This window comes from Oxalobacter paeniformigenes (genome assembly GCF_027158465.1).
In the GTDB taxonomy this organism is placed as follows: Bacteria; Pseudomonadota; Gammaproteobacteria; order Burkholderiales; family Burkholderiaceae_D; genus Oxalobacter; species Oxalobacter paeniformigenes.
In genome coordinates this window covers 1-57671 of the sequence record NZ_JAMKYL010000002.1, presented here as the reverse complement: position 1 = coordinate 57671, position 57671 = coordinate 1, and the positions used below count along the sequence as shown (strand labels likewise).

Here is a 57671-nt window from a genome sequence, read left to right as displayed (position 1 = left end):
TACCCGCCAGATTGCCTGTCACCTCACGCAGACCTGCCACAGACGTGGCGATAATGACCAGGCCTTCCGGCCCGGCTGCATGCGATACGGCGCTTTTGAAATCGGCTGTCAGTTGCAATGAATCGGGCAAGGTGAAACCTGGCAACCCGACCCTGTTCTGTCCGGTTTTTTTCGCCTCGACAATGACGCTGTGTTTACGCCCCCACAGTACGACGGAATGTCGTGCGGCCAGACTGATGGCCATCGCGGTACCCCATGCACCGGCACCCAGCACAGTAATATTCATGGCATCTCATCGGAAAACGGACACAGCACCATCATGCCAGGGTATCCTGCCCCGCCGCCGGATTGCCGTTTTGCGCTTTCTGTCTCTGAAGACGTTCATGATAGTACGCCTCGAAATTGATCTCGGCCAGATGGATGGGCGGGAAACCCGCTCGCATGACCATGTCCGCGATGTTGGAACGAAGATACGGATAAATGATCGTCGGACAGGTAATGGCCAGCACCTGATCCATCGCTTCTTTCGGAAATCCGCGCACCTCGAAAATCCCGGCCTGTTTGCCTTCTACCAGATAGGCGGTCTTTTCGCCAATCTTGGCCGTCACCGTCACCGTGACCGTCGATTCATAAGTGGTTTCGGCCAGGGGCTCGAACCCCACATTGATAGACACATCGATTTCCGGCAATTTCTTTTCGAGAAAAATGGCTGGAGAATGCGGTTGTTCCAGCGACATATCCTTGAGATAGACCGACCGGATCTGGAAAACGGGTTGAGAAACCTCGGATGACATAATTACTCCGGAAAAAATAACAAAAAACGATCAGCTGGCCTGCAAAAGCGGCATAAGCTTGCCTGCCTTGTCCAGCGCGGACAAATCATCGAATCCTCCCACATGGGTTTCGCCGATAAAAATCTGCGGAACGGTACGACGACCGGTTTTTTCGATCATTTCCGCACGCAGATTGTCGTCGCCATCGACGAGGATTTTTTCGATATCCGATACACCACGCGATTTCAGCAATCGCTCGGCCATCATGCAATAGGGACAAACTTTCGTGCTGTACATCACCACGCGAACTGTCATGACTGTTCCCCTTTCATTTCATTTGGTCACGGGCAACCCTTCACCGACCCATCCTGTCATACCGCCCTTGAGAATATTGATCTGGCTGAATCCCTCTTTTTTCAGGATGGAAGCGGCCTTGTCCGATTCCTTGCCGGATTCGTCCACGATGATGATCGGTTGTCCCTTGAATTTTTCCAGTTTCTGGATACGTTCCTGCAAACTGGTCAACGGCACATGCACGGCGTTCAGGATATGGCCGGCCTGATACTGCTTCTGGTCACGGATATCGATAATGGCCGTCTTGCCCTTGTTGATGATCTTGGTGGCCTGGGAATTGGTGATTTTCGCGCCCTTGCGGATGTATGGCCAGACCAGTGCACCGATACAATACAGTGCCACACAGATAAGAAAAATGTTGTCTCTAATAAAATTCACGGGTTTATCCTGCAGAAGTCAACGATAACAAACCGATACATTATAAAATAGAAAGACACGGGACATTCGGTATAACTTATTTTCGTTTCGATTATGCATAAAATAGTTTTCATGCGGCACGGTCAATCCATCTGGAACCATGAGAACCGGTTTACAGGCTGGACTGATGTCGATCTGACCGAACGGGGCAAAAATGAGGCACGCGCAGCCGGTCGCATTCTCAGGGAAGCCGGTTTTGAATTCGATATGGCCTATACATCCGTATTGAAAAGAGCGATCAGAACGCTATGGATTGTACTCGACGAGATGGATGCCATGTGGGTACCGGTCGTTTGCAGCTGGCGCCTGAACGAACGCCACTATGGTGCCCTCCAGGGACTCAACAAGGCGGAAACCGCCCGGAAATATGGTGAACATCAGGTTCACATGTTGCGCAGAAGCTACGAAGTGGCTGCAGAGCCATTACTGCCGAATGATCCGCGAACCGCTTATAACGAGCCGGCCTACGCATCCCTTTCCAGAGACCAGATCCCGCTTACGGAAAGTCTCAAGGATACCGTTGCGCGGGTCAAGATACTCTGGAACGAATCGATCGCTCCGGAAATCAGGAAAGGAAAACGCATTCTGGTCGCTGCACACGGCAACAGTTTGCGTGCCCTGATCAAGGAACTGGACAATATCAGCGACAAGGATATCGCCTTGCTGAACATACCGACCGGTCAACCGCTGGTTTACGAACTCGATGACGATCTCAAACCGGTTCGCCACTACTATCTGGGCGACCCCGACAAGATCGCCGAAGCGTTGCAGGAAGTGGCGGCACAAGGCAATGCCAGCTGATGGAACAGCTTTTGTAATTGATGGGCAGAAGCCATGCTTCTGCCCCGCATGACGCATGAAAAAGATTTTCTTTCTTTTTTTTCTGCTGGCGTTTACTGTTGCGACTTTTCCTGCCGCACAGGCAGCGAAAACCCCGGAAACTTCTGCAAAACAGAAAAAGACATCCCGGAAGACGGGAACAAAACGCGTCGTTCGTCAACGCGGCACCACCACACAAAGCAAGACCCGCCAGAAACAGGCCGCCGAAGCCGAACAGCAGAAATTGCATCGTCAGTTGAACACCCTGAAAAAGGAAATCACCCGTACCGAAAAAGCCAAGGGCAAGGCAGCCGAAGAACTGGCGGAATCGGAAAAAGCCATTTCATCGACGGAACGTTCGCTGTCGGAACTCGGTAAGCAAAAAAATCTGACAGAAGACCGACTTTCCCGACTTTCATCCGAGCACGCACAGCTCCAGGCCGTCGTTGCCAGACAACAACGCCAGCTTGCAGGAATCATGCAACAGCAATACATCTCAGGTGGCGAAAACCGGATGAAACTGCTTTTCTCGGGCGACAACCCCAACCGCATCAGCCGCGAATTGCAGTATATGAACTATTTCTCCATCGCCTATGCGAAGCTGATCGAGTCGTTACGCGACAATCTGGACACCCTCCATGCCAAACGGATGGAAACAAACCGTACCCGGCAGGAACTGGAAAAAATCGTCAACCAGACAAACAAACAAAAAAACATTCTCGAAAAGGAAAAAGCCCAGCACGCTGTTCTGCTTGCACAACTTTCCGAAAAACTGGCTTCACAGAAAAAAGAAGCCGAACGACTGGCACAGGATGAAAAACGCCTGGCCGGACTGGTCAGCCGCCTTAATCGTGCCATCGAGGCCCAACGCAAGGCTGCGGAAAGACGACAGGCCGAACAACGTCAGGCCGCACGCAAAAAATCTTCCGGCAAAACCCGCGTAACACGTGATGAAACGGAAACCGTACGGGAAGCTCCCTATCGTCCCGACACGACCAGCGCGTTCGGCCGCATGCGCGGCCACCTGAGAATGCCGGTATCCGGTACGATCACTGCCCGTTACGGCATGAAACGTGCGGACGGCCCAAGCTGGAAAGGCATTTTCATCAAAACATCATCGGGTGCCCCGGTGCATGCCGTCGCAAACGGCCGTGTCGTCTTTGCCGATTTTCTCAGGGGATTCGGCAACCTGATCATTATCGATCACGGCAACCAGTACATGACCATTTACGGCAATGCACAATCCCTCTCCAGACGGGTCGGGGATAATGTGTCGACCGGGGATACCATTGCAAGCGCCGGCAACAGCGGTGAGAATACGGAAACCGGGTTATACTTCGAAGTGCGGCACAATGGGCGTGCCTATAATCCTCTCGACTGGATAAGGTGATACATGGGTAACAAATTTCGGAACATCCTGCTGGTAGGGCTTGGCATCGTCGTCGGTGTCGTGGCCTCGATCCAGTTTTCTGCCATGGCGCAAAAACAGACCGCGCCCTTGCCGCTGGATGAATTGCGCCAGCTGGCAGACGTATTCGGCCTGATTAAATCGGATTACGTCGAACCGGTGGAAGACAAGAAATTGCTTACGGAAGCCATATCGGGCATGGTTTCGTCTCTGGATCCCCATTCCGCCTATCTCGACAAGAAAGCTTTTCAGGAGCTGAAAGAAGGTACACAGGGCCGTTTCGGCGGTCTGGGTATTGAAGTCGGCATGGAAGACGGTTATGTCAAGGTCATTTCGCCGATCGAGGACACGCCAGCCTATCGCGCAGGCATCAAGCCGGGCGATCTCATTACCAAACTGGACAACACTTCCGTCAAGGGATTGTCGCTGGATGAAGCCGTCAAGAAAATGCGCGGCGAACCGAACACAAAAATCACCCTGACGATTGCGCGCAAGAACGTCACGAAACCGATCATCATCACGCTGGTTCGTGAGGAAATCCAGGTAAAAAGCGTCAAATCCAAAATCGTTGAACCCGGTTATGCCTGGCTGCGTGTCGCGCAGTTCCAGGAACCGACGGTCGACGATCTCGTTACCCATATCAACCGGATCTACGCCAAGGATCCGAATATCAAGGGCATCGTACTCGATTTGCGCAATGACCCGGGTGGTATCCTGCCAGGCGCCGTCGGTGTCGCCGCCATGTTCCTGCCACGTGATTCGCTGATCGTCTCTACCGACGGACAGTTGCCTGAATCGAAAGCGAAATTCTACGCCCGGCCCGAATACTATGCAGGAAGAACCATCAACGACCCGCTGGCCAAGCTGCCTGCGCAGATCAAGACGGTTCCGATGGTGGTTCTTGTCAATATCGGTTCCGCCTCGGCATCCGAAATCGTGGCAGGCGCCTTGCAGGATCATCAGCGCGCGACCATTATGGGAACGCAGACTTTCGGCAAGGGTTCGGTACAGACCATTCGCCAGATTTCCGAAGATACCGCAGTCAAGCTGACGACAGCCCGTTATTACACACCGAGCGGTCGCTCCATTCAGGCAAAAGGTATTGTTCCCGATCTGATGGTGGACGAAACGGCAGATGGCGATGGTATCAACGGACTGAGAATCCGTGAAGCGGATCTCTCGAAACATCTGACCAACGGTGATGAAGAAGTCAAACAGGAAGATCGCCTCGATACGGAAGACGAGTTGAAATTGCTGGAAAACGCCAAAAACTACAAACCTATCGAATACGGTACGAAAAAGGACTTCCAGCTGATGCAGGCCATCAACCACCTGAAGGGCAAGCCGGTGAAACTGTCAAAGACGAAAACCGATGACAAAAAAACCGATGACAAAAAGGTGGAAAACAAGGATGCCGCTCCGGCAAACAAACAGGAAAAACCCGCTGACGGCAAATGATGAATGACGAACAACGGCAGCGTTATGCCCGTCATATTCTCCTGTCAGACCTCGGTGAGGCCGGACAGGAGAAAATTGCGGTTTCCCATGCCCTCGTCATCGGTGCAGGTGGTCTCGGTTCACCCGCATCCCTGTATCTGGCTTCCGGGGGATTCGGAAAAATCACGCTGGTCGATGATGACCAGGTCGATCTGACCAACTTGCAACGCCAGATCCTTCACACCACCGACCGGATCGGCATGAACAAGGCGCAATCCGGCAAAATCGCGCTTGGGCAAATCAATCCGACTGTCGATGTTGTCGCCGTTACTGAAAGAGTCGATGAAAACAGCCTGGCGGAACTGGTCGGTGCTGCCGATGTCGTACTGGATTGTACCGACAATTTCAAAACACGCCTTGCGATCAACCGTGCCTGCATGACACTGGGCAAACCGCTCGTTTCCGGTGCCGTCGTCGGATTCGACGGACAAATATCCGTTTACGATCCGCGACGACAGGATTCTCCATGCTATGCCTGCCTGTTTCCGGAAGACCAGCATTTCGAAGATATCAAGGCTGCACAGGTCGGTGTTTTCGCACCGCTGGTCGGCATCATCGGCACCATGCAGGCAGCCGAGGCACTCAAGCTGGCTGCAGGTATCGGCCAGTCACTGGCAGGATCACTCTGGCTTCTGGATGCGTTGACCATGGAATGGACGAAAATCTGGATTGACCGCAACCCTGATTGCCCTGTCTGTTCAGGACGCGCCATCGGCAAAACACTTGCAGAAAATGTATAGCCTGCGACTGGCACGACTTGCCTCTTTTTGAGCTGACTTTCACCGAAACGCACAAACCGGATAACAATATTTGCAATATCATGCTATCGTTAGTCTGGTTTCAACGAAATTCTTTTTATTATTTGTCTAGCTGGAATTCTTTTATGGAAATATCAAAAATTCGCACTCTTGTTTCCCGTGCCGGCGAAATGCAGGGACTTGTCATCGTCGATCTGGTCTATCTGGACGGCATTCCATATGCCGTTTTCGAATGGGATAAAAAAGAAGGCGCCGATCCTGTTCCCCTGTACAAGGTACGTCTCGATCCTCGTGGCCTGATGCCGCTCCCGCCAAGTGCAAACAGCGATCTGAAATACCAGTATCGCATCTCGGTAGAGGATCCCAGACCGTTCTTCTGATTTCCCGCCATACCGGGACAGCCATCCCGTTCTGCACAGGCTGCATGCATGACAGTAAAACACCCTGATGACGAAATCGATGACATTATCTGGTCCGAAATCGGTTCCAGTAATGCAAAAGGCGATTTCATTTGCTATGTCATCCATTCTCCGGTAAATGCCAAATTTCTCGAACAGGCAAAATCACGGATCGACACACAAACGGATACGGAATCGCTGACCCCGGTCAACTATTTCAACGCCATCGAACGCATCAGGTCACTGGCAGAACAGCATCATCCTGCCGCCACGTTCCACATGGGGAAAATCCACGCGCTGGGTATTGCAGTGATACAGGATCTCGACGAGGGCGTTCGCTGGTATGAAAAAGCGATCGCCCTGGGCGAACCCAGGGCATATGCCAATCTGGGATGGCTATACCAGTCAGGTTATGGTGTCCCGGCCGATACATCAAAGGCTTTCGAACTGCTGTCTTATGCAGGTGAACATGGCGTTCTCTCTGCCAGAGCGACTGTCGGAATGATGCTGCTCAAGGGTGAAGGCTGTATACCGAACGCCGATGCCGGATTGCAGAAACTTGTATCCGCTTTTCGTGACGGTTATCTCAATGCAGGCAATCATTTGTCCGACCTTTACTTCGAAGGCAAATATGTCGCCCGGGATATCGAGCTGGCCCATGACTGGCTATGGAAAGTCGCCGACTGCGGCGATGAACGTACCATGGCCATTCTCGGCCACCACCTCATTACCGGCAGTCATGGCAAAACCAATACGCAAACCGGGCTGCAACTGATGCAACGCGCCATTGCCGAGGGCTTTTTGCCGGCTTACGTCTGGCTCGGTACGCTCTACAAAAAAGGAAACGGCCTGAAACAGGACATCAAAAAAGCGTTTGATCTGTTCCATGAAGGTCTGCTCGCAGGATGCAAGGATTGCGAAAAAGCGCTGGCCCTTCTGCTTTCGGAACAAAACATTCCGGGGTCCGACATATCCCGTTCATTGCATTAACATTTACCGAACATTTTCTCATTGATTCCCTGCTGCCGGAAAACATGAATAGTGCTATCGTATGCGTGCACATTGTTATGCTTTTCGCAAGGAATCCAAATGCTTCGTCAATGTTCCATTATTCTTCTGTGTCTTGCCCTTGCAGAACTGATCGTTCACGTGACCCATATTCATTTTCCCTCATCGCTTTTGGGCATGCTGATTCTGACCTTCCTGCTCAAGACCGGTCTTGTCAAGCTTGAATGGGTCAAGGGATTTTCCGATTTTCTGTTGTCCCATCTCGGACTGTTTTTCGTTCCGCCCGGCGTCGCCCTGATGCTGTATCTCGGCATTATTCAGGCACAGCTGATCCCGATCGTCGCTGCCACACTGATCAGTATGCTGCTTGTTCTGGCAGCCACCGGCTGGACCTATCAAATTATCCGTAAAATACTATGAGTGACTTTCTGCATAGTGAACTGTTTGCTGTCACCATGACGGTGGGGCTGTTTTGGGGCGCACAACTGTTACAGAAACGCCTCAAATCCATCATACTGAACCCGATTCTGGTAGCGATCATTCTGATCATCCTGATTCTGAAAGTGGGTGATATTTCCTATGAAACGTATTATGCCGGCGGAAAATATATCGAATTCCTGCTCAAACCGGCCATCGTCGCACTGGGTGTCCCGCTTTATCAGCAAATCGAACAAATCCGCAAACAGGCCGTTCCGATCATGGCCTGCCAGCTTGTGGGATGTATTGTCGGTGCCGTATCGGCTTTTCTGATCGCGCATTATCTGGGCGCCAGCATGGATGTCGCCATTTCGCTGGCCCCCAAATCGGCGACCACGCCTATCGCGATGGAAGTCTCCAGCCTGACCGGCGGCATTCCGTCCCTGACGGCGATCATTGTCATCATCACCGGTATTCTGGGGGCGATTTTCGGGCTGAAATTCCTGCGACTGGTCGGTGTGAAAAGTCCGATCGCACAAGGACTGGCACTGGGCGCAGCCGCCCATGCCGTCGGCACTTCGCACGCCATGGACAAAAACATCAAACTTGGCGTCTATTCGAGTCTCGGGCTGATCGTCAACGGTACATTGACCGGTTTGCTCACCCCCTACATCCTGCATCTGTTCGGCATCTGAATTTGTCGGCCGGCAAAAAATTGCCGGCCGATTTTTCAGACTTTGACAAAACGGATCTCTCCTTCCCGCTCCTGTCTGGCCAGTTTTCCCTGTTTTTCCAGATGATTCAGGTAAGCGATTGACTCACCCATGGCAAACATGCATTGATGGACTTCGTCCATTCCCTTTTCAAACAATACCGGCACGATATCGCGAGCCGTACAGGCTATGCTGCATACCGACAAAACTTTCCCGATTCGCGACCGGTGATAGGATTCCAGAAAATCAAGGCGCGCCTGGATTCCGGTAAACGGACGGCCGTGCGCCGGCAAAACGAGTACATCGTCGGGTAAATCACGGTAACGCCGTATCGAGTCGAGAAAATCCTGTAACGGATCGTCCTCCGGATTGGCAGGCGCGACCGGAATATTGGTGATAATGCTGGGCAACAGCATATCGCCTGCCAAAAGCAGCTTTTTCTTCCTGCAATAAAACGAGGCATGCTCCACTGCATGTCCGTAACCGGTCATCACTTCCCAGACATCGTCACCGATCACCATATCGCTGCCGTCACGCAGACCATGAAAGGTAGCGGGCAAAAAAGGACAATCACGCCGGTATGCGCCTTCATATGAAGCCAGCATATCCAGCCGTTTTTCATCCAGTCCGTGCATACGGAAAAGATGTACCATCGCGCCGACCGAATAATTTCCCCACTGGTTCAAACGTGCAAGCGCAGACAGATATCCGCCATGCGTCATCCACAAGGAAGCACCTGTCTTTTTTTCCAGCCAGCCGGCCATTCCGGCATGATCCGGATGCGCATGGGTTACGACCTGTTTGACAAGACGGTATGTCCGCAAACTGTTTTCCCAGACTTGTATGCCAACTGCACAAGTCGCACCGGTATCGACCGCACACCATCCATCGCTGTCTTTGATCAGCCAGATATTGACGTGATTCAGCACGTAAGGTAACGGCATACGCAGCCAAGCAACATCTGGCACGATTATTGCCGCATCTCTTGTCGGGACTGTCTTGCCAAAAGGATAGGTAATTTCCGACATAGTCCGGAAAAACTTTCTGAAAAACAGCATTGTAGCCCTAATTTGTACTGATGGCCTCTACGAAAAACTATTAGATAGGGAGAATCGAAATGAAAAAAGTTATTGACTGGCAAGGTGCATTTAATTCTATCGCGTTCAAAAAAGCCAAAAACAATCGTCTGAAATTTGTCATTCCACTTCTGACTTTTTTCACATTGGTTTTTTTATGCCTGTTTTCCGTGCAAGGCATTTTTCCAAATATAGGCAATCTGAAAATTTTCGGACGGATTGATCTGGGTTTTCTTTTTGTAATGTCTTTGTTTCCTTTAACCGGCATTCTGGGAATCTGGTTTACATGCTACACAAAAGCGCATGTTTATCCGTATGAAGATCAGGTTGTCAGAACATATTCCACGAAAGGATAACAATCATGCATATTCTATCGGTTATCGTTTTTCTGGTTCTGATTGCACTAACATTGATCGTAACGGCCAGAGCGGCCAAGAAAGTCAGAACCGATAAAGATTTTTATGCTGCCGGTGGCGATATTCCAGGATGGCAAAACGGTCTGGCAATCGCCGGAGAATTCATGGCGTCCGGCGCCTTTCTGGGGATTGCGGGTCTGATCGCATTTCACGGGCTGGACGGTGAAATTTTTTCGATTTGCTGGTTCGCCTCGTTTTTCGTGGTATTGATTCTGGTTGCAGAGGTCATCCGCAACTCCGGGAAATATACTTTCATTGATATCGTATCCTATCGGCTTAACCAGAAATCGATACGTCCGGCTGTCGCGGTCACGGTATTTATCGTCAGCCTGACTTATCTGATTCCGCAAATGGTCGCAGCCGGTGCATTAAGCAAGATTTTGTTCGGCATCTCAGATACGGTCGGTATTCTGGTCGTCGGTGGTTTGATGATCGTCTATGTGGTGCTGGGCGGCATGATGGCTGCCACATGGATTCAGTCGCTCAAAGCCATTCTGTTGCTGGCAGCCGGTTATCTGCTGGCATGGCTGACTATGTCTCACTTTGATTTCAGCGTTTCCAACCTTTTCGATGCTGTCGTCAATTCTCCGGAACTGGGAGAAAAATGGATTCAGCAAGGCGGCTGGCTCAAAAACCCTGTTGAAAGATATTCATTGGGCCTGAGCCTGTTGTTTGGTACAGCTGCCATGCCACATGTCCTGATGCGCCTGTTTACAGTCAAATCCAAGGAACAGGCACAAAAGAGTGCGCTCTGGACGATGCTGTTTATGGGCATGTTTCACATGATCACGTTCATTTTCGGTCTCGGTGCCGCCGTACTGGTCGGCAAAGCTGCGATTTACGCGATGGATCCCGGCGGCAATCTGGCAACCCCGATGCTGGCAAGATTCGTCGCAGGAGGTGAAGGTTCGTTTACAGGAGAACTGTTCATGGCATTCATTGTCTCCATTGCCTTCATTACGGTTATCGCAACCGTTTCGGGACTTTGCATCGCAGCATCAACGGCTTTTTCTTACGATTTCTGGTTCAAAGTCGTGAAAAACGGTATTCAGGATCATCACGGACAAATCAGAACCGCCCGGATATCTGCTATTGCGATTGGTATTCTCGCCATTATCTGTTCGCTGGCATTAAAGCATATGAACGTAGCGTATCTTTCCGGCCTGGCATTTTCTATCGCGGCAACTGTCAATTTGCCAACGATTATCCTGGCGTTGTACTGGAAAAAACTGACGACAACAGGTGCATTGGTCGGCATCATCGGCGGAACGGTCATTTCTCTTTTCGCTGTATTGACCGGTCCATCCATCATGGGGGGTGATGCTGTTTTTCCGTTAAACAACCCGGGCATTGTGACCATTCCGCTAGGTTTTTTGATCACAGTTATCGCGTCATTGCTAACGGCTGACAAAGCTGCTGAACAGAAATATGTCGAACTGTCCGTCCGTTCCCATAGCGGACTGGGCGCTGAATAAAGAAAGGAATGAAAAATGAGTGGCGATACTTATCCTGTATTCAAGGCAGCTGCTGTTCAGGCTGCTCCCGTTTTCCTAAATCGCGAAGCGACTATCGACAAAGTGGAAACCTTGCTGCAAGAAGCTACGGAACAGGGTGCAAAGCTGGTTGTTTTTCCGGAATCTTTCATTCCCTGTTTTCCTGTCTGGTGTCTGGTACAGGCTCCGATAGACCAGCATCCACTTTTCAAACGACTGTACGAAAACGCTCTGGATGTCAAAAGCGTCGCTTTTGAAAGATTGGCGAACCTTGCCAGAAAATATCATGTTTTTCTTTCAATCGGCGTTACCGAAAAGTCAGATTACAGTATGGGTGCCATGTGGAATACGAATCTGTTATTCGACGATCACGGCAACCTGATCGGCAAGCACCGGAAGATCATGCCAACCTGGGCTGAAAAACTGGTGCACAGCTTTGGCGACGGCTCATCCCTGCTGGTACATGATACGGAAATCGGAAAACTGGGTGTGCTGATTTGTGGAGAAAACACCAATACGCTGGCACGATACAGTATGGTGGCACAAGGTGAACAGGTACATATTTCTACCTATCCGCCTTGCTGGCCCACCATGCGCCAATCCAATATTTCAGGTGGATACAATATGAAAGATGTCATTCATGTCAGAGCAGCATCACACGCCTTCGAGGGAAAGGTTTTTAATATTGCGTCGTCAGGTGTACTTGATGAAGACGCCATCAATCAGGTAGCCGGCGATAATGAGACCTTGCGCACCTTTCTGGAAAACGCCTGTCCGGCAGCCACCATGATTGTCGGTCCTGATGGTGAATACGCATCGGAACCGATTGTCGGAAAAGAGGGTATTGTTTATGCAGATATCGATATCTCAAGAGAAATCGCTCTGAAAGGCATTCATGATATTGTCGGCTCGTATCAGAGACTGGATATTTTCCAGCTTCATGTCAACCGATCTGAACAGAAACCGGCACATTTTTCATCAGAAGAATATTGCTCGCCGACATTCTCGGAAACACCCTGTCATGAAACCTGCATCCTCTAGTTTCTGCCACAAGGCGAATCTTGCAAAGCGCCAGATTCGCCTTGTCCGTTATCTATGTCGGATACAGATATCCTGATGCTATCTGGCTTCACAATGCATTGTCACTAACAAAACGGGGTTATGTTGCCGTTTCCTGCCGTACCAGATTCCTGAGCCAACCGACAGCATGCCGGATCCTTCCATTCAACGCATAATCAAGGGATGCAACCCGTTCCTCGGCTTGTTCCTGACGGACACTCTCGGAATCCGGTTCCGGCAAGTGCAAATAACCATCCACCTCACCATGATCCTTGTGGATTTGCATACCTGCCTTCTCGGCAATGCACAACATGGGTTTGTTTGACGCCAGACAATGAATATACAGGGTATCGATGTGCCTGTTGCGGCAATGAATGGCCGCACGATCAAATAATTTGGTTCCGACGTTTTTGCGACGCATGGGGGCCGACACGGAAACGCCGAATTCGGCCACCCGATGTTTGCGCTCCCCATCCAGTGCAGGCAATGCTGCCGGATCCAGAAAAGCGAGATGTCCGACACCGACAAGACTGTATGTACTTTCGTACACGCCGAAAACCGTATCGCGCGTGAAATCGATACTCTGGACATAACGCGTCACCGCCTCATCCGGCAACGCTGCTCCGAAACGCAAACGCCGGTCTGCGGCACTCAGGCCCAGAAAATGATTGAGCATGAAAGGACGATCCCGTTCGGACAGTTCCTTGATGAAAACAACAGGATTTTCTTGCATGCTCTCCTTTTTCGGCTGAAATGTCCCCCGGTGCACGGGAAATCCCGTTCCTGAACGGTCAGGATGCGGGCGTCTTGCCGACGCCGACTTTCTTGATCGTTCCGAAGCGCATGGCATTGACTGCATCGGCAGCCGCATCGACACGTGCATTGTGCAATACGCGCGGAATTTCCTCGGATGCATCATCCATCGACTGGATGATCGCCGATGCGTCGATACTGCGGGCTGCATTCAACACCATCATCCAGTATTCACGCTGCGGGAACGGAATATTCTCGAAGCTGACCGTATCCGACTTGCGGCCCCTCAAATCGCATTCCGTCGCATTGATGACGTCAACGAACCGGTCAGGACGCCGGAATGCATCGCAACGTTCCAGCACCATGACAGCCGTCTTGGAACGCAATTCCGAACTGCGCCGGATATTGCCGTGTTCCCTTGCGGTCATGACGGCGATGTCACGATACATGTTCGAAACATGCAACCGACGACAGATATTATCGACCAGCGGCGCACCGCGTTCTTCGTGTGCACGATGATGCGGCCACTGGTTTTCGGGTGTCGTTCCCTTGCCGACATCGTGCAACAGTACCGCAAAACGGACTGTCAGCGGATAATTCTGCCGGGCCGCATAATCCAGCGCCAGCATGGTATGTTTTCCGGCATAAATTTCCGGATGATACTGTTCAGGCTGCGGAACGTTCCATAACGCTTCGATTTCCGGGAAAAGCCGTGCCAGCGCGCCGCATTCGTGAAGAATCATGATCATGCGTGATGGCTGTTCCTCCATCAGCCCCTGCGACAACTCTTTCCAGACACGTTCCGGAACAAGCGCATCCACTTCGCCGGATGCAACCATTTTTTTCATCAAATCCATGGTTTCCGGCGCGACCGTGAAATCGGTGAATCTGGCGGCGAAACGCGCCAGACGCAAAATCCGGACAGGGTCTTCACTGAAGGCGTCCGATACATGGCGAAAGACTTTCGCCTCGATATCTTTCCGTCCGCCGAACGGATCGATCAATTCCCCGTCTTCGGACATGGCCATGGCATTGATGGTCAGATCACGACGCAACAGGTCTTCTTCCAGCGTCACATCCGGTGACGCATGGAAAATGAATCCCTTGTATCCCGGCGCCACTTTCCGCTCTGTTCTGGCCAACGCATATTCCTGACGTGTTTCGGGATGCAGAAAAACAGGGAAGTCCTTGCCGATCGGCTTGAATCCCAAAGACAGCATTTCCTCGACCGTAGAACCGACGACCACGAAATCGCTGTCATGTATAGGACGCCCCATAATGACATCACGCACAGCTCCGCCAACGGTATATATTTTCATAAGTCTTTTTCACTCACATCAAGTATCCAGCCGTTTTGCGGCCGGAAAAACCATTTACCCATTTCTGTTTTGCTGCGTGTCTCTATTTCTGAATTATAAATGGTTTTGAAATATCTCATGGTGAGACATATCCCAACCGTGCTTTCAGGGATTGTGGGCGCTTTTCGAACAGTGCTGCATAATAAGTCGCATTGGACATGACGTTTTTGACATAATCCCGCGTTTCCGTAAATGGTATGGTTTCCGCGAACACTGCCCCATCCACTGTTCTGACGAGCGTCGAACGCCAGTTTTTTGGGCGGCGCGGACCGGCATTGTAAGCCGCTGTCGCCAATACCTGCGAACCGTCCAGATCGTTCAGAACCATGTTCAGATAATTGGTTCCCAGCAAAATATTGGTTTCAAGGCTGTTGATCTTGCCATAGCGGTAATCCGTCAGTCCGATTTTTTTGGCGACATACCGCGCCGTCGCGGGCATGACCTGCATCAGACCCGACGCACCGACCGACGATTGGGCATTCATCACGAAACGGGATTCCTGGCGGACCAGACCATATGTCCATGCCATATCCAGCCCCAGTTCGCCTGTCGCCTGTTCGACGATTTCCTGATAAGGCGCTGGGAAGCGTTGCGTGAAATCGGTTTCGTTTTTCGTCCGGTCCGACGTATTGACCATTCTGTCGAGCAAATTCACTTTTCTGGCATATTCGGCCGCCACGAGCAACTGGTGCTCATCCATTTTGCGTAGCTGCCAGTTCCATTCACGAATCCCTTCAAAACGCCAGTTCATTCCGAAAAACTTTTGTGCCAGCAAAAATCCCTGGTTTCCGGACATGGCTTTCATCTCGGAATCCTTAAACGTCACACGATGAGCCGGAACCTGTATTTTATGTCCCAGTTCTTCCTGCGCCAGTTGTCCGTAGAAATGGTGCTGTCCCGCAATCGTCGCAAACAGTTTGTTCGCCTTGTCACGCTGTCCCTGTGCCTGCAACGCACGCCCTTTCCAGTAAACCCATGACGGTTCTTTTTGCAGCGAAGCCGGCATCCGGGCGATCCATTCCTGAACGAGCGGCCAGTTTTGCCGACGCAATGCCGTCCTGACTTTCCATTCATGAGCGAACGGGGACATCACGATATCCGCACGGGACGCTTTCTGCCAGTATTCCAGTGCATCGGGCGACAAGGCAATCGAGGCCGGCAGAGCGATCAGCGACCAGCCGATGGCCTGCTCCTTTTCGCTCAGGTTCGGCAATGCCTCCTCGAGATACCTCGCCGCCTGTTCCCGATTTTTTTTGGCCATCCGTCCCAGTGCCAGCAAATACACTTCATGCGACATCCTGTCGTTGCCTGGACCCTGTTCCAGAATGGTTGCCGGCAATTCCATGGCTTTGGATACTTCGGCGCTCCCGGCACCTGACAATGTGGCGATACGCGTCGCCAGTGTCGTCAGATTGTTTTCGGATGCCAAACGACTCTGGTACCAGATGTCATCGTCACCGAACTGCCTTTTTTCCGCCAGATCGGAAACGAGTGCATAGCAGGCTTCTCCATATTTTTTCGGTAGCGTCAGCAGGATACGTGCATCACCGGCGACATTTTCTCCCTTGTCCGCTCTGGACATCAAGGCATAGCATTTGACCTGCATGTCGTCGTCGAGCACAAATTGCGGATAATGCCGGTCGAAACTCGCCCAGTTCTGCTGACGTCCCTGTATCAGCAACCAGTCGTTTCTCAAGCGGTCTGCAATGGCTGTATCCCTGTATCGCGACAAATAGGCATCGACCTGCGTTTCATCGGCATTGCGCAAATCCGATTTGAGCAGATAATAATCGACATAAGAAGGAACGGGATAATCGCGCAGACTGGCGGCCAGTTCTGTCGCACGTACGGCATCACCCTTGCGCGCGGCATCTCTCAACTGTCTGAACGCCTCATCCTGTGCTGAAGATGTATCCAAAGATGCACCGGCGCACGGAAACACGGCGAATGCTAAAACCAGCCATACGATATTCCTGAATTTCGCAACCATAGGCACCTCTTTTTATTGCATATCGATTATTCTTTATCTTATGAGTTTACCACCAGACCCAAATACCTTGCGTGATGACCGGCAGACACCGGACGTATCCAAAAAATCATTGCGCAAGTCACTGCTCGAAATCAGGAAATCACTGGCTGCCTCCCTGCACCTCGACTTCGACCGCGCCATCAGCAGGCATATTCTGCGCTATCTGGAAAACCACCCGTTCAAAACGGTAGGCGTCTATCTGCCCATCCGCAACGAACCGGATCTGTCCGGACTGTACACCGAACTGTCACGGAAAGTCTCCCTGTCGCTCCCCATCACGCCTGCACGCGACCAGCCATTGCAATTCGTGCGCTGGCAACCGGGTGACGCACTCGTCAAAGGAGCATATAACGTACTGATTCCGGAAAAACAGGAACCGGTCGCCATGCCAGAAGCCTTGTTGATTCCCTGTGTCGGTTATACTTCCGGCCGTTTCCGTCTTGGATACGGCGGCGGCTTTTTCGACAGGACGCTGGCCGCCCATCCGGGTACGCATACCATCGGCGTCGCCTATTCCTGCCTGAAAACCGAATTCGAAACGGAAGAAAACGATATTCCTCTACATTGCATTATTACCGAAACGGGAATTATGCTTTAATGCTGTTTTTCAATCTGGCTGGACCGATTTATGCGTATTCTGATTGTTCGGGTATCTTCTCTTGGCGACGTAGTTCACAATCTGCCGGTTCTGGCAGACATACACCGCCATTATCCCGATGCCGTCATCGACTGGGTCGTCGAGGAACCCTATGTCGGTCTCGTCCGGCAAAACAGGCATGTCAACGATGTCATCCCGTTCGCACTGCGACGGTGGCGCAAGCATGTATTCTCATCCGAAACACGGCAGGAATTCAGACGTTTTCTGAACCATTTGAAAAAACAGTCATACGACTACGTTTTCGACACCCAGGGGCTGATCAAAACCGGCATTGTCCTGGGCTTTTCCCGGACCGTCCCAGGTGGCAAAAAGATCGGTCTGGCACACAAGACTGACGGATCCGGTTATGAACCGTTATCCCGCATTTTTCATGACCAAAGCATTTCTGTCGAAAAGCATATCCACGTCGTGACCAGAAGCCGGGAGGTCATCGCCAAAGCACTGGGCTATACACTGGACACGCCACCTGATTTCGGTCTCGTTACACCTGATGTCACGCCAGAATGGTTGCCTGAACACCCGTATGCGGTTTTTTTCCACGGCACATCCCGCGCTTCCAAGAAATGGCCACATGCCTGCTGGACGGAAGTCGGACATTTGCTTGCCAGAAGCGGGCTGCGTATTTTGCTGCCATGGGGATCGCCAGATGAAAAGAAAGACGCGGAGGTACTGGCGCAATCGATTCCGGGTGCGTCCGTATTGCCACGCCTGACCATCACCGATATGGTGACACTCACCGGCAAGGCTGCCTTTATTGTGGGTGTCGATACCGGACTGTCACATCTTGCTGCAGCTTTCGACAAGCCGACTGTCCAGATTTATTGCAATATTCCACGCTGGCGCACCTGCTGCGACTGGTCACCCAATGTCATCAGTCTGGGAGGCGAAAACGAGGTGCCGACACTGGACGACGTCAGAAACGCCGTCCTGACCCTGCTCCCCAAAGTCGGCACATGATTCCGTCGCTCCCGGTACCCGATCATGCCGCCTTGCACGGCAGATCCGGATACCACATGTCACTTCGCGACCGTATCGGGAGCGTTTTCCTCAGTATTTTTCGGTGCCGACAAGGTCGAGAGCCGTTGCAGTTCCTGTTCGGAAATGTATTCAAACACCTTGACGACACGTTGCACGCCGCTGACACCGCTGGCCACACGCGCGGCACGGTTACCTTCCGCTTCCGTCACACACCCCATCAGATACACCGTCCCCCGTTCCGTAACCGTTTTCAGCGATTGTGAGAACAACTGCTTGTCATCGACGAAACTTGCCGCGACCTTGCCGGTAATCATGGCATCATTGGAACGCGATGTATAACTGGACGGTGCCGCGATCACCAGTTCATTGACGACCGATTCGACATTTTCAATCTGTGCGATCGCATTGCCGACGGCCTGTTTCATCGCTTCACTCTGGACTTCTCCCGTCAATAATACCTTGCGATTGAAACTGGTCACGTTGACATGTCCCTTGTCACCGACAAGGTTAGAGGCTGTATTTTCGCCCTTGAGCAAAATCACCTTGTCCTCCGTCTGTGCCCCCAGTGTTCTTCGATCGGTCGCCGCCATGGAACCGCTGACGGCCCCTCCTGCCATCATGACCGGCACACAGGCCGACAGCGAACAAACCATCACGCCTCCCGCGATCAGGGTAACCAGCCTGCGTTTCCAGACGGCCCCTGCACCTTGCTTATTCATCCACATCCTCCCCAAACAACGCTGCATCAATACCGTCACACAAACAGTGAATAACGAGCAAATGCACTTCCTGAATCCGTGCCGTCCTGTCATGCGGCACACAAATATGCACATCGGCATCATTCAGCACGGTTCCGATTGCTCCGCCTCCCTTGCCGGTCAGCGCGACGACATGCATTTCCCTGTCGTGTGCCGCCTTGATCGCCGAGATGACATTGCCTGAATTGCCGGAAGTCGAAATCGCCAGCAACAAGTCGCCGGGCTGTCCCAACGCCTGTACCTGCTTGGCGAAAATATCCCCGAAACTGTAATCGTTTCCTACCGCCGTCAGTATGGAAGTATCCGTCGTCAGCGCAATCGCCGGCAAAGACAGTCTTTCCCGCTCGAACCTCCCGACCAGTTCGGCCGCGAAATGCTGGCAATCGGCGGCCGATCCGCCATTACCGCATGCCAGAATCTTGTTGCCTTGCGAGAGAACCGAAAACATCAGTTCGGCCGCACTCGCGATCGGACCGGCCAACACTTCAGCCGCCTGTTTTTTCAATTCGGCACTTTCGTTGAAATGCCCCAGTATTCTCTGATTTCTCATCTGTCGTCTTTTCCAAACGATTAATTCATTCCACCTCGATTACATTCTTCAACCACTGGCATTCGTTGCCATCGAAAGCGACGACATCGAAACGGCACAAAGGAAGAAAAGATGTGCGACTCAGGTAAAAACGGGCCGTGCTGACCAGCCTGCGCTGTTTCGCCGTGGAAATGCTGGCAAGCGCACCACCGAAAAAACTGTTTTTCCTTTTTCGCACTTCCACAAAAACCAGCACATCGCCATCCCGCATAATCAGATCGATTTCTCCGAAACGGCAACGGAAGTTCCGTTCGACCACATCCAGTCCCTGCCGGACCAGGAAGGATAACGCGTTTTCTTCCGCTTTATAACCGATATTCTGCGATTCGCTAAGCATTTTAGAGGACAATATCACAAGAGCTGCATGACGAAACAATTCCATACAAAATCGGTCTCTTGTATTCGGCTGCACGCTCCAGCAAAATTCCGGCATGGGCATGTATCATGCCGCCCGATATTCATGGAAGGAATCAGCCGTGTCGATACCGCACTTTATGGAATCGCTGTCACATCAGCACTATCCTGACGCCACATTATATGTGATCGGTACCCCCATCGGTAATGCCGGCGATATCAGCCTGCGGGCATTGCATATTCTGGAAATCACGGATGCCGTCGCCTGTGAGGATACACGAGTCACGAAAAACCTGCTGGGACTTTACGGACTGGACAAGGAACTGATCAGTGCACACCAGCACAACGAGCGTGAAGCGGCAGAAAAACTGATCGCCCGTCTGCAACGGGGCGAACGTATCGCGCTGGTTTCTGATGCCGGTACCCCGGCCATATCCGATCCGGGTGCGAAAATCGTCGATTCCGTCCGAAATGCAGGATTCAATGTCATTCCCGTTCCCGGTCCATCTGCCGCCATCACAGCACTTTCCGCCGGTGGTCTGATTGACGAGTCATTCCTGTTCATCGGTTTTTTGCCTGCAAAGACCGCACAGCGCCAGACCGTTTTGCGAAAGCTGAAAGATTCTCCCGCCACGCTGGTCATTTACGAAGCACCGCACCGTATTCGCGATACCGTCAGGACACTGGCCGATATTTTCGAACCATCCCGTACCGTCGTGATCGCAAGGGAACTGACCAAACTGTTTGAAGAAATTCACCGTTGTCCGTTATCTGAAGCTATCCCATGGCTGGAAGAAAACCGGAACAGACAAAAAGGTGAGTTCGTATTGCTGGTACAAGGGGCGCCATCCCGTGAAGACGACGAAAGCCAGGCGCGGCATATTCTGTCCGTTTTGCTCGACGAACTTCCCGCGGGGACCGCTGCCGGCCTGACTGCGAAAATTACCGGCATCCGCAAAAACCGGCTGTACGATATGGCACTGGAACTCAAAAAAACTGACTGAGAAAAAACGCAATTACCGCTTTTGCGATCCGTCATAGCACTTGACCGCCTTGCCAAGTGCATCCAGAACACGCTGGCAAGCCTCGATATCGGCTTCCGTCACATCCTTGAGCAATTCGCGACGAAACGGCGCAAATGCCTGCTCGATCATCTCCACTTTTTGCATGCCGGCCTCCGTCAACGCAAGAATCTTGACGCGACGGTCGTTGCCATCCTCGGTTCTGACCAAAAGACCGGCCTCGCTTAACTGATCCATTACCCTGACCAGCGAAGACGGAGCCAGATCGAGCCATTCAGCCACATCGCTTAGTCGTACATGATTGCCCATCCGGCTGATCATCACGGCAGGCAGGGCCATCGCCTGCGACAGGCCGAATCCCGATACGCGCTTGTCCGCGATCGTTTTGTAAGCTTTCGATGTCTGCGTCAGCGACATCATCAGTTTCATTCTCTTGCGATCGTATTCATCCATTGCACGGATATAATTTGCATTCAAATTATTTGCAAGAAAAAATATTATCGCGCACAAAAACCGATTTCAAGTAGCAGGCATACCTGGTGAAAGCCTGTATTTCTTTTCGGTGAAATACAGGAAATAACAGAATTGACCGTCACGATCATATATACTTTCCATATCATCGCAGCCATCAGGAAAAGGAGACGAAGATGCAATTTGGCGAAACAGAGCTCGTTTATTTCAGCGCTACCGGAACCACCAGAAAAGTCATCGAAACCATCGGAAAAAACCTGTCGGTCCGTTCAAACGATCACAATTTGCTGTTGCATTCTCTCAAAGAGGATTTATCCATTGCACAGGATCATCTGACCGTCGTGGCCATGCCGGTTTACAATGGCCGTTTGCCTGGATACTGCACCCAAAGCCTTGCACACCTGAAAGGAAACAAAACGCCGGCCATTGCGGTAGTCGTATATGGCAACCGCGAGTATGACGACGCCTTGCTGGAGCTGAAAACACTGCTTGAAGAAAACGGCTTCTTCGTGATCGGCGCCGCGGCTTTCATCGCACGCCATTCCATCTTTCCACAAGTCGCGACCGACAGACCGGACGAACACGATCTGGCACTGATACGTGAGTTCACCCGGCGTTGCGCGGAAAAACTGCAGGCACTTACGAAAGCCGATGCGTTCGTCCCATTTCAGGTCAAGGGCAATTTCCCTTACAAGGAAGCGCGTTCCGTACCGATGAAACCGTCTTCCGGAGACGATTGCGCACTGTGCGGCACCTGCGCCCAGATCTGCCCTGTCAACGCCATTACCGTCACCGAAACGGCAACCCGGACTGATGAAAACCTGTGCATGTCATGCGGCGCCTGTATCAACGCCTGTCCAAGTGAATCCAGACAATACCGCGGTGCTGACTACGAAAAATTCAAAAGCAAATTCATCGAACGTTTCAGTCGTCGCAAGGAACCGGAACTGTTTCTCTGACGTATTTGTAAAAAAGCCGGCTTTCGCCGGCTTTTTCATATTTCCACCCGAGCGCCGAGTTCGATGACGCGATTGGTCGGAATCTGGTAGTAATCCGCCGCGCTGCGTGCATTGCGGGAAATCCAGATAAACAGATGCTCACGCCATTTGACCATGCCTGATTTCGGTGACGGGATCAGCGTCTGGCGCGAAACGAAAAACGATGTGGACATCATGTCGAAACTGTATCCATGCTCCTGACACAATTCGAGAACTTTCGGAATATCCGGTTCGTTCTTGAAACCGTAATACACATCGATCTGGTAACACTGGTGTCCCAGTTCATGAATCTGGATACGCTCCCACCTCGGAACCCATGGAACTTCCCGGATATGGATCGTCAGGAAAAACACACGTTCATGCAACACCTTGTTATGCGAGAGGTTGTGCAACAAGGCCTGCGGCACACCGTCACTCTCACCACGCAGAAAAACCGCCGTTCCCTTGACGCGCTGGGGCGGTGAAAAAAAGAGTGATTCCAGAAAAGACTCCAGTGGTATCGCATGCCTTTTCTGGCTGGCGCCGACCAGTTTCCTGCCACGCCGCCAGGTCAGCATCAGAATATACAGCATGATGCCGAGTACCAGCGGGAACCAGCCACCACTCGTGATTTTCAGAACATTGGACGAAAACAGGAAAATGTCGATGACAAAGAGACAGGACGCGACCATCAGGGAAGCGAGGATATTGAGTTTCCAGTGATAGTACATCACGAAAAAGAGCAGGATCGTCGTAATGGTCATGGTACCTGTCACGGCAATCCCGTAGGCCCCGGCCAGATTATCCGACGAACCGAATCCCACGATCGCCAGCAATACCGCTGCCATCTGAAGCCAGTTGACGGTCGGCATATAGATTTGCCCGATTTCGGAAGCCGATGTATGCACAATCTTCATTCTGGGCAAAAGTCCGAGACCGATCGCCTGCCGGGTAATCGAAAAAGCGCCTGAAATGGTTGCCTGCGACGCCACCACGACCGCTATGGTCGAAATGAATACCAGCGGATAAATGCTCCATGAACCAAGCTGCTGGAAAAACGGATTGGAAATCGCTGCGGGATTCGATAACAGCAAGCCACCCTGCCCCAGATAGTTCAGGGACAACGCAGGAAAAACCAGCATGAACCATGCACGCCGGATCGGTCCGGAACCGAAATGCCCCATATCGGCATACAATGCTTCGGCACCGGTAAACGCCAGCACAATTGCACCCAGCGCGATAAAAGCGATCGCCGCATTTTCATGCATGAACGTCCATGCATGTAACGGATTGAGCGCCACCAGTATCTGGGGCGCCTCGATGATGTTGACGATTCCCATGACCGCCAACGTCAGAAACCAGATAATCATCAGTGGACCGACCCATTTGCCGATGCCTGCGGTACCGGTTGACTGGATCGCATACAAAACGACCAGAATGGCTATCGCAATCGGCACGATATACGGCTTGAAAAAGGGCGTCGCCACTTCCAGCCCTTCTGTCGCGGACAATACCGAAATAGCGGGTGTGATGACACTGTCTCCGTAAAAAAGAGCAGCCCCGAATACGCCCATCATCAGCAACGGCACATGCCATTTCGACTTGAGCGGCAACGCATTGTGCGCCAGCGCAACCAGCGCCAGTATGCCGCCTTCGCCACGGTTGTCCGCCTTGAGCATCATATAGACGTACTTGAGACTGACCACGGCGATCAGTCCCCAGATAATCAGCGAAATAACGCCGATGATGTTTTCGGGAATCAGCGCCAGTCCATGTTCCTCGATGAACACCGCTTTCATGGTGTATAGCGGACTGGTTCCAATGTCACCGTACACGATCCCGATCGCGGCAATCGTCATTGCCATCATGCCGTGTTTTTCAGGTTTCAGTGCCAATTCTGTACCCATTTCTTGTTATCACGTTCGCACGATAGGATAAACTTGCCGGAAAAGCAAATAAATATGCCTCATTTTTATCCAATTGGGCATAATTGCCTGAATTTCCCGGGCCGTTTTTTCGCAACGGCCGGTTTGCGCAAGTTTTTCGCACATGCTATTTTTAGCGGTTTGCAGACATCCGCATCTTCTTTTCTTTTTTGTACGGTTACTATGGCTCAATACGTTTTTACAATGAACCGTGTCGGCAAAATCGTTCCGCCGAAACGCCAGATACTGAAAGACATTTCGCTATCCTTTTTTCCGGGTGCCAAAATCGGCGTACTCGGTCTGAACGGTTCCGGAAAATCGACGCTTCTGAAAATCATGGCCGGGCTGGACAACGACATTCTGGGCGAAGCCATACCGATGCCGGGGATACGGATCGGCTATATGCCACAAGAACCGGAACTCGATCCCGAACAGACTGTACGTGAAGCGGTTGAATCCGGTTTGGGCGAAATCATCGAAGCGCAAAAAAAACTGGATGCCGTGTATGCCGCATATGCAGAACCGGATGCCGATTTCGATGCATTGGCCAGCGAACAGGCACGTCTTGAAGCCATTATCGCCGCTGCCGACGGCGGCAAGACAGAACAGCAAATGGAAATGGCGGCCGATGCATTGCGACTGCCACCATGGGATGCAAAGATCAAAATCCTCTCTGGCGGTGAAAAACGACGCGTGGCACTTTGTCGCCTGTTGTTGTCCAAACCGGACATGCTGCTGCTGGATGAACCGACCAACCACCTTGATGCCGAATCCGTCGAATGGCTGGAACAGTTCCTGCACCGTTTTCCGGGTACTGTAGTCGCTATCACCCATGACCGCTATTTCCTCGACAATGCCGCCGAATGGATTCTGGAGCTCGACAGGGGGCAGGGTATTCCATGGAAGGGCAATTACAGCTCATGGCTCGACCAGAAAAACCTGCGTCTGAAACAGGAAGAACAGAAAGAATCGGCACGTCAGAAAACCATTGCGAAAGAACTGGAATGGGTACGCCAGAACCCGAAAGGACGACAAGCCAAAAGCAAGGCACGTCTGGCACGCTTTAACGAATTGTCCGAATACGAATACCAGAAACGTAACGAGACGCAGGAAATTTTCATTCCGGTTGCCGAAAGACTCGGAAATGACGTGATCGAATTCCGCCATGTCCGCAAGAGTTTCGGCGATCGCATGCTCATCGATGACCTGAGTTTCACCATACCTGCCGGCGCCATCGTCGGCGTCATCGGTCCGAACGGCGCGGGCAAATCCACGCTGTTCCGCATGATCGCAGGTCAGGAACATCCTGATCAGGGTGAAATCGTCATCGGGAAAACCGTCAGACTTTCACTTGTCGATCAGGCAAGGGAAAGTCTGGATAACGACAAAACCGTTTTCGAAGACATCAGCAATGGCACCGATCTGATTTCGGTCGGCCGCTTCGAAATGAATGCTCGCGCCTATCTGGGACGATTCAATTTCAAGGGCAGCGACCAGCAGAAAAAAGTCGGCAATCTCTCCGGTGGGGAACGTGGCCGACTGCATCTGGCAAAAATGCTGATGAAAGGGGGTAATGTCCTGTTGCTGGACGAACCTTCCAACGACCTCGATGTCGAAACCCTGCGTGCTCTTGAAGATGCGCTGCTGGAATTTGCCGGAAGCGTCATCGTGATTTCCCATGACCGCTGGTTCCTCGATCGAATCGCCACACACATTCTGGCATTCGAGGGAAACTCGCAAGTCACCTTCTTCGAGGGCAACTATCAGGAATATGAAGCCGACAAACGCAAACGTCTGGGTGAAGAAGGAGCGAAACCCAGGCGCCTGCGTTACAAGCCGGTCACACGCTGAATTTGCATGGCATGCATACCGCAAAGGCTTTTTACGGCATCATGCGTTGGTTTACAATACATAATCCACTTTAACCAGAAACCGTACTGTGTCCAATATCGTTGAAATTCGTGACCTTGTCTTCGGATATGGCGACCGTGAAATCCTCTCGGGCATCAACATGACCTTTCCTCGCGGGAAGGTGGTTGCCATTATGGGAGGTTCAGGTTCCGGCAAGACAACCATACTCCGCCTGATCGGCGGTCAGCTGATTCCGCAAAAGGGCGACGTGATCGTCGACGGCGAAGCCGTGCAGACACTGGAAACCGCCGCACTTTACCGGCTCAGACGCAAAATGGGCATGCTTTTCCAGTATGGCGCCCTGTTTACCGATCTGTCCGTGTTCGAAAACGTGGCTTTTCCGCTGCGCGAACAAACCAATCTTCCGGAAGAACTGATCCACGATCTGGTATTGATGAAGCTCAACGCCGTAGGATTGCGCAACGCGGCCAGACTGATGCCAAGCGAGATTTCCGGCGGTATGGCCCGCAGGGTCGCACTGGCACGCGCCATCGCGCTCGATCCGCAACTGATTCTGTACGACGAACCGTTCGCAGGTCTGGATCCCATTTCGATGGGCGTGACCGCCAACCTCATCCGCAATCTGAACAATGCCTTGCATTCGACATCCGTTCTGGTTTCGCATGACGTGACGGAATCGTTTTCCATCGCCGATTATGTCTATTTCATTTCTGCCGGAAAAATCGTCGCCCATGGTACGCCGGCGGAAATGATGGAATCGACCGATCCGTATGTTCACCAGTTCGTTCACGCGGAAACCGACGGTCCAGTCCCCTTCCATTATCCGGGATCGTCCATCGCTGCCGATCTTGGGCTGGAGAAAGCATCATGAGCAATTTCATCAGCAATCTGGGGTTCAGAACCCGCAAGGCCATCGACGATATCGGCTATGCTACCCGTCTTTTCCTGTCGCTTCTGCGCGGGCTGCCTCAACTTCTGCGTCGTCCGCGCCTGATCACGGACCAGATTTTCTTTATCGGCAACAAGTCGCTGGTCATCATCTGCGTGTCAGGACTCTTCGTCGGTTTCGTGCTGGGACTTCAGGGATATTACATTCTCGTGCGATACGGTTCGGAACAGGCGCTCGGCGTACTGGTCGCCCTGGCGCTGACACGTGAACTGGGACCTGTCGTCACAGCCTTGCTCTATGCAGGCAGGGCGGGTACCTCACTGACGGCAGAAATCGGTTTGATGAAAGCCGGTGAGCAACTTTCAGCCATGGACATGATGGCGGTCAACCCCGTCAAACGCATTCTGGCGCCACGCTTTTGGGCAGGTATTATTTCCATGCCGATTCTGGCTACCCTTTTCTGTGCAGCCGGTGTGATAGGCGGTTATATCGTCGGCGTCATACTGATCGGCGTCGATGACGGTGCTTTCTGGTCGCAAATGCAGGAAGGTGTCGACATCTGGAACGATATCGGCAATGGCGTCATCAAAAGTATTATTTTCGGTTTCGCCGTCACATTCATGGCGCTGTTTCAGGGCTATGAATCGAAACCGACCCCGGAAGGCGTTTCCAGCGCAACGACGAGAACTGTTGTGTATTCGTCACTGCTTGTTTTGTGGCTGGATTTCATCATGACGGCGCTAATGTTCAACTAATTTCCATTTCATCTTTTGGATAAGACACAATCAACCTTATAATTGGTTTTATTGAAAAGCGGATGCATTGACAAAGGTATAAATTCATGCAGCGTAAATCTTTTGATATCTGGGTAGGCCTTTTCGTATTGCTCGGTGCCGTCGCACTGATGTTCCTTGCTCTCAAGGCCGGCAATATGAGTTCTTTCTCTTTCGAGAAAACCTATACCGTTTCTTCACGCTTCGACAATATTGGCGGTTTGAAACCACGCGCTCCGGTCAAAAGCGCCGGTGTGGTTGTCGGCCGGGTAGGGGACATCACTTTCGATGACCAGGATTATCGTGCGCTCGTCACACTCCAGTTGCAGGAACGCTACAAGTTTCCGAAGGACAGCAGTGCAAAAATCCTGACGTCCGGCTTGCTGGGCGAACAGTATGTCGGCATCGAACCGGGTGGTGATGAAGCCAATCTTGCGGCAGGCGACCAGATCAAAATGACACAATCCGCTATCGTTCTGGAAAATTTGATCAGTCAATTTATTTACAATAAAGCCGCAGAATAAAGGTACCGTTATGAGCCGCCTGAAACGTCTAGCAAAACCCGTCATTGCCGCCACAATCGCGACACTACTGGCAACCGGCTGTGCCACCAACAATCCGAACGACCCGTTCGAAAACTACAACCGTGTCATGTTCAGTGTCAATGAAGCATTCGACAATGTGATCTTCAAACCGGTAGCCACCGTCTACAAAAACGTATTGCCAGACATTGTTCAGACAGGCGTAACCAACTTCTTCGGAAACATTGCGGACGTATGGACCGCTTTCAACAACTTCCTGCAAGGCGAAGGACAAAAGGGACTTTCCGACGTGACTCGTGTTACGGTCAACACGATTTTCGGTCTGGGTGGTCTTATCGATGTCGCTTCTGATCTTCAGCTCACGAAACATCACGCCGACTTCGGGCAAACGCTCGGCGTCTGGGGCATGGAAGCAGGTCCGTACGTGGTTCTGCCGATTCTGGGTCCATCCACCCTTCGTGATACAATCGCCCTGCCGGCCGAATGGTATGGCGATCCATGGACCTATGTCGATAATATCAGCGTTCGCAACGTCGGTATCGTCGTAAGGGCCGTCAATTACCGTGCCGCCCTGCTGGATGCTTCCTCGCTGGTCGACGATGCCTCGCTGGACAAATACGAATTCATGCGTGACGCCTTCCTGCAACGCCGTTACCAGCAGGTTCATGGCAAGGACAGTGGCGATGATGGTGAATGGGTCGAAGTCTCCGCATCGGAACCGTTTATCAAACCTGCCGAGCCTGTAGCTCCGCTCAAGTCTCCGGCAAAAGCAGCCAAATCCGGAGAGGCACCGGCAAAGGCGACCATTCCCGTTCCGGCGGAAGCGGTAACCCCCAATGTCAACTAACCCTCAATTTTTAACTGTTTCATAATATGAAGATTCTGAAAAAGTGGTACCTCTTTCTGGTGGTACTTTGTATGGCGGGATTTGCCGCCAGTGCCCATGCTGCAATGGAAGCGCCTGATGCCCTGGTAAAACGGATCAGCAAGGAAGTCATGGATGCAGCAAAGGCAAACAAGGAAATCAAGAAAGGCAACCAGAAACAGATTTATGCACTGGTTGAAAACACGATTTTCCCGCATGTCAATTTCCAGCGCATGACATCGCTGGCCGCAGGTCGTTACTGGCGACAGGCAACGCCTGAACAAAAGGAACAGCTGACCCGCGAATTTCGTGATCTGCTGGTTTACACCTATGCCAACGCCGTCTCCAAAATCGACAATCAGCGCCTCGAATTCAAGCCATTGCGCATGAGTCCGAATGCAACAGATGTCGTAGTCTATTCCCGGATCATCCAGCCACGTGGCGGCGATCCGATCGAACTCAGTTATCGCATGGAAAAAACGGATAACGGCTGGAAAATTTATGACGTCAATGTGCTGGGCGCATGGCTGGTCGAAACCTACAAGGGGACTTTCGCCAGCGAAATCAGCCGTTCGGGTATCGACGGTCTGATCAACGCCTTGGCGCAGAAAAACAAGCAGCTCTCATCGGGCAAGCAGTCCGCCGCCAAAAAATAACCTGACCGAAAGTGAGCACTTCATGTCATTCGCCGTTTCATCACTGAATTTTTCCAACGCCAGGGAAGTTCTCAAGGAAGGACTTGAGGCTATCGCGCGCGGCGAACTTGAATGTGATCTCGGCAATCTGGTTCAGGTCGATTCCACCAGTGTCGCTGTATTGCTGGCATGGCAACGTGCGGCACTGGAGAATCATGCATCCCTGCGTTTCTTGCGCACGCCTGAAAGTCTTGTCAGTCTGGCGACACTGTATGGTGTCAATGATCTTCTGGCCCTCTCATAATTGTCTTTTGCAGTTTTCATTCCCAAGATGGCATGACGCCATCGGTTTTCAACGATTCACCACCCTGTCCGATACGTCTGTCGTTTTTTGTCTTGCCCAATGAATGCTATCGATATCTGCCGGGTCAACAAACATTACCGTTCGCTTCATGCGCTCAAGGACGTTTCACTGACGATTCGGCAAGGAGAATTCTTCGGATTGCTCGGGCCTAACGGCGCAGGAAAAACCACACTGATTTCCATTATGGCGGGCTTGGCAAAGGCCGACAGCGGATATATCCGCATACTGGGACATGATGTCGTTTCCGATTACCGGATCACCCGCAAAAAAATCGGCGTCGTTCCGCAAGAGCTGGTCTTCGACCCGTTTTTTACGGTACGCGAGACATTAAAGCTGCAATCGGGCTATTTCGGATTGAAAAAAAACGATGACTGGATCGATGAAATCCTGTTCAATCTCGATTTGTCCGGCAAGGCCGATGTCAACATGCGCGCATTGTCCGGCGGGATGAAACGTCGTGTTCTTGTCGCACAGGCGCTGGTTCACAAGCCTCCGGTCATCGTACTGGATGAACCGACAGCCGGCGTCGATGTAGAACTGCGGCAAACGCTCTGGAAATTCATCGGCCGTCTGAACCGTGAAGGGCATACGATCGTTCTGACCACCCATTATCTGGAAGAAGCGCAAAACTGGTGTAACCGGATCGCCATGCTCAAAAACGGGCAGATCGTCGCCTTCGATACCACCGAAGCCCTGTTGCACCGCACATCAGAATCGCGATTGACCTTGCGGCTGGACACGGATCGCCTGCCCGATTCACTCAAACCGCTTGTTTTGCAGGATCCTGCACGCCTTTCCGCACGGACATGGACACTGCAAATCGCACATTTTACGGATATCGAAAATATACTTTGTGAACTGAGAAAACATCATATCGTCATCGAGGATCTGCAATTCAGACAACCCGATCTGGAAGATGTTTTTTTGCAAATCATGGATAAACGACCGGACTGACGTGTTTGCCATCACTTTTCAAACTCTTTTCTACAAGGAAGTGTTGCGTTTTCTGAAAGTCGCGACACAAACCATTACTGCGCCTATCGTAACGGCACTGCTTTATCTGCTGATTTTCGGACATGCACTGGAAGATTATGTCCAGATTTATCCGGGGGTGGGGTATACGGCTTTTCTGGTACCAGGACTGGTCATGATGAGCCTGTTGCAAAACGCTTTCGCCAATTCATCCTCGTCGTTGATCCAGTCCAAAATCAACGGCAGTCTCGTATTCGTCCTGCTCTCGCCCGTATCGCACTGGCAGCTGTATCTGGCCTATATGCTGGCGGCCGTGGTACGCGGACTCATCGTCGGCATCGGTGTCTTCGCCATTACACTCATTTTCGTAAAGCCGGCCTGTCATTCCCTGATCTGGATTCTGTTCTTTTCCTTTCTCGGCGCCGCGATTTTGGGCACCATGGGTATCATCGCCGGAATATGGGCTGACAAATATGACCAGCTTGCCAGTTTCCAGAATTTCCTCATCATGCCGGCCACTTTTCTTTCGGGTGTGTTCTATTCCATTCATTCATTACCCGCTTTCTGGCAACGTCTTTCCGAATTCAATCCTTTTTTCTATCTGGTAGACGGCTTCCGGTACGGATTTTTCGGCCGTTGTGATGTCCATCCGTGGACAAGCGCGATTATTGTGAGTATCTTCTTTGTTTTTCTCGCTTTTTTTACCGTGCATTTATTGCGAAAAGGATATAAATTGCGCTTTTGATCCTTTTGTCGAATAATCGGCAAACGGCAGACATCGCGATCGTTTTGGAAGCACACCTCGATATTGAAGAATCTTTAAATGGACAAGCTCATCATCAACGGCGGCAATCGTCTTTATGGCGAAATCACGATTTCAGGTGCAAAGAACGCCGCTTTGCCCATTTTATGCGCCAGTCTGCTGACAGCCGACGATATTGAACTGACCAACGTGCCGCACCTGAGAGATGTCCAGACCATGCTGGAACTTCTGCGACAAATGGGTGTGACCGTCCGGCAGGATGGCGACAAATTGATTCTCAACGGCAGTGCCGTCCATAACTTTTACGCCCCCTATGAACTGGTCAAGACCATGCGTGCCGCCATTCTGGTTCTGTGTCCGCTCGTCGCACGGTTCGGACAGGCACAGGTTTCGCTACCCGGAGGATGCGCCATCGGCTCGCGTCCGGTCGAACAGCACATCAAAGGATTGCGTGCACTCGGAGCCGAAGTGGAAATCCGTGGAGGCTATATTTACGCCAAGGCACAAAAGCTCAAGGGAACCCGTATCGTGACCGATATGATTACGGTCACGGGTACCGAAAATCTCCTGATGGCCGCGACACTGGCCGAAGGCGAAACCGTCATCAAAAATGCGGCACGTGAGCCGGAAGTGACCGATCTGGCGCACCTGCTTGTCAAAATGGGAGCGCAAATCGAAGGGATCGGAACAGACCGGCTGGTCATTCATGGGGTGAAACAGTTGCATGGCGCACGCCACCATGTCATTCCGGACCGTATCGAAACCGGTACTTTCCTTTGCGCCGTCGCCGCAACGGGCGGAGATGTCACCCTGACGAAAACGCGCGATAATATACTCGAGTCAGCGCTGAACAAAATTCGCGAAATGGGGGCCGATATATCGACGGGTGCGGACTGGATACGCATCCGGATGGACAAGCGTCCCAAAGGCGTCAATTTCAGGACCACGGAATATCCGGGATTTCCGACGGATATGCAGGCCCAGTTCATGGCCGTCAACTGTCTGGCCGATGAGGCCACCCATGTGATCGAAACGATTTTTGAAAACCGTTTCATGCATGTACAGGAACTGAACCGTCTGGGTGCACGCATCAAGACCGAGGGCAATACCGCTTTCATTTCCGGGGTGGGCAAACTGGTCGGTGCGCCGGTCATGGCAACCGATTTGCGTGCTTCGGCATCGCTGGTGATTGCCGGCCTGGCGGCACAGGGCGAAACACAGGTCAACAGGATTTATCATCTCGATCGCGGGTACGATCAGATGGAAGTGAAACTGTCTGCAGTCGGAGCAGATATCAAACGAGTCAAACAATGAATCAAACAGCAGAAAAACCTTCACAAGAATTGATCCTTGCCCTTTCGAAAGGGCGGATCTTCGAGGAAACGATGCCGTTGCTCGAGGCAGCAGGCATTACCGTTCTCGAAGATCCCGAAACGTCACGAAAACTGATTCTGCCGACCAACAAACCACAGGTACGCGTCATCATCGTCCGTGCCACCGACGTGCCGACATACGTCCAGTATGGCGCTGCCGATTTCGGTGTCGCCGGAAAAGATGTCCTTCAGGAAAACGGCAGCACCGGTCTGTACCAGCCGATCGATTTGCAGATCGCGCGATGCCGTCTGTCGGTTGCCGTTCGCAAAGGCTTCGATTACGAAAAAGCGATCCGTCAGGGCGCACGCCTGAGAGTAGCCAGCAAATATGTCCAGGCGGCACGCGAACATTTTGCCAAGAAAGGCATCCATGTCGATATCATCAAGCTGTACGGTTCCATGGAACTGGCGCCGCTTGTCGGACTTTCCGACGTGATCGTCGATCTGGTCAGCACCGGCAATACGCTAAAAGCCAACAATCTGGTCGAAGTCGAACAGATTCAGGAAATCACATCACGGCTGATCGTCAATCAGGCATCGCTGAAATTGAAGCGCCGGATGTTACAGCCTATACTGGATGCATTCAAGGCTGCTTCAACCGAAGCAGGCCAAACCAAACAAACTCAATGAGGATGAAATCATGACTGTTCAAATCCGCAAACTGGCAACCACGCAAAGTGATTTCAGAAATCAGCTCGCCAACGTACTGGCATTCGAGGCCAAGGAAGACGAGTCCATCAACACTGTCGTCGCCAATGTGCTGGCAGATGTCCGTGAAAACGGCGACAAGGCCGTTCTGGAATATACCCGCCGTTTTGACAGACTGTCCGTCAATTCGGTATCGGAACTTGAAATTTCCAAAGCTGAATGCGAAGCAGCACTGGCATCGCTGAGCCCGGAACGTCGTGCCGCACTGCACGCTGCCGCCGACAGGGTTCGCCAGTACCATGAATACCAGAAACGTTCCTGCGGAAGCGACGGTTTCACCTACACCGATACGGACGGTACATTGCTTGGCCAGAAAATCACTCCGCTGGACAGCGTCGGCATTTATGTTCCGGGCGGAAAAGCGGCCTATCCTTCTTCGGTTCTGATGAACGCCATTCCGGCCAATGTCGCCGGTGTATCCGAAATCGTCATGGTCGTGCCAACACCGGACGGTGCGCGCAATGAACTGGTTCTGGCTGCTGCCGCCATCTCGGGAGTCACCCGTGTATTCGCTGTCGGTGGCGCACAAGCCGTCGGCGCACTGGCATACGGCACGGAAACCATCCCGTCCGTCGACAAGATCGTCGGTCCGGGCAATGCCTATGTCGCCGCCGCGAAACGCCGTGTATTCGGAACGGTCGGTATCGACATGATCGCTGGCCCGTCCGAAATTCTGGTCGTGTGCGATGGCACCACCGATCCGGATTGGGTCGCCATGGATCTTTTCTCGCAGGCTGAACACGACGAAATGGCGCAATCCATCCTGATCGCACCGGATGCCGCCTATCTGGACCGCGTCAATGACAGTATCCAGAAACTTCTGCCAGGCATGATCCGCAAGGATATCATCACGAAATCGCTGTCTTCCCGCGGTGCGATGATTCTTGTCAGAGATATGGAAGAAGCCTGTGAAATCGCCAATCGTATCGCACCGGAACACCTGGAAATTTCTGCGGAAAATCCGGAACGCTGGGCAGAACTGATCCGTCATGCCGGCGCGATCTTCCTTGGACGTTTCACATCCGAAGCGCTGGGCGACTACTGTGCCGGGCCGAACCACGTCTTGCCGACCTCGCGTACAGCCCGTTTTTCCTCGCCGCTGGGTGTCTATGATTTCCAGAAACGTTCCAGCCTTATTTGCGTAAGCGAAAAAGGCGCACAAACACTGGGCAAAATCGCGGTAGAACTGGCGACCGGCGAAGGACTCGAAGCGCACGCAAGAAGTGCCGGCTTCAGACTTGAAAAAGGATCATCCGCAAAATAATTCCACACGAGACCTATCATGTCTTTTATCGATCAGGCTATCCGGCCGGATATTCGGGCCATGTCGGCATATGCAGTCGCCGAATCGGAAGGTTTCCTTAAACTGGACACCATGGAAAACCCTTATACGCTACCGGACGAATTGAAAACAGAACTGGGACAGCGTCTCGCCAATGTTGCGCTGAACCGCTATCCGGTGCCCTCATACACCCGTCTGAAAGCAAAAATTTGCCGTCAGATGGGCGTTCCGCAAGGCTATGGCGTCATGCTGGGCAATGGTTCGGATGAACTGATTTCGCTTATCGCACAGGCTTGTGCCAGAAAAGATATGCGTGCGACCATGCTCACGCCGGTTCCATGCTTTGCGATGTATGTCCTCTCGGCGCAATTTGCCGGCATGGATTTCGTTGGCGTACCGCTGAAAGCGGATTTCACGCTCGATATCGACGCCATGCTGGAAGCGATCGAAAAACATCATCCGACCGTCGTCTATCTCGCACAGCCGCACAACCCGACCGGTATGCTGTTCGAGGAACAGGACGTCATCCGGATCATAAAAGCCATGAGCGACAAGGGTATCGTCATCAGCGACGAGGCCTATCAGCCTTTCGCAGAAGCCAGTTTCATGCCGCATTTGCCGGATTATCCGAATCTCGTCGTCATGCGAACGGTATCAAAACTTGGTCTGGCCGGTATCCGTCTCGGTTACATGTCGGCCATTCCCGAACTGCTCGCCGAATTCGACAAGGTCCGTCCACCGTACAACATCAACGTCCTGACCGAAGCGACAGCGGAGTTCGCGATGGATCACATCGATGTATTCAACGGTCAGGCCGCCATTATCCGTGCCGAACGCAGCAAACTGACAGACGCGTTGCGCCAGCTGCCTGGTGTCGAAGTCTTTACCTCGCGCGCCAACTTCCTGCTCATACGCTTGCCCAACGCCGAAGCGGTATTCGAAAAACTGCTTGCACGCAAGATTCTGGTCAAAAATATGGGTAAAATGCATGCATCGCTGCACAACTGTCTGCGTGTCACTGTCAGTTCACCAGAAGAAAACCGGCAGTTCCTGGACCAGTTCAAGGCCTGTATCCAATAATCATTCCGGAACGCATCATGTCAACACCCAGAACCGCGGAAATCATCCGCAATACCAACGAGACGAAAATTCACGTGGCAATCAATCTGGATGGCACCGGTCAGCAAAATCTGGCGACCGGCGTTCCGTTTCTCGACCATATGCTTGACCAGATCGCACGCCATGGTCTGGTCGATCTGGATATACAGGCACAGGGCGACTTGCAAATCGATGATCATCATACCGTCGAGGATGTCGGCATCGCACTGGGTCAGGCCATCTTTCAGGCAATCGGCGACAAAAAGGGTATACGGCGCTATGGACATGCCTATGTTCCGCTGGATGAATCGCTCTCGCGAGTCGTGATCGACTTTTCCGGTCGTCCCTATCTGTCATTCCATGTACCGTTCACTCGTGCCATGACCGGCCGTTTTGATCTTGATCTGGTTCGTGAATTTTTTCAGGGACTTGTCAACCACGCCAGAATTTCCCTGCACATCGACAACCTGCGCGGTGAAAACGCACACCACCAGTGCGAAACCGTTTTCAAGGCTTTCGGTCGTGCCTTGCGTATGGCTGTGGAACCTGATCCCCGAGCCGCGGACAGTATTCCATCGACAAAAGGAACCCTGTAACCCGATCTGTTGACCCGTCACCCTTATTCTGACCGTCAATTCCTATGAAAAAAATCGTTGTTGTTGATTATGGTATGGGGAACCTGCGTTCAGTCGCGCAGGCACTTCGCGCCGTCGCTCCTGAAAAGGACATTCTTGTATCCGGCGCTGCATCCGATCTGAAAGAAGCTGAACGTATCGTCTTGCCGGGACAGGGTGCCATGCCGGATTGCATGGCCTCTCTGGAAAAATCAGGTCTGAAAGACGCATTGCTCGATGCCGCATGCAAAAAACCGGTTTTCGGTATTTGCGTCGGTGAACAAATGCTTTTCGACTGGAGTGAAGAAGGCGATACCCGCTGTCTGGGACTGTTGCCCGGCAAAGTCGTCCGTTTCCGTCTGGACAACCGTGTACAACCGGACGGTTCCCGTTTCAAGGTTCCGCAAATGGGCTGGAACCGTGTCAAACAGGTCAATCCGCATCCGTTATGGGAAGGTATCGCCGACAACAGTTTCTTTTATTTCGTGCACAGTTTTCATGTCGTTCCTGACCGTTTGGAACAGATGGTAGGTGAAACGGAATACGGCATGCCTTTTTGCAGTGCCGTCGCGCATGAAAATATCTTCGCCACCCAGTTCCATCCGGAAAAAAGTGCCGATGTGGGACTCAGGCTGTACCGCAATTTCATCCACTGGAATCCATGACCGCACATTTGTGCAATTTGTCCAATTCTTTTTTCTACACTTGTTTTTATCATGTTGCTTATTCCCGCTATTGATCTGAAAGATGGCTCCTGCGTACGGTTGAGACAGGGCGATATGAACCAGGCTACCGTATTTTCGGAAGATCCGGCCAAAATGGCTTTGCACTGGTTGGAACAGGGTGCAAGAAGACTGCATCTGGTCGATCTCAATGGCGCCTTCGCAGGAAAACCGGTCAATGAAGCAGCTGTCAAAAACATTCTTCAGACAGTACGGGACTTTGCTAGCGACCACGATATGGATGAAATTCCCGTGCAACTCGGCGGCGGCATTCGCGACCTCGACACGATCGAACGTTATCTTGACCATGGCCTTTCCTATATCATCGTCGGAACCGCCGCGGTCAAGAATCCGGGATTTCTTCAGGATGCCTGCGGGGCTTTTCCGGGCCAAATCATCGTCGGACTGGACGCACGTGACGGTCGTGTCGCCACGGATGGCTGGAGCAAGCTGTCACGACATGACGTCATCGAACTCGGCAAAAAATATGAAGAATACGGCGTCGAGGCGATCATTTATACCGATATCGGTCGTGACGGCATGATGGCCGGCGTCAATATCGACGCTACCGTCAGACTGGCACGTGCGGTCAAAATACCCGTCATCGCTTCCGGCGGTGTACATGACATCCGTGATGTCGAAGCGCTTTGTGCGGTACAGAAGGAGGGAATCGAGGGCGTCATCTGCGGACGTTCCATCTATGAAGGCACACTCGATCTTGCACAGGCACAAGTCCGCGCAGACGAACTGTCGGAACAGTAACACCGTCAAACCAACCGGAAATTCGCCATGCTGACCAAACGAATCATTCCATGTCTTGATGTCACCGCAGGCCGTGTCGTCAAGGGCGTCAATTTTGTCGAACTGAAAGATGCCGGAGATCCTGTCGAAATCGCGCGCCGCTACAACGATCAGGGTGCCGATGAGCTGACCTTTCTGGACATTACCGCTTCCAGCGACCAGCGGGACCTGATTCTCAATATCATCGAAGATGTTTCCTCACAGGTTTTCATCCCGTTGACGGTCGGCGGCGGTGTCCGTACCGTCGAGGATGTCCGCCGTCTGCTCAATGCCGGCGCAGACAAGGTCAGTATCAATACCTCGGCCGTGACCAATCCGCAACTCGTTGCCGATGCCTCGGCACGTTACGGATCGCAATGTATCGTCGTCGCCATCGATGCCAAACAGGTAGCGCCTGGCCGATGGGAAATTTTCACCCACGGTGGACGCAAGCCGACCGGGCTGGAAGCGATTTCATGGGCAAAAAAGATGGAAACGCTGGGAGCGGGAGAAATCCTTCTGACCAGTATGGACAAGGACGGTACCAAGAGCGGATTCGATCTTGAGCTGACACGCGCGATCTCCGATTCGGTCAACATTCCGGTCATCGCTTCAGGCGGTGTCGGCAACCTGCAGCATCTGGCCGACGGCATCCTCAAAGGCCATGCCGATGCCGTACTGGCCGCCAGCATTTTCCATTACGGCGAATATACGGTACAGCAGGCCAAACAATTCATGTCTGAACAAAACATACCGGTACGCTTATGAATACCCGAAACTGGCTCGATTCCATTCAATGGAACGATCAGGGACTGATTCCCGTCATTACCCAGGACGCCACCACCCTGAAAGTTCTGATGCTGGCATGGATAAACCGTGCTGCGCTTGAAAAAACCATGCAATGCGGCGAGGCCGTTTACTGGAGCCGATCCAGAAACCGGCTCTGGCACAAGGGAGAAGAATCGGGTCATACCCAGAAAATCGTCGATATCCGGCTTGACTGCGACAGCGATGCCTTGTTGTTTCTCGTAGAGCAGACCGGACTGGCATGTCATACCGGAAGACTGTCCTGTTTCTATCAACAGCCGCAGCACACTGCGGAAGGCACGCAATGGGTTGCTGTCGACCCCGTCATCAAGAACCCGTCGGAAATATACAAATGAACGAAATTCTCACAAGACTTGCATCCGTCATCGAATCCAGAAAACTGGCAAACGGTGGCGACCCGAAAAAATCGTATGTCAGCAGCCTGTACGCCAAGGGCGACGATGCCATCATGAAAAAGGTCGGTGAAGAGGCAACTGAACTGGTCATGGCTGCCAAGGACGCTCGCAATAACCTGCCTGCATCGAAAATCGTCTATGAATGTGCCGATCTCTGGTTCCATACCATGGTTCTTCTGGCACAATTCAATCTGACGCCGGAAGATGTCCTGAAAGAGCTGGCACGGCGCGAAGGCATTTCCGGTATTGAGGAAAAGGCTTCACGCAAGACGACTGCCTGACATCTTCGCCAATATCTGACATAGGGGGAATCACAATGGATGACTGTATTTTCTGCAAAATCGTCAATAAGACATTACCGTCGACCTGCGTTTTCGAAAACGAACGTATTATGGTTTTCAAGGATATTCATCCTGCAGCACCGGTACATTTGCTGATCATCCCCAAGCGACATATTCCGTCATTGTCGCATTGCCATCCTGAAGACGCCGCACTACTGGGTGAAATGATGGCGCTCATTCCGCAGCTGGCAAAAGAACACGGCATCGAAGTGACTGGTGCCGAATCGGGAAATCCGCAAGGTGGTTTCCGTGTCGTCGTCAATACCGGTCCTGATGGCAAACAGGATGTCTACCACCTGCATATTCATCTGATGGGCGGCAAACGTCCATGGAAGATTCCAAACTGATGCGATTTTTCCTGATAAAAAAAGGCCGGAATACCGGCCTTTTTTGTTATGGCTGCTGTCTTTCCAGACGTTTTTTCGAAGGTCGTTTGCCCACGATGATTTCCAGTGACACTTCCTTGCCGTCGCGCAGCACCACGACACCTGTCTTGCTTTCCGGCTGCAACGTGGCGATCAGGTTGAACATTTCTTTCATATTGGCGATATTCTTCCCGTCGACCGATATCAGGATATCGCCCGGTCTGATACCGGCACGGTCAGCCGGCCCATTCTTGAGAACCGCCGCGATAATCACGCCATCTTGCTTGCCCAAATCCAGATTTTCCGCCAGTTCCGGTGTGATATCTCTCGGTTCGACACCGATCCAGCCCCGAACGACCTGTCCCTTGGCGATAATGGCATCCATCACCATCCGGACCGTGGAAACCGGGATGGCAAACCCGATCCCCATAGAACCGCCGCTCTGCGAATAGATGGCGGAATTGATACCGATCAGATTCCCGGCCGCATCAATCAATGCACCACCGGAATTGCCCGGATTGATCGCCGCATCCGTCTGGATGAAGTTTTCATAAATATTGATTCCGAGCTGACTGCGTCCCAGCGCCGATACAATCCCCATGGTCACGGTCTGGCCGACTCCGAACGGATTACCGATAGCCAGAACGACATCGCCAACCTTGACATCATCGACATTGCCGAAGGTGATCGCCGGCAAGTCAGGCAAATCGATCTTGATGACCGCCAGATCGGTTTCAGGATCGTTGCCGACCAGTCTGGCGGATGCCTTGCGACCGTCTTCGAAAGCCACTTCGATCTGATCGGCTGTTTCCACCACATGATTGTTGGTCAGGACATAACCGTCATGCGTCACGACGACACCGGACCCCAGACTCATCTGTTTTTCCGTCTCGCTGAAACGTTCACCGAAAAACCGTTTCAGGAAAGGATCGTCCAGCAGCGGACTTTGGGGCTGGCGCACTTCCTTGGTCGTATAAATATTGACCACGGCGGGCATCGCGCGCGAAACGGCGTCCCGGTAAGATGCCGCTACCGGGACAGCTATCGCCCTGTTTTCCTGTTTCGGTTCAAACGCGCCCCGCTCCAGCTCCAGCCATTCCGGTTTCAGGGTCACGACAATAAACCAGATCGCCAGACAAACTGTTATAGTCTGTGCAAACAACAGCCAAAGACGTCGCATGATATGAATAAAATAAAAGGTCCAAATACCGTAGACAGAAACGAGGTCGTCAAATTTCTGGCAGACGAATTAAAAATTGCGTTTATGCGTGATTATTGTCCAAATGGTCTGCAAGTGGAAGGACAATCACACATTTCATCCATCGTCAGCGGCGTCACCGCAAGCCGCGCGCTGATCGAGGCCGCCATACAGGAAAAAGCCGATACCATTTTAGTGCATCACGGCTATTTCTGGCGAAATGAAAACGCATGTATCACCGGCCCGAAGCGGGAGCGTATCCGGTTGTTGCTGGCACACGATATCAATCTCCTGGCCTATCATTTGCCGCTTGACTGCCATCCGACACTGGGCAACAACGTCCGGCTTGCACAGGTACTCGGTTTCGATATCACCGGACGATTCGGCGAAAACGAACTGGGGTGGCTCGGCCGATCCGCAAATCCCGCACTGAAAACAGTCGGTGACCTTGCTGGCTGGATCGGGAAAAAACTGAATCGCGAACCGTTGCTGATCGGCGATCCCGGACAAAAACTGGAGACGATAGGCTGGTGCACCGGTGCGGCACAGGATTTATTGCCGGATGCCGCACAATCCGGAGCGAACGTTTATCTGTCGGGAGAAATTTCGGAGCGAACTGTACATGATGCACGCGAATACGGTATCGCCTATCTTTCATGCGGGCATCATGCCACCGAACGGTTCGGCATCCAGGCGCTGGGCGAGCTGCTTGCCAGACAATACGGTATCCGCCATCGGTATATCGAAATAGGCAATCCGGTCTGATGTACGACTGATACCCGGCACTTGCCGCAAAATAGCCCCCTTTAAAACCGGATGTCACTCCTCTATAATACCCTGCGACATGAAGTGTTGCGCGAGCGCTCCGGAGCGGGTCATGAAGCGGCATGTCATGCCGTTTCCGAATCCGTTTTCCTTTCCGGCCAACCGGAAAAACGCCGTTTGCAGCCTTCGCTGCTTGGATATTCTCTTCTGCCATAAAGGAACAATTATCATGATGGTTCTCTATTCAGGAACAACCTGTCCTTTTTCCCAGCGCTGCCGTTTTGTGCTCTTTGAAAAAGGCATGGATTTTGAAATCAGGGATATTGACCTCTTCAACAAGCCGGAAGAAATATCCGCCATGAATCCGTACGGACAGGTTCCGATTCTGGTTGAACGTGAACTGATTCTGTATGAATCCAACATCATCAACGAATATATCGACGAACGCTTTCCACATCCGCAACTGATGCCTGCCGATCCGCTCATGCGCGCCAGGGCAAGACTGATGCTGTTCAACTGCGAAAAAGAACTGTTCGTCCACGTCAACACGCTGGAAAACGACAAATCGGAAAATGCCGCCGCCAATCACGAAAAGGCCAGAACCCAGATCCGCGAATATCTGACCGCCATGTCTCCGCTTTTCCAGAAAAGCAAATACGTTCTGGGTGACGAATTTTCCATGCTGGATGTTGCGCTGGCTCCCTTGCTGTGGCGACTTGACTACTACGGTATCGAACTGTCCAAAACGGCCGCTCCGCTCATGAAATATGCCGAACGGGTCTTTTCGAGACCGGCCTATATTGAAGCGCTGACGCCACCGGAAAAAGTCATGCGTCGCTGATAACCTGATTGTCCGGACGATATTGGATCATGGCGACTGTTTCCACAAAACCATATTTGCTCAGAGCCATTCATCAATGGTGTACCGACAATGGCTATACGCCATATATTGCCGTCAAGGTAGGCGCGTTGGCCAGGGTTCCCGCCCAGTTCGTGCGGGATGGCCAGATCGTTCTGGATATCAGCTATGAAGCCACCAGCGGTCTGGACATGAACAATACCGCCATCCAGTTCAAGGCCCGTTTCGGCGGTGTCTCCCGTGATATTTACATACCGGTCGAAAACGTGGCCGCCATCTATGCCAGCGAAAACGGTCAGGGTATGGGATTTGAACCGACAGAACCGGAAACCGGCGTTTCACCAGATGAAGAACCGCCAAAAAAACCTACCTTGACAAGAATAAAATAAGTTAGAATAGCCCTTTTCCCAGTGCCGGCTTAGCTCATCAGGTAGAGCACATGATTTGTAATCATGGGGTGGCGGGTTCGAGTCCTGCAGCCGGCACCATTTCCGGTTCGCTGTCATGTGTGCATACACATGACATATTGGTAGTCTGACAGTAACCTGTTCATTTTCCGAAAGTAAGCGTTTTGTAAAAAATCTTCCTGGAAATAACAATGCGATTCTGTTTTTTGCGGTAAAGAAATCGTTTCAGGCAAATGATTTCTTTACCGTAAAGGTATGCGTTTTGACAATCAGGTGATATACTTCGGCGATTTCAGCTTCTGTAATTTCCGCCGTCGCATGGCAGGCGGTCATGCCGGAAGTTCCGAGTCGTGTATGTTCAGGATGTCATTACTGCCGAGCTGTACATTGACCGAAGACGGCGACCTTGCCAGGTACCGGCTTCAGAAAACGAACTTCGTCCTGAATAGTCGGAATGATGCAGGACAAATTTTTATCTGAACGGGATGTCATGAATATTGATGTTTTGCAAAAACGTATTCGTCTGCCTGAATTGAGAAAGAAAGTGACCAGTGCCGAAGCGGCAGCCGAACATGTCAAGGACGGCATGACCGTCGGCATGAGCGGTTTCACACTGGCAGGATGCGTTAAAAGTGTTCCTCATGCCATAGCCAGAAAAGCGGCCACCCAGCCTTTGAAAATTTCGCTGTTGACCGGCGCTTCTCTGGGAAATGATGTCGACAGTGCCCTGACCAATGCCGGTGTCCTGGCAAGACGTTCTCCATTCCAGACAGACAGGACACTGCGTAACGCCATCAACCGCGGCGAAATCATGTACGTTGACAATCATTTGTCCGAAACAGGCGAGCAGCTTCGCAGACAGCAGGTCAAACCGGTTGATGTCGCCATTATCGAAGCGGTCTCCATTACCGAATCCGGAGAAATCATTCCGGCGGCATCGGTCGGCAACAACGAAATCTTCGCTGAACAGGCCAAGAAAGTGATCGTCGAAGTCAATCTGGCTTATTCCCTTGAAATGGAAGGTGCACATGACATTTATTGTGCGCGCCATTTTCCGAATGCCGAACCGATCGGCATCATGTCGCCGCGTGATCGTATCGGTACAATCGGCATTTCGATCCCGCCGGAAAAAATCGTCGCCATCGTCATCACTGACGAAATGGATACACCGTCCCAGAATCTGCCACCCGATGCGGAAACCGCGCAGATCGCCGGACACCTGATCGATTTTTTCAAGAACGAAATCCGTCACGGCCGACTGACCAACAGCCTGCGTCCACTCCAGTCCGGTATCGGAACGATCGCCAACGCGGTCATGTCGGGACTTCAGACCGGGCCGTTCAGTCATTTGACCATGTATTCCGAAGTGTTGCAGGATTCCACATTCGAACTGATCGATGCCGGCATGATGGATTTCGCATCGGCAACCGCCATCACACTGACCGACCAGAAGAGCCGTGAAGTATTCGGCAACTTCGGTCGTTACAAGGATCATGTCGTCATCCGTCCGCAGCGTATTTCCAACCATCCTGAAGTCATCCAGCGACTGGGTATCATCACCATCAATACGGCGCTTGAAGCCGATATTTACGGTCATGTCAATTCGACCCACGTCATGGGAACGCACATGATGAACGGTATCGGAGGTTCGGGCGATTTCACTCACAATGCCCATACCGCCGTATTCGTTACCAAGTCGGTAGCGAAAGGTGGTGTCATTTCCAGTATTGTCCCGATGGTACCGCATGTCGACCATACGGAACACGATGTCGATATTCTGGTGACGGAAGTCGGGCTGGCTGATCTTCGTGGTCTGGCGCCGCGCGAACGTGCGCAAACCATCATCAACAATTGTGTCGAAGGCGAATATCAGGACATGTTGCGCGACTATGTGCGCGAAGCGAATCGTCGTGGCGGTCAGACGCCACATGTTCTGGAAAAAGCGCTTTCCTGGCATCAGCGCCTGCATGAAACCGGTTCGATGAAAAAAGAAGCGTAATACCGGTTCATTTCCCTCTGTGTCAAAACGCCCGGGTACCTGTAACCCGGGCGTTTTCGTTCGCTGATGAAACCGGCCCGTTCCCGTCGGCTTCGTGAAACAGAAAAGCTATTCATATTTCACCGGCACATCAACCAGTCGCGATGCGAACGGCCGGCGAATTTTTCGGTGCCACCCGCAATTACAGGTTCTGGATCAGGATCACGAAGATCAGCACCGGCGCGATGTAGCGACAAAACCCCTTGAGCAAAGGCAACCAGACAGGTTGTGTTCCATCCGCTCGGGTCAGTCTGTCCGCAATTACAGGCCATGATTTCCAGCCGACCAGAATGGCGACCATGATGCCGCCAAACGGCATGATCAGGTTGGAACTGACATAATCAAGAATACCGAACAGGTTCTTCCCGAACAGGGTATAGTCCTTCCATACGCCCAGTGACAGGGAAGCACCGATACCGAGTACGAACATCAGAATGGACATCACGACCGTCATGGCCGTTCTGGGCAGATGGAATTCATCGATGAAGAAACTGACTACCACTTCCATCAGCGATACCGACGAAGTCAATGCAGCAACAAACAACAGGAAAAAGAAAAGGATGCCGAAAAACTGGCCGCCGCTCATCTGCGAAAAAACAGCAGGCATGGTGATGAATGTCAGACCCGGGCCGGCCGACGGATCGAAGCCGAACACGAAAATGGCCGGAAATACCATCAAACCCGACAGGAAACAGATAATTGTCGTCAATCCGATGACGCTGCCTGCCGAATTGGGAATATAGGTTTCATCCGAGGCATAGGAACCGTATGTAATCATGCACCCCATCCCCAGGGACATGGAAAAAAAGGCGAGCCCCATGGCTTCGATCACCATGACCGGCGTCACCTTGCTGAAGTCCGGCTGAAGAAACGTCAGGACACCATCGATCGCACCCGGCAAGGTCAAACCTCTGACGATCAGCACGAGAACCAGCAAAAACAGCATGACCATCAGGTATTTGCTGACCTGTTCGATCCCTTTCTGGACACCCGCCAGCACTACGGCAGCCGTCAGTCCCATGAATGCGGCATGATACCAGAGCGGCAAAACCGGATCGGCGATGAACGAATCGAACGTCGTGGACAAAAAAGCGGGATTCGATGTCAGAATGGAACCGTCTATAGACTTGACGATATAGGCGATGGTCCAGCCTCCGACGACACTGTAAAAGGAAAGAATCAGGAAACCGCACAAAACCCCGATATAGCCGACACCTGACCACCATTTCCCGCCCAGCCGCCGATAGGCGCCGACAGGACTTCGACGTGTCGATGCACCGACAGACATTTCCGCAATCATCAGCGAAATACCCAGCGTACAGACGATCACCAGAAATATCACCAGAAAAGCACCGCCACCGTTTTGCGCAGCGACATAAGGAAATTTCCAGATAGCTCCGAGACCGACGGCCGAACCGGCTGCTGCCAGAATAAAACCGAGACGTGACCCCCACTCCGCGCGTGCCATAAGCAATAAACTCCGACTATTAGACAATCATTCCCGTTATTGCCTGCCGACAGCCTTCTGGCAGCATGACAAAGGGCACCACCTACCGACCGGCCGGAACGGATCGAGTCCGGTCAAAAACGCCACGGTTTTGCCGTTATCCGAGCAACCGGTTCAAAACGTGACCATACAAAGTTTTATATTTTAACGGAGAACGTTTTTGTCTTGCTAGCATCATGCAACTATGTCTATACTCCGCAGTGACAAATCCAGCAAAGAATCTTATTGATCCATACCGTTTCATAAAGGAAAAAACATGACTATCAAAGCAGCAGTCCACGGTTTGGGCAACATCGGCCGGCATGTTATCGATTGCCTGAGCTGTGCACCCGATTTTGAATGTCTTGGCGTCATACGCCGTGAATCGTCGCTCGGAACACAATCCATCGAACGCAGAGGCCTTCCGGACTTTGCATCGATCGACCAGCTGATTGCCGCAAAAGGCAAACCGGATGTCGTCATCCTCTGCGGTCCTTCGCGTTCGGTTCCGGACGACGCGAAGTTCTATCTTTCAAAAGGCATTTGTACCGTCGACAGCTTCGATGTTCACAGTGAAATTCCCGAACTCGTCGGTATGCTCGACAAGGTCGCACGTGAAAACCAGTGCGGCTGTATCACCGCTGCCGGATGGGACCCGGGTACCGATTCCGTCATGCGTACGTTGTTTGAAGCCATGGCACCTGTCGGCACCACCTTCACCAATTTCGGTCGTGGCCGTTCCATGGGCCATTCGGTTGCCGCACGCGCCATTCCCGGCGTAGCCGACGCGACTTCCATCACCATTCCGATCGGTGGTGGCCGCCATTCCCGTCTGGTTTACGTTCTTCCGAAACAGGGCGCTTCGTTCGATCAAATCAGGAAAGACCTGGCTGCCGATCCCTATTTCAGCCACGATCCGCTGGAAGTCCGCGAAGTCAAGACACCGGAAGAAATGGCTGCCGTCGCCGACAATTCACATGGCGTCCTGATGGAACGTATCGGTGCATCCGGACGTACATCCAACCAGCACCTTGTCTTCGATATGAAAATCGACAATCCGGCGCTGACCTCACAGATTCTGGTATCCTGCGCCAGAGCCATCACTCGTATGGGCAACGGTTGTTTTACACTGATCGATGTACCGCCGGTTCTGCTGTTGCCTGGCGACCGGATGCAGCATATCGCCCGTCTGGTGTAAGTACGGACACCCGGACGGCTGCGCAAGCGACATCCTTGTCCGGATGTCGTTCACGACAACACGCCAAACGCCGTCCAGAGAGCCGCTTCATGAAACCTTGCCGTTTCCTGGAGCGGTTCTTTTTTCCCGGGTCCGGAAAAAGACAAAAACCGCCTTCATCGCCGTAACCGGCACAATGGGCAAAACCGTACACGGACAATTTTCCGGGCATTCCATTCCGCACTGTCCGGATTTGTCACATACCGATACATGCCTCATGCCATAATAGCGTCTGCAACTATCAATATTGCATATTCCTGTTTCATGTTTCCCGATCCGACGATTTTATGAAACGATCCGAACCCTACGGAAAAGTATTCATTCTTTTTCTGTCCGCCGTCACCATAGCGTTCTTCATGATTCTGTTGCCGTTTTACGGCGCGGTTTTCTGGGGATTCATTCTGGCCGTCATGTTCATGCCGCTAAACGACTATTTTTTGTCGAAAATGCCCGGCAAAAGAAATACGGCATCGATCCTGACAATCTGCGTGTGCCTGCTTATCGTCGTCATCCCCCTGATCCTGGTCATCGGCGCACTTGCACAGGAAAGCGCGACGTTGTATCAGAAAATACAAACACAAAGCATCGGCATCGACGAAACTTTCCGGATGATCGTTTCCTATCTGCCCGACTGGATCATCAGTCTCCTCAATCGTTCCGGTATCACCACCCTGTCGGAATTCCAGCAGAAAATTTCCAGTGGCATGCTTCAGGCAAGCCAGTACATCGCCGGCAAATTGTTCGTGATCGGACAGAATATTCTGGATTTCACTATCGGTTTCTGCATCATGCTGTATCTGCTGTTTTTCCTGCTCCGTGACGGAAAAGAACTGGCCATGCGGATCAGGAAAATCATCCCGCTTGCCGACGACCACAAACTCCTGCTTCTGGGCAAGTTCACCGGTGTCATTCGTGCGACGGTCAAAGGCAATCTGGTTGTCTCTGTCGTACAGGGTGCACTGGGTGGCCTGATTTTCTGGTTCATGGGAATAGAAGCCGCAATGTTATGGGGGGCGACCATGTCGGTGCTTTCCCTGTTGCCATCAGGTTCAGGCGTGATATGGGTACCGGTCGCCATCTACTTTCTGGCAACGGGAGCTATCCTGAAAGGTATTCTCCTTCTGGTACTCGGTGTCCTGGTGATCGGTCTGGCGGATAACTTTCTGCGTCCGTTGCTGGTCGGCAAGGACACTCAAATGCCAGACTATCTGGTTTTGATTTCCACTATCGGTGGCATGGCGCTTTTCGGACTCAACGGCTTTGTCCTGGGCCCCGTGATCGCCGCGCTTTTCATCACGGCATGGGGGCTGTATGCCACCCTGTCACAAAAAAGCCAAACGGATGCGCTCCCGCCGGAAAACGGCAATACGCCGGATCATCAGGCATGATGCCATTCAGACCATGCCATTCCACCGGATGATGCCTTCATCGGCGATACCGAACAGATCCAGCACACGCCTGAGCGTCTGGTCCACCATTTCCTCGACAGACTGCGGCTTGCAGTAAAACGCCGGCACCGGTGGATAAATGATGCCACCCATTTCCGTTACGGATTGCATATTTTTAAGATGTCCCAGATGCAACGGCGTTTCCCTGACCATCAACACCAGTCTGCGACGTTCCTTCAGAACGACGTCCGCAGCACGGGTTATCAGATTGTCACCGTAGGCATGAGCAATCGCCGAGAGTGTTTTCATGGAACAGGGCGCGATGATCATACCGTCATTGCGGAACGAACCACTGGCAATCGCAGCTGCCATATTCCCGATATCGTACACATGGTCGGCCAGTGACGCGACATCATCGACAGACAATCCCGTTTCATGCCGCAGGGTCAGGTCGGCAGCATCCGAGACGACAAGATGCGTCTCGACATCCGTCACATTTCGCAGTATTTTGAGAAGACGGACACCGTAGATGGCGCCGCTCGCTCCTGTCATACCGACAATCAGGCGTTTCGGATTTTCCATATGCATCCCATTTTCCGGAATCTCGTCCTTTCTATCGACCGAGTACATGATACCGGCAAAACGGTCAAAGCGGTCTTTTCAGCTTCGCAAACGCCTCTGCCATCGCATTGCCCGAAAAAGCGGCCTGTTTGCGCGTTTTCCCTGCCACTTTCCTGAAACGGGCGATTTCTTTTTCCTGCGCACCTTCCTGCGAAGCCTGCTCCGGATTGAGAATCATCGACAAACCGATTCTTTTGCGTTTGACATCGACCTCCAGTACCCTGACCCTGACGATCTGCCCGGTTCTGACGATTTGATGCGGATCGGATACAAATTTTTCCGACATGACCGAAATATGCACCAGACCATCCTGATGCACACCGACATCCACAAACGCGCCGAACGCCGTGACATTGGTAACGACCCCCTCGAGAATCATCCCGGCCACCAGATCGGATATATCCTCGACACCTTCCTTGAAGTGCGCACTTACAAACTCCGGGCGCGGGTCACGTCCAGGTTTTTCGAGTTCCCTGAGGATATCCGTAATGGTCGGCAAACCGAAACGTTCGCTGATATATTTTTCCGGTTCCACTTGTCCAAGCAAATTCCGGTTGCCGATCAGCGATTCGATACCGACACCCAGATCCGCCAGAATTTTCTTGACGACCGGATACGATTCCGGATGAACGGCCGATGCATCCAGCGGATCGGAACCGCCTGTGATACGCAAAAAACCGGCAGCCTGTTCGAATGTTTTTTCACCGAAACGGGGTACCGCACGCAAATCGGCCCGACTGGCAAAACGCCCGTTCCGGTTACGGTACTGCACGATATGGCTTGCTATTCCTTCGGTCAAACCGGACACGCGGGTCAGCAGAGGAACCGAAGCCGTATTGACATCCACACCGACAGCATTGACACAGTCCTCGACTGTGGCGTTCAGGCAACGTGCCAGTTTCGTCTGGGCTACATCATGCTGGTATTGTCCGACACCGATGGACTTCGGATCGATCTTGACCAGTTCTGCCAACGGGTCCTGCAAGCGTCTGGCAATCGAAACTGCTCCCCGCAACGTCACATCGAGTTCCGGCAATTCCCGTGAAGCGTATTCGGAAGCCGAATACACGGACGCTCCGGCTTCCGAAACCACGATCCGCTCAATTCTGCGATCGCGGTAACGTCCTGCCAACTCACCGGCCAATTTTTCGGTTTCACGTGATGCCGTGCCGTTGCCGATCGCGATCAGTTCGACCTGATAACGATCGACCATACCGGATAACTGCTCAAGCGCTCCCTGCCAGTCGTTTCTCGGCTGATGCGGAAAAACGGTCGATGTATCCAGAACTTTTCCTGTCTTGTCGACGACAGCCACTTTCACACCGGTTCTGATTCCCGGATCCAGCCCCATGGTCACTTTTGGCCCTGCCGGCGCCGCCAGCAACAATGACTTGAGATTGGTCGCAAAAACCGTAATGGCTTCCGCCTCGGCTTTTTCCCTCAATTCGCCAAACAGTTCCGTTTCAAGGTGGGACAATATCCTGATACGCCATGCCCATCGGACAGTTTCACGCAACCATTTGTCCGACGGCCGTCCCTTGTCGCTTATACCGAAACGGGCGGCGATTCGCGTTTCGCAGGGATTGAACGGATCATCCCATTGCGGGCGCTCCGCTTCCGAATCCAGACGGATTCTGACAGACAGAACCTCTTCCCGACGACCTCTTAACAGTGCCAGCACGCGATGGGACGCGATTTTCGAAACAGGTTCTTCATAATCGAAATAGTCGGAAAACCGAACGCCTTCCTGTTCCGCGCCTTCCGTCACACGCGAAACGAGTACGCCATGTTCCCTGAAAAATTCCCGCAGTGTCGCCAGCAAGACTGCATCTTCCGAAAAGCGCTCCATCAGAACCTGACGCGCGCCATCCAGTGCGGCCTTGACATCGGCAACACCCGGATTATCGCCATCAGGCGTGGAAAAAGGCGGACGGATATACCGGATCGCTTCTTCTTCGGGATTCAGCAAGGGGTTTTCCATGAGGCTGTCTGCCAGCTTGTCCAGTTCCGCCTCGACCGCCAGTTTCGCACGTGTCCTGCGCTTGGGACGAAAAGGCAAATAAATATCCTCAAGTGCCTGTTTATCCTGCGCCTGCTGTATCGCCGCAAGCAATTCCGGAGTCATCTTGTCCTGCGCACGAATGGAATCGATCACCGTCTGCCGCCGTTGTTCGAGTTCCCTCAAATAGACAAGCCGTTCCTGCAAAAGCCTCAACTGGCTGTCGTCAAGCCCGCCCGTCATTTCCTTGCGATATCTCGCGATAAACGGAACCGTCGCCCCTTCATCGAGTAATGCCATGGCCGCTGTCACCTGTCTGACCGACACGGACAGTTCATCTGCCAGACGCTGTTCAATGGAAGCAATCATTTTCTATCCCGAAAAAACAAAAATGAGATGATACCCACTTCCCCTGGATACACCCATCCCTTGCAGCGAATTCCCGCACGAAAAGTCCGTTTTTGCACACACTCTGTTACGTGATATGCCCATATCTGCATCAAACCGGTATGAGGTCGTCGAAAAGGCATCACTTTTTCCGCTTTATGAACGATAATGTATCTTTTGCGTTGCCGGAAAACACGCTTCGAAAGCATCCAGAGGTACGATGAATTTCACGCTGAAAGATATCAAAAGGCAATTCGGGCAAAAGGCCTATTCGCTCGGCCTGATATATGCCCAGAAAAAACGTGTCTTGCAGATACAACGCTCCGGCAATCTGATCCGTTCGCAAGTGAAGGAATCGGGCAACCAGAGCTTCCAGCAAAACACCTTCATCAAGTCGACAACGGAAGGCATCCAGTTTCAGGGAACCTGTTCATGTCCGCTGATTCTGAACTGCCATCATGTCGCCGCCGTCTTACTGACCATTCTCCAGCAAAACGAAAACCGGCAAAAAAACAAAATCAGCCAGGCTGCCACACCGGTCTCGAACTGGGTACAGAAACTGTATTCCGCCATGTACCCCGATTCTCCCGATGCGCTCGCCAACCGGGAACCGGATATCGAACCGTCACAGCGCCTGCTCTATATTCTTTCGCCGGATCAGTCCGACAAACGACTGTTTCTGAACCTTTGCAGGGCACGCCAGAAAACGGCAACGGAATTTTCGTCAATCGTACCCGTTTCGGAAATTGACTCGTTACTGTCAAACCGGCCGGACTATCTTGGCGACGACGACACTGATCCGCTCCGGCTTTTCATCGCATTGCGGTATGGTTCGGATGCCTTGTCGCCATACATGGCAGAACCCAGAGGACAGCTGGGTGCACAATTGCTTGAAAGGCTGATCGACAGAAAACAGCTATACTGGACCAATGCACTCTCCGATATCGCAAAAGGGCTGGTGTTCCCGCTGCGCGCCGCACCGCCAAGAGCGGCTCGCCTCGTCTGGAAAGAAACGGGAACGACTATCCGGCTACGCTGGGAATTCGCCGCACCGGCTGCCAAATCACGCCATGCATCGACGACGATCGATTACATCTTGCCGACCGAACCGGCCTGGTATATGGAGAACCTGACATGCGGCGAACTGGTTTTGCCCGACGACACAGCCACGTTTTCCATCAGCGATATCCAGGATCTGATCAATCAGGCGCCGGTCATCGCCGCACGCGACAAAAAAAACGTTTCTCGTTTTCTGCTTGAAAAGGGACTTGAACATATCGTCCCCGTTCCGGCTCCGTTGAAGGAGACCGTACTGAACGACATAATACCCACTCCTGTACTCTATCTGGGCAGCAAACCGCATTTCTATCAGGATACCGAAACACCTGTCTGGCTGGATTATGCACAACTGAAATTCGATTACGATGGACAAATCGCCTTGCTCGGTTCCGATTTGCCGGTTATCCGTACGGTCGACAGCGATACCATCGAACGCATCGTCCGTGACACCCATGCCGAACGTGCCTTGTCCGAGCGACTTCTGTCGTATGGCTTTCACATCGTCGAGGACAGGGCATCCCCATTGCATGCGATTCCGGCTGCGCTGGAAATGGACTCGCCATCCGACTGGCTGCATTTTACCCGCGAGCATCTGGCCGATCTGGAAAACGAGGGCTGGAAAATCGAGAAATCGGCCGATTACCGCTATAACCTCCAGACCGTCCAGAAATGGTACGCCAGCATCAATGAAAACGATGACACGCTGGACGAAGACTGGTTCAGTCTGGAAATGGGAATCGTTGTCAACAAAAAACATTTTCCGCTATTTCCGTTGTTGCAGCCTCTGATCCGCAAGTATCCGGAAAGCTTCGAATACAAAAGCCTTGAAAACCGTGAGGATGAGGATTCCCTGCTGGTGACCTTGCCGGACCGGAGCCGGGTGGCACTTCCATGGAAAAACGTCAGACCGATTCTGAAAATCCTGGGCGAGCTGTACTATCTGGAGCAACCGAAAACCGCACTCCCGTTGCACCGTCTGGACTCGGCCAGACTTGCAGAACTCGATCGCGATCTTGCACTGCAGTGGATCAACGGAGAAACCTTGCTGGAAATGGGGCGAAAATTGCTGGCATTCAACGGTGTCAAAATCGTTACGCCACCGGTATCGCTGAAAGCGAAATTGCGCGATTACCAGATCGAGGGGCTGTCATGGATGCAGTTTTTGCGTGAATACGGTCTGGCCGGCATTCTGGCCGATGACATGGGACTGGGCAAAACCCTCCAAACGCTTTCTCATATCCTGCTCGAAAAAGAATCGGGCCGTCTGACGAAACCGGCCCTGATCGTTGCACCGACCAGCCTGATGAGCAACTGGCAAGATGAAGCGGCCCGTTTTACGCCATCACTGAATGTCTTGCTGCTTCAGGGAAAAGACCGCGCCAGATATTTCGACCGCATCGGCCAATCCGACATCGTATTGACGACTTACGCCTTGTTGCCGCGCGATGAAGACATACTGATGCAACACGATTTCCATTTGCTGATTCTCGATGAATCACAGTACATCAAGAATATCCGTTCCAAGGCCACGCAAATCGCATCTTCGCTCAAGGCACGCCACAAACTCTGTCTGACCGGAACACCGCTTGAAAACCATCTGGGTGAACTGTGGTCACAATTCCATTTCCTGCTGCCGGGGTTGCTGGGTAACGAAAAAACCTTCAACAGCGAATTCCGGCATTCCATTGAAAGAAACGGCGACGAAGCACGACAGGAATTGCTTAACCGCCGTATCAGGCCGTTCCTGTTGCGCAGAACCAAAGACAAGGTAGCCCGCGAACTGCCCATGAAAACGGAAATTGTCCGCTATGTGGAACTGACCGAAAACCAGCGCCAGATTTACGAATCGGTCCGTGAACTGATGGACAAGAAAGTACAGGATGAAATCGCACGTCTGGGTATCGCACACTGCCAGATCATCATCCTCGAAGCCTTGCTCAAATTGCGGCAAGTCTGCTGCGATCCACGACTGCTGAGAGGCTCTGCTTACAAGAAAAGCACCAATGCGTCGGCAAAACTTGCCGAACTGATGGAAATGCTTCAGGAACTTTTGCTGGAAAAACGGCATATCCTTGTTTTTTCCCAGTTCACCAGCATGCTCGGACTGATCGAGGCAGAGCTCAACACCAGAAATATTCCCTACGCACTGCTCACCGGCGACACGACAGATCGTGCATCCGCCATTCGCAGTTTTCAGGAAGGGCAGGTCTCTGTCTTTCTGATAAGCCTCAAGGCTGGCGGTGTCGGGCTGAACCTGACCGCTGCCGATACGGTCATTCATTACGATCCCTGGTGGAATCCGGCAGTCGAAAACCAGGCGACAGACCGCGCATGGCGAATCGGCCAGGACAAACCTGTCTTTGTCTACAAACTGATCGCCCGGGGGACGCTCGAAGAAAAAATCCAGGATCTGCAACAACGCAAGGCAGAACTGGCAGGCGCAATGCTCTCCACCGGACAGGCCCAGAACGTCCAGATCACACCGGAAGATCTGCAATCCATTTTCCGGCCTCTGGCAGAACAGGATATGTCTTCAGACGAATGAACAACAAAAAACCCCGCCATCTGGCGGGGTTTTCCGGATGATCATTTGTTTTTCTTGCGTTTTGCCGATGCCATGACGATATCGCCAGAGCCGCTTTCCAGCAAGCTGCGCAGCATCCATGCATTTTTTTCATGAATCTGGAGACGCTGTGTCATCAGATCGATCGTCGGCTGGTCATTTGCCTTGTCGGCCAAATCCAGCACTTCCCGTGCTGTACGGGTCACTGCCTGTGTCGCCACGATGACATCGCGGATCATATCTTCAGCCGACGGAACACCTTCGACTTCCTTGATACCGGACAATTTCGCAAATTCCGACATCGTTCCCGGTGCAGGGAACCCGAGCGAACGAATACGTTCGGCGATTTCATCCAGTGCATTCCACAACTCGGTATACTGGTCCATAAACATCACGTGCAATGTCTGGAACATGGGTCCCTTGACATTCCAGTGATAATTATGCGTTTTCAGATACAGGCAGAAGCTGTCTGCGAGCATACGTGCCAAACCGTTACTGATTGTTTCCCTGTCCTTGTCGCTGATTCCGATTTCAATTGCTGGAATACTCATGGCTTCAGTCCTTTTCGCTAATGTTATTCATGAAACCCGATACAGATTTCTTATCGGAGACTCTGTGTGCCAGCATGACCGGGCATTTTTGAGGAAAAAACAGCCCTGTCATTTGACCTGTGGCTATTGTACCGTCATTTCGGAAAAAGGTTGTGACAGCCGTTTTTTCTTCTGTCCTGCATGACAGGGATCAAACAGGCAAAAGAATACGGGCAGAATATGGGCAAAACCGGGGTGAATCAGAACGTCTGAAGCACTTTCCGGTACTGGATTTCACCGCGAACCGGCTATTTTTCCCAAATTTTTCACATTTTCCGCCAATTAAATCCATACATTTACGAAAATTGACGTATTTTCATTTTATACTTACCTTTACTTGGAGTTTATAGAAATAGCGTCTGGTGATTTCATAACGGCCGTGCAAGTCAGGCTGAAACGTCAGTCGAGGACGAAA

The 57671-nt window shown here is 52.1% G+C and carries 61 protein-coding genes and 1 tRNA gene (1 of these 62 running past the window's edge); 44 read left to right on the top strand and 18 right to left on the bottom strand.

All coding sequences use genetic code 11. The features are described 5' to 3' along the window. The 4 genes in view from NAI64_RS04255 to NAI64_RS04240 are tightly spaced (at most 31 nt apart) and all read right to left on the bottom strand, a layout consistent with a single transcriptional unit that may run on beyond the window. Window positions 1-286 carry the 5' portion of an NAD(P)H-dependent glycerol-3-phosphate dehydrogenase gene (locus NAI64_RS04255; protein WP_269298111.1) on the bottom strand. Its footprint begins 746 nt before the window's first position, so 286 of the gene's 1032 nt are visible here — the first part of the coding sequence; the start codon lies at window positions 284-286; its stop codon lies beyond the left edge, outside the window. Between the two features lie 31 nt (window positions 287-317). Then, window positions 318-794 carry a protein-export chaperone SecB gene (secB, locus tag NAI64_RS04250; protein WP_269298109.1) on the bottom strand — a complete coding sequence of 159 codons (477 nt, stop codon included), beginning with the start codon at window positions 792-794 and terminating at the stop codon, window positions 318-320. A gap of 30 nt (window positions 795-824) precedes the next feature. Continuing rightward, entirely contained in the window at window positions 825-1088 is a 264-nt protein-coding gene (gene grxC / locus NAI64_RS04245; protein WP_269298108.1) for a glutaredoxin 3, read from the bottom strand. Window positions 1089-1106: 18 nt separating this feature from the next. After that, window positions 1107-1505 (bottom strand): rhodanese-like domain-containing protein, encoded by a 399-nt coding sequence (locus NAI64_RS04240; RefSeq protein WP_269298107.1) that lies wholly within the window; start codon window positions 1503-1505, stop codon window positions 1107-1109. A 93-nt stretch (window positions 1506-1598) separates the two neighbouring features. Between NAI64_RS04240 and gpmA the strand changes: the two genes are divergently transcribed. The 8 genes from gpmA to NAI64_RS04200 all read left to right on the top strand — a co-directional run bounded on the left by gpmA (window position 1599) and on the right by NAI64_RS04200 (window position 8544). Next, complete coding sequence (gpmA, locus tag NAI64_RS04235; RefSeq protein WP_269298106.1) at window positions 1599-2345, top strand: 2,3-diphosphoglycerate-dependent phosphoglycerate mutase; 747 nt, start codon at window positions 1599-1601, stop codon at window positions 2343-2345. Window positions 2346-2400: 55 nt separating this feature from the next. Continuing rightward, on the top strand, window positions 2401-3753 hold the full coding sequence (locus NAI64_RS04230) for a murein hydrolase activator EnvC family protein (protein WP_269298105.1): 1353 nt from the start codon (window positions 2401-2403) through the stop codon (window positions 3751-3753). A 3-nt stretch (window positions 3754-3756) separates the two neighbouring features. Beyond that, window positions 3757-5229, top strand: coding sequence for a S41 family peptidase (locus NAI64_RS04225; protein WP_269298103.1), 1473 nt, complete (start codon window positions 3757-3759; stop codon window positions 5227-5229). Next, window positions 5229-6008 (top strand): HesA/MoeB/ThiF family protein, encoded by a 780-nt coding sequence (locus NAI64_RS04220; RefSeq protein WP_269298101.1) that lies wholly within the window; start codon window positions 5229-5231, stop codon window positions 6006-6008. The genes NAI64_RS04225 and NAI64_RS04220 overlap by 1 nt, the downstream gene beginning before the upstream one ends. Window positions 6009-6151: 143 nt before the next feature. Then, the gene (locus NAI64_RS04215) at window positions 6152-6406 is read left to right on the top strand and encodes a hypothetical protein (RefSeq protein WP_269298099.1); all 255 of its coding nucleotides are present in this window, start codon (window positions 6152-6154) and stop codon (window positions 6404-6406) included. A gap of 48 nt (window positions 6407-6454) precedes the next feature. After that, the gene (locus NAI64_RS04210; protein WP_269298097.1) at window positions 6455-7414 is read left to right on the top strand and encodes a tetratricopeptide repeat protein; all 960 of its coding nucleotides are present in this window, start codon (window positions 6455-6457) and stop codon (window positions 7412-7414) included. Window positions 7415-7513: 99 nt separating this feature from the next. Beyond that, window positions 7514-7852, top strand: a complete 339-nt coding sequence (locus NAI64_RS04205) for a CidA/LrgA family protein (RefSeq protein WP_269298095.1) — start codon at window positions 7514-7516, stop codon at window positions 7850-7852. Next, window positions 7849-8544 (top strand): LrgB family protein, encoded by a 696-nt coding sequence (locus NAI64_RS04200; protein WP_269298093.1) that lies wholly within the window; start codon window positions 7849-7851, stop codon window positions 8542-8544. Before NAI64_RS04205 ends, NAI64_RS04200 begins: the two co-directional genes overlap by 4 nt. A gap of 35 nt (window positions 8545-8579) precedes the next feature. On the opposite strand, the gene NAI64_RS04195 is transcribed toward NAI64_RS04200, so the two are convergent. Continuing rightward, on the bottom strand, window positions 8580-9530 hold the full coding sequence (locus NAI64_RS04195; RefSeq protein ID WP_269298091.1) for an MBL fold metallo-hydrolase: 951 nt from the start codon (window positions 9528-9530) through the stop codon (window positions 8580-8582). A gap of 149 nt (window positions 9531-9679) precedes the next feature. On the opposite strand from NAI64_RS04195, the gene NAI64_RS04190 reads away from it, so the two are divergent. Genes NAI64_RS04190 through NAI64_RS04180 form a run of 3 tightly spaced genes read left to right on the top strand, consistent with a single transcriptional unit; the run spans window position 9680 to window position 12588 of the window. Further along, complete coding sequence (locus tag NAI64_RS04190; protein WP_269298090.1) at window positions 9680-9994, top strand: hypothetical protein; 315 nt, start codon at window positions 9680-9682, stop codon at window positions 9992-9994. 5 nt (window positions 9995-9999) lie between these two features. Continuing rightward, window positions 10000-11529: a solute symporter family protein gene (locus NAI64_RS04185; protein WP_269298089.1), complete on the top strand. Its 1530-nt coding sequence runs from the start codon at window positions 10000-10002 to the stop codon at window positions 11527-11529. A gap of 15 nt (window positions 11530-11544) precedes the next feature. After that, window positions 11545-12588: a carbon-nitrogen hydrolase family protein gene (locus NAI64_RS04180; RefSeq protein WP_269298087.1), complete on the top strand. Its 1044-nt coding sequence runs from the start codon at window positions 11545-11547 to the stop codon at window positions 12586-12588. 118 nt (window positions 12589-12706) lie between these two features. Here the strand turns inward: NAI64_RS04180 and NAI64_RS04175 are convergent, their stop codons facing one another. The 3 genes from NAI64_RS04175 to NAI64_RS04165 all read right to left on the bottom strand — a co-directional run bounded on the left by NAI64_RS04175 (window position 12707) and on the right by NAI64_RS04165 (window position 16707). Next, on the bottom strand, window positions 12707-13339 hold the full coding sequence (locus NAI64_RS04175) for a GNAT family N-acetyltransferase (protein WP_269298085.1): 633 nt from the start codon (window positions 13337-13339) through the stop codon (window positions 12707-12709). 58 nt (window positions 13340-13397) lie between these two features. Beyond that, a complete protein-coding gene (locus NAI64_RS04170; RefSeq protein WP_269298083.1) occupies window positions 13398-14678 on the bottom strand; it encodes a multifunctional CCA addition/repair protein in 1281 nt (426 codons plus the stop codon). Between the two features lie 115 nt (window positions 14679-14793). Beyond that, window positions 14794-16707, bottom strand: coding sequence for a lytic transglycosylase domain-containing protein (locus tag NAI64_RS04165; RefSeq protein ID WP_407946908.1), 1914 nt, complete (start codon window positions 16705-16707; stop codon window positions 14794-14796). Between the two features lie 40 nt (window positions 16708-16747). On the opposite strand from NAI64_RS04165, the gene NAI64_RS04160 reads away from it, so the two are divergent. Continuing rightward, window positions 16748-17344, top strand: coding sequence for a 5-formyltetrahydrofolate cyclo-ligase (locus tag NAI64_RS04160; RefSeq protein WP_269298080.1), 597 nt, complete (start codon window positions 16748-16750; stop codon window positions 17342-17344). Between the two features lie 30 nt (window positions 17345-17374). Next, window positions 17375-18361: a lipopolysaccharide heptosyltransferase I gene (waaC, locus tag NAI64_RS04155; RefSeq protein ID WP_269298077.1), complete on the top strand. Its 987-nt coding sequence runs from the start codon at window positions 17375-17377 to the stop codon at window positions 18359-18361. A 59-nt stretch (window positions 18362-18420) separates the two neighbouring features. Here waaC and NAI64_RS04150 read toward each other — a convergent pair whose 3' ends face one another. From NAI64_RS04150 to NAI64_RS04140, 3 genes are read right to left on the bottom strand one after another with little or no spacing between them, the layout of a single operon-like run. Continuing rightward, window positions 18421-19101, bottom strand: a complete 681-nt coding sequence (locus NAI64_RS04150; RefSeq protein ID WP_269298075.1) for a BON domain-containing protein — start codon at window positions 19099-19101, stop codon at window positions 18421-18423. After that, a complete protein-coding gene (locus NAI64_RS04145) occupies window positions 19094-19690 on the bottom strand; it encodes a phosphoheptose isomerase (protein ID WP_269298074.1) in 597 nt (198 codons plus the stop codon). Before NAI64_RS04145 ends, NAI64_RS04150 begins: the two co-directional genes overlap by 8 nt. A gap of 25 nt (window positions 19691-19715) precedes the next feature. Then, on the bottom strand, window positions 19716-20066 hold the full coding sequence (locus NAI64_RS04140) for a YraN family protein (protein ID WP_269298072.1): 351 nt from the start codon (window positions 20064-20066) through the stop codon (window positions 19716-19718). A 157-nt stretch (window positions 20067-20223) separates the two neighbouring features. On the opposite strand from NAI64_RS04140, the gene rsmI reads away from it, so the two are divergent. Further along, window positions 20224-21087, top strand: coding sequence for a 16S rRNA (cytidine(1402)-2'-O)-methyltransferase (gene rsmI / locus NAI64_RS04135; protein ID WP_269298384.1), 864 nt, complete (start codon window positions 20224-20226; stop codon window positions 21085-21087). A 12-nt stretch (window positions 21088-21099) separates the two neighbouring features. Here the strand turns inward: rsmI and NAI64_RS04130 are convergent, their stop codons facing one another. Further along, a complete protein-coding gene (locus NAI64_RS04130; RefSeq protein WP_269298070.1) occupies window positions 21100-21582 on the bottom strand; it encodes a MarR family winged helix-turn-helix transcriptional regulator in 483 nt (160 codons plus the stop codon). 170 nt (window positions 21583-21752) lie between these two features. Here NAI64_RS04130 and NAI64_RS04125 point away from each other — a divergent pair, with 170 nt between their 5' ends. Continuing rightward, complete coding sequence (locus tag NAI64_RS04125; protein WP_269298068.1) at window positions 21753-22535, top strand: EFR1 family ferrodoxin; 783 nt, start codon at window positions 21753-21755, stop codon at window positions 22533-22535. A gap of 35 nt (window positions 22536-22570) precedes the next feature. Here the strand turns inward: NAI64_RS04125 and NAI64_RS04120 are convergent, their stop codons facing one another. Then, window positions 22571-24460: a potassium transporter Kup gene (locus NAI64_RS04120; RefSeq protein ID WP_269298066.1), complete on the bottom strand. Its 1890-nt coding sequence runs from the start codon at window positions 24458-24460 to the stop codon at window positions 22571-22573. A 201-nt stretch (window positions 24461-24661) separates the two neighbouring features. Here NAI64_RS04120 and ettA point away from each other — a divergent pair, with 201 nt between their 5' ends. The 20 genes from ettA to NAI64_RS04020 all read left to right on the top strand — a co-directional run bounded on the left by ettA (window position 24662) and on the right by NAI64_RS04020 (window position 40641). Continuing rightward, window positions 24662-26329, top strand: coding sequence for an energy-dependent translational throttle protein EttA (ettA, locus tag NAI64_RS04115; protein WP_269298064.1), 1668 nt, complete (start codon window positions 24662-24664; stop codon window positions 26327-26329). A gap of 88 nt (window positions 26330-26417) precedes the next feature. After that, complete coding sequence (locus NAI64_RS04110; protein WP_269298062.1) at window positions 26418-27221, top strand: ABC transporter ATP-binding protein; 804 nt, start codon at window positions 26418-26420, stop codon at window positions 27219-27221. Further along, the gene (gene mlaE, locus NAI64_RS04105; RefSeq protein ID WP_269298060.1) at window positions 27218-27994 is read left to right on the top strand and encodes a lipid asymmetry maintenance ABC transporter permease subunit MlaE; all 777 of its coding nucleotides are present in this window, start codon (window positions 27218-27220) and stop codon (window positions 27992-27994) included. Before NAI64_RS04110 ends, mlaE begins: the two co-directional genes overlap by 4 nt. Window positions 27995-28080: 86 nt before the next feature. Further along, a complete protein-coding gene (gene mlaD / locus NAI64_RS04100) occupies window positions 28081-28536 on the top strand; it encodes an outer membrane lipid asymmetry maintenance protein MlaD (protein ID WP_269298058.1) in 456 nt (151 codons plus the stop codon). 10 nt (window positions 28537-28546) lie between these two features. After that, a complete protein-coding gene (locus NAI64_RS04095; protein ID WP_269298056.1) occupies window positions 28547-29401 on the top strand; it encodes an MlaA family lipoprotein in 855 nt (284 codons plus the stop codon). A 26-nt stretch (window positions 29402-29427) separates the two neighbouring features. Further along, window positions 29428-30075 (top strand): MlaC/ttg2D family ABC transporter substrate-binding protein, encoded by a 648-nt coding sequence (locus NAI64_RS04090; RefSeq protein WP_269298054.1) that lies wholly within the window; start codon window positions 29428-29430, stop codon window positions 30073-30075. A gap of 22 nt (window positions 30076-30097) precedes the next feature. Next, window positions 30098-30358: an STAS domain-containing protein gene (locus NAI64_RS04085; RefSeq protein ID WP_269298053.1), complete on the top strand. Its 261-nt coding sequence runs from the start codon at window positions 30098-30100 to the stop codon at window positions 30356-30358. Window positions 30359-30457: 99 nt separating this feature from the next. Further along, complete coding sequence (locus tag NAI64_RS04080) at window positions 30458-31372, top strand: ABC transporter ATP-binding protein (protein WP_269298051.1); 915 nt, start codon at window positions 30458-30460, stop codon at window positions 31370-31372. Between the two features lies 1 nt (window position 31373). Next, window positions 31374-32135: an ABC transporter permease gene (locus tag NAI64_RS04075; protein ID WP_269298049.1), complete on the top strand. Its 762-nt coding sequence runs from the start codon at window positions 31374-31376 to the stop codon at window positions 32133-32135. Between the two features lie 78 nt (window positions 32136-32213). Continuing rightward, window positions 32214-33467, top strand: coding sequence for a UDP-N-acetylglucosamine 1-carboxyvinyltransferase (murA, locus tag NAI64_RS04070; protein WP_269298047.1), 1254 nt, complete (start codon window positions 32214-32216; stop codon window positions 33465-33467). After that, entirely contained in the window at window positions 33464-34156 is a 693-nt protein-coding gene (hisG, locus tag NAI64_RS04065; protein ID WP_269298045.1) for an ATP phosphoribosyltransferase, read from the top strand. Before murA ends, hisG begins: the two co-directional genes overlap by 4 nt. 10 nt (window positions 34157-34166) lie before the next feature. Beyond that, window positions 34167-35498 carry a histidinol dehydrogenase gene (gene hisD / locus NAI64_RS04060; RefSeq protein WP_269298043.1) on the top strand — a complete coding sequence of 444 codons (1332 nt, stop codon included), beginning with the start codon at window positions 34167-34169 and terminating at the stop codon, window positions 35496-35498. An 18-nt stretch (window positions 35499-35516) separates the two neighbouring features. Continuing rightward, window positions 35517-36596, top strand: a complete 1080-nt coding sequence (hisC, locus tag NAI64_RS04055) for a histidinol-phosphate transaminase (protein ID WP_269298041.1) — start codon at window positions 35517-35519, stop codon at window positions 36594-36596. A gap of 17 nt (window positions 36597-36613) precedes the next feature. Further along, window positions 36614-37210, top strand: coding sequence for an imidazoleglycerol-phosphate dehydratase HisB (gene hisB, locus NAI64_RS04050; RefSeq protein WP_269298039.1), 597 nt, complete (start codon window positions 36614-36616; stop codon window positions 37208-37210). 44 nt (window positions 37211-37254) lie between these two features. Beyond that, on the top strand, window positions 37255-37893 hold the full coding sequence (gene hisH / locus NAI64_RS04045) for an imidazole glycerol phosphate synthase subunit HisH (RefSeq protein WP_269298037.1): 639 nt from the start codon (window positions 37255-37257) through the stop codon (window positions 37891-37893). 51 nt (window positions 37894-37944) lie between these two features. Beyond that, window positions 37945-38712: a 1-(5-phosphoribosyl)-5-[(5-phosphoribosylamino)methylideneamino]imidazole-4-carboxamide isomerase gene (gene hisA / locus NAI64_RS04040; RefSeq protein ID WP_269298035.1), complete on the top strand. Its 768-nt coding sequence runs from the start codon at window positions 37945-37947 to the stop codon at window positions 38710-38712. A 27-nt stretch (window positions 38713-38739) separates the two neighbouring features. Beyond that, complete coding sequence (gene hisF / locus NAI64_RS04035; protein ID WP_269298034.1) at window positions 38740-39498, top strand: imidazole glycerol phosphate synthase subunit HisF; 759 nt, start codon at window positions 38740-38742, stop codon at window positions 39496-39498. Then, a complete protein-coding gene (hisI, locus tag NAI64_RS04030) occupies window positions 39495-39893 on the top strand; it encodes a phosphoribosyl-AMP cyclohydrolase (protein WP_269298032.1) in 399 nt (132 codons plus the stop codon). The genes hisF and hisI overlap by 4 nt, the downstream gene beginning before the upstream one ends. Then, entirely contained in the window at window positions 39890-40234 is a 345-nt protein-coding gene (locus NAI64_RS04025; RefSeq protein ID WP_269298030.1) for a phosphoribosyl-ATP diphosphatase, read from the top strand. The genes hisI and NAI64_RS04025 overlap by 4 nt, the downstream gene beginning before the upstream one ends. A 35-nt stretch (window positions 40235-40269) precedes the next feature. After that, window positions 40270-40641, top strand: coding sequence for a histidine triad nucleotide-binding protein (locus NAI64_RS04020; protein WP_269298028.1), 372 nt, complete (start codon window positions 40270-40272; stop codon window positions 40639-40641). Between the two features lie 46 nt (window positions 40642-40687). Here the strand turns inward: NAI64_RS04020 and NAI64_RS04015 are convergent, their stop codons facing one another. Beyond that, entirely contained in the window at window positions 40688-41839 is a 1152-nt protein-coding gene (locus tag NAI64_RS04015; RefSeq protein WP_269298026.1) for a Do family serine endopeptidase, read from the bottom strand. Between the two features lie 3 nt (window positions 41840-41842). Here NAI64_RS04015 and NAI64_RS04010 point away from each other — a divergent pair, with 3 nt between their 5' ends. The 6 genes from NAI64_RS04010 (at window position 41843) to NAI64_RS03985 (ending at window position 45887) form a co-directional block, all read left to right on the top strand. Beyond that, window positions 41843-42622 (top strand): Nif3-like dinuclear metal center hexameric protein, encoded by a 780-nt coding sequence (locus NAI64_RS04010; RefSeq protein ID WP_269298024.1) that lies wholly within the window; start codon window positions 41843-41845, stop codon window positions 42620-42622. A gap of 51 nt (window positions 42623-42673) precedes the next feature. Continuing rightward, window positions 42674-42838: a hypothetical protein gene (locus NAI64_RS04005; protein ID WP_269298022.1), complete on the top strand. Its 165-nt coding sequence runs from the start codon at window positions 42674-42676 to the stop codon at window positions 42836-42838. A 13-nt stretch (window positions 42839-42851) separates the two neighbouring features. Further along, window positions 42852-43463: a glutathione S-transferase N-terminal domain-containing protein gene (locus NAI64_RS04000; RefSeq protein ID WP_269298020.1), complete on the top strand. Its 612-nt coding sequence runs from the start codon at window positions 42852-42854 to the stop codon at window positions 43461-43463. Window positions 43464-43492: 29 nt separating this feature from the next. Beyond that, a complete protein-coding gene (locus NAI64_RS03995; RefSeq protein WP_269298018.1) occupies window positions 43493-43870 on the top strand; it encodes a ClpXP protease specificity-enhancing factor in 378 nt (125 codons plus the stop codon). A gap of 23 nt (window positions 43871-43893) precedes the next feature. Further along, window positions 43894-43969, top strand: a tRNA-Thr gene (locus NAI64_RS03990). Window positions 43970-44378: 409 nt separating this feature from the next. Then, window positions 44379-45887: a succinate CoA transferase gene (locus tag NAI64_RS03985; RefSeq protein WP_269298016.1), complete on the top strand. Its 1509-nt coding sequence runs from the start codon at window positions 44379-44381 to the stop codon at window positions 45885-45887. A 181-nt stretch (window positions 45888-46068) separates the two neighbouring features. Here the strand turns inward: NAI64_RS03985 and NAI64_RS03980 are convergent, their stop codons facing one another. Beyond that, window positions 46069-47394 carry a sodium-dependent transporter gene (locus NAI64_RS03980; protein WP_269298014.1) on the bottom strand — a complete coding sequence of 442 codons (1326 nt, stop codon included), beginning with the start codon at window positions 47392-47394 and terminating at the stop codon, window positions 46069-46071. A 295-nt stretch (window positions 47395-47689) separates the two neighbouring features. Here NAI64_RS03980 and NAI64_RS03975 point away from each other — a divergent pair, with 295 nt between their 5' ends. Both NAI64_RS03975 and NAI64_RS03970 read left to right on the top strand, forming a co-directional pair. Then, entirely contained in the window at window positions 47690-48610 is a 921-nt protein-coding gene (locus NAI64_RS03975) for a diaminopimelate dehydrogenase (protein ID WP_269298012.1), read from the top strand. Between the two features lie 326 nt (window positions 48611-48936). Next, window positions 48937-50037: an AI-2E family transporter gene (locus NAI64_RS03970; protein ID WP_269298009.1), complete on the top strand. Its 1101-nt coding sequence runs from the start codon at window positions 48937-48939 to the stop codon at window positions 50035-50037. Window positions 50038-50043: 6 nt separating this feature from the next. Here the strand turns inward: NAI64_RS03970 and NAI64_RS03965 are convergent, their stop codons facing one another. Continuing rightward, window positions 50044-50619: a UbiX family flavin prenyltransferase gene (locus tag NAI64_RS03965; protein WP_269298007.1), complete on the bottom strand. Its 576-nt coding sequence runs from the start codon at window positions 50617-50619 to the stop codon at window positions 50044-50046. Between the two features lie 64 nt (window positions 50620-50683). After that, window positions 50684-53026 (bottom strand): Tex family protein, encoded by a 2343-nt coding sequence (locus tag NAI64_RS03960; protein ID WP_269298005.1) that lies wholly within the window; start codon window positions 53024-53026, stop codon window positions 50684-50686. Window positions 53027-53264: 238 nt separating this feature from the next. On the opposite strand from NAI64_RS03960, the gene NAI64_RS03955 reads away from it, so the two are divergent. Further along, the gene (locus NAI64_RS03955; RefSeq protein ID WP_269298003.1) at window positions 53265-56648 is read left to right on the top strand and encodes a DEAD/DEAH box helicase; all 3384 of its coding nucleotides are present in this window, start codon (window positions 53265-53267) and stop codon (window positions 56646-56648) included. A 41-nt stretch (window positions 56649-56689) separates the two neighbouring features. On the opposite strand, the gene NAI64_RS03950 is transcribed toward NAI64_RS03955, so the two are convergent. Continuing rightward, a complete protein-coding gene (locus NAI64_RS03950; RefSeq protein ID WP_269298001.1) occupies window positions 56690-57217 on the bottom strand; it encodes a Dps family protein in 528 nt (175 codons plus the stop codon). Between the last annotated feature and the right edge of the window lie 454 nt (window positions 57218-57671).

Coding starts and splice junctions, on each gene's coding strand:
- NAI64_RS03985 (WP_269298016.1), top strand. CDS start 44,379: ATGAATATTGATGTTTTGCAAAAACGTATTCGTCTGCCTGAATTGAGA.
- gpmA (WP_269298106.1), top strand. CDS start 1,599: ATGCATAAAATAGTTTTCATGCGGCACGGTCAATCCATCTGGAACCAT.
- NAI64_RS04230 (WP_269298105.1), top strand. CDS start 2,401: ATGAAAAAGATTTTCTTTCTTTTTTTTCTGCTGGCGTTTACTGTTGCG.
- NAI64_RS04205 (WP_269298095.1), top strand. CDS start 7,514: ATGCTTCGTCAATGTTCCATTATTCTTCTGTGTCTTGCCCTTGCAGAA.
- NAI64_RS04020 (WP_269298028.1), top strand. CDS start 40,270: ATGGATGACTGTATTTTCTGCAAAATCGTCAATAAGACATTACCGTCG.
- NAI64_RS04015 (WP_269298026.1), bottom strand. CDS start 41,839: ATGCGACGTCTTTGGCTGTTGTTTGCACAGACTATAACAGTTTGTCTG.
- NAI64_RS03980 (WP_269298014.1), bottom strand. CDS start 47,394: ATGGCACGCGCGGAGTGGGGGTCACGTCTCGGTTTTATTCTGGCAGCA.
- hisI (WP_269298032.1), top strand. CDS start 39,495: ATGAATACCCGAAACTGGCTCGATTCCATTCAATGGAACGATCAGGGA.
- hisD (WP_269298043.1), top strand. CDS start 34,167: ATGACTGTTCAAATCCGCAAACTGGCAACCACGCAAAGTGATTTCAGA.
- NAI64_RS04125 (WP_269298068.1), top strand. CDS start 21,753: ATGCAATTTGGCGAAACAGAGCTCGTTTATTTCAGCGCTACCGGAACC.
- NAI64_RS04140 (WP_269298072.1), bottom strand. CDS start 20,066: ATGCTTAGCGAATCGCAGAATATCGGTTATAAAGCGGAAGAAAACGCG.
- hisA (WP_269298035.1), top strand. CDS start 37,945: ATGTTGCTTATTCCCGCTATTGATCTGAAAGATGGCTCCTGCGTACGG.
- NAI64_RS03960 (WP_269298005.1), bottom strand. CDS start 53,026: ATGATTGCTTCCATTGAACAGCGTCTGGCAGATGAACTGTCCGTGTCG.
- NAI64_RS04170 (WP_269298083.1), bottom strand. CDS start 14,678: ATGAAAATATATACCGTTGGCGGAGCTGTGCGTGATGTCATTATGGGG.
- hisH (WP_269298037.1), top strand. CDS start 37,255: ATGAAAAAAATCGTTGTTGTTGATTATGGTATGGGGAACCTGCGTTCA.
- NAI64_RS04120 (WP_269298066.1), bottom strand. CDS start 24,460: ATGGGTACAGAATTGGCACTGAAACCTGAAAAACACGGCATGATGGCA.
- NAI64_RS03965 (WP_269298007.1), bottom strand. CDS start 50,619: ATGGAAAATCCGAAACGCCTGATTGTCGGTATGACAGGAGCGAGCGGC.
- NAI64_RS04090 (WP_269298054.1), top strand. CDS start 29,428: ATGAAGATTCTGAAAAAGTGGTACCTCTTTCTGGTGGTACTTTGTATG.
- hisB (WP_269298039.1), top strand. CDS start 36,614: ATGTCAACACCCAGAACCGCGGAAATCATCCGCAATACCAACGAGACG.
- NAI64_RS04185 (WP_269298089.1), top strand. CDS start 10,000: ATGCATATTCTATCGGTTATCGTTTTTCTGGTTCTGATTGCACTAACA.
- hisC (WP_269298041.1), top strand. CDS start 35,517: ATGTCTTTTATCGATCAGGCTATCCGGCCGGATATTCGGGCCATGTCG.
- ettA (WP_269298064.1), top strand. CDS start 24,662: ATGGCTCAATACGTTTTTACAATGAACCGTGTCGGCAAAATCGTTCCG.
- hisF (WP_269298034.1), top strand. CDS start 38,740: ATGCTGACCAAACGAATCATTCCATGTCTTGATGTCACCGCAGGCCGT.
- NAI64_RS04080 (WP_269298051.1), top strand. CDS start 30,458: ATGAATGCTATCGATATCTGCCGGGTCAACAAACATTACCGTTCGCTT.
- NAI64_RS04180 (WP_269298087.1), top strand. CDS start 11,545: ATGAGTGGCGATACTTATCCTGTATTCAAGGCAGCTGCTGTTCAGGCT.
- NAI64_RS03950 (WP_269298001.1), bottom strand. CDS start 57,217: ATGAGTATTCCAGCAATTGAAATCGGAATCAGCGACAAGGACAGGGAA.
- secB (WP_269298109.1), bottom strand. CDS start 794: ATGTCATCCGAGGTTTCTCAACCCGTTTTCCAGATCCGGTCGGTCTAT.
- NAI64_RS04150 (WP_269298075.1), bottom strand. CDS start 19,101: ATGAATAAGCAAGGTGCAGGGGCCGTCTGGAAACGCAGGCTGGTTACC.
- NAI64_RS03955 (WP_269298003.1), top strand. CDS start 53,265: ATGAATTTCACGCTGAAAGATATCAAAAGGCAATTCGGGCAAAAGGCC.
- mlaD (WP_269298058.1), top strand. CDS start 28,081: ATGCAGCGTAAATCTTTTGATATCTGGGTAGGCCTTTTCGTATTGCTC.
- NAI64_RS04005 (WP_269298022.1), top strand. CDS start 42,674: ATGTCACTCCTCTATAATACCCTGCGACATGAAGTGTTGCGCGAGCGC.
- NAI64_RS04160 (WP_269298080.1), top strand. CDS start 16,748: ATGAGTTTACCACCAGACCCAAATACCTTGCGTGATGACCGGCAGACA.
- NAI64_RS04095 (WP_269298056.1), top strand. CDS start 28,547: ATGAGCCGCCTGAAACGTCTAGCAAAACCCGTCATTGCCGCCACAATC.
- NAI64_RS04215 (WP_269298099.1), top strand. CDS start 6,152: ATGGAAATATCAAAAATTCGCACTCTTGTTTCCCGTGCCGGCGAAATG.
- NAI64_RS04025 (WP_269298030.1), top strand. CDS start 39,890: ATGAACGAAATTCTCACAAGACTTGCATCCGTCATCGAATCCAGAAAA.
- NAI64_RS04225 (WP_269298103.1), top strand. CDS start 3,757: ATGGGTAACAAATTTCGGAACATCCTGCTGGTAGGGCTTGGCATCGTC.
- rsmI (WP_269298384.1), top strand. CDS start 20,224: ATGGAATCGCTGTCACATCAGCACTATCCTGACGCCACATTATATGTG.
- NAI64_RS03975 (WP_269298012.1), top strand. CDS start 47,690: ATGACTATCAAAGCAGCAGTCCACGGTTTGGGCAACATCGGCCGGCAT.
- waaC (WP_269298077.1), top strand. CDS start 17,375: ATGCGTATTCTGATTGTTCGGGTATCTTCTCTTGGCGACGTAGTTCAC.
- mlaE (WP_269298060.1), top strand. CDS start 27,218: ATGAGCAATTTCATCAGCAATCTGGGGTTCAGAACCCGCAAGGCCATC.
- NAI64_RS04210 (WP_269298097.1), top strand. CDS start 6,455: ATGACAGTAAAACACCCTGATGACGAAATCGATGACATTATCTGGTCC.
- hisG (WP_269298045.1), top strand. CDS start 33,464: ATGAATCAAACAGCAGAAAAACCTTCACAAGAATTGATCCTTGCCCTT.
- NAI64_RS04220 (WP_269298101.1), top strand. CDS start 5,229: ATGAATGACGAACAACGGCAGCGTTATGCCCGTCATATTCTCCTGTCA.
- murA (WP_269298047.1), top strand. CDS start 32,214: ATGGACAAGCTCATCATCAACGGCGGCAATCGTCTTTATGGCGAAATC.
- NAI64_RS04010 (WP_269298024.1), top strand. CDS start 41,843: ATGAATAAAATAAAAGGTCCAAATACCGTAGACAGAAACGAGGTCGTC.
- NAI64_RS04000 (WP_269298020.1), top strand. CDS start 42,852: ATGATGGTTCTCTATTCAGGAACAACCTGTCCTTTTTCCCAGCGCTGC.
- NAI64_RS04175 (WP_269298085.1), bottom strand. CDS start 13,339: ATGCAAGAAAATCCTGTTGTTTTCATCAAGGAACTGTCCGAACGGGAT.
- NAI64_RS03970 (WP_269298009.1), top strand. CDS start 48,937: ATGAAACGATCCGAACCCTACGGAAAAGTATTCATTCTTTTTCTGTCC.
- NAI64_RS04200 (WP_269298093.1), top strand. CDS start 7,849: ATGAGTGACTTTCTGCATAGTGAACTGTTTGCTGTCACCATGACGGTG.
- grxC (WP_269298108.1), bottom strand. CDS start 1,088: ATGACAGTTCGCGTGGTGATGTACAGCACGAAAGTTTGTCCCTATTGC.
- NAI64_RS04165 (WP_407946908.1), bottom strand. CDS start 16,707: ATGGTTGCGAAATTCAGGAATATCGTATGGCTGGTTTTAGCATTCGCC.
- NAI64_RS04085 (WP_269298053.1), top strand. CDS start 30,098: ATGTCATTCGCCGTTTCATCACTGAATTTTTCCAACGCCAGGGAAGTT.
- NAI64_RS03995 (WP_269298018.1), top strand. CDS start 43,493: ATGGCGACTGTTTCCACAAAACCATATTTGCTCAGAGCCATTCATCAA.
- NAI64_RS04190 (WP_269298090.1), top strand. CDS start 9,680: ATGAAAAAAGTTATTGACTGGCAAGGTGCATTTAATTCTATCGCGTTC.
- NAI64_RS04145 (WP_269298074.1), bottom strand. CDS start 19,690: ATGAGAAATCAGAGAATACTGGGGCATTTCAACGAAAGTGCCGAATTG.